We start from the raw sequence: 57,671 nt of genomic DNA, 5'->3' as shown, positions 1-57,671 counted from the left end.
AATCCCATACAAAAAGAGATAAGACCAATAAGATTTGATGAGGTTTTTATGATTTTAAATTGGTTGTAATTATCCACAAAATTTTGAGTTGATTTTGCTTCTATGTTTGAACTTAGACTTTGTATTTTTGATATAAGGTTTTTGATATTTGTATCAATTTTACTATTGACCATTATCATTGAAGCACTTTTGTTAAATATGGAACTAGCATCAGAGATATTTAAAACCACACCTCCATTTTCAAAGCCTATTTCACTTTCATATACTCCTGATACTCTGAATCTTTTATGGGCTATTTGAATAGTTTTTTTGTTTGATAGTGAATTGTAAATAGATTTTCCAACAAGTACTTCGTTTAGTTTTGCATAAGAACCTTGTGTTAATTTATAATTATCAAATCGATTTTTTGTAACTCCATAAACAGCAACGATTGGCAAGTTTTCAACTGGACTAGCCCCTACGATTATCGCTGAAGTTTTTTGTACTTCTTTTAGTTGGTTAATTTTATTTATTAGATTTATATCTACACTTGAAAAAAATGTATCAGAGATTTTTGCTTGAGTTATGATGATATCCCCATCACTCTTTAGCATATTTGAGTACATAGAAATAACTCCGTTTGAAATAGAGCTAATAAGAAAAATAGATGTTATTGAAAATATTAGACTTATATATATTAAAGTTGTTTTTAGAGGATTGGCTTTTAAAGCTTTTAGCGACATACTTAACACATATTTCCTTTTTTATTTTAGGGAATAATATAGTTTTTAGATGACGCCTTTATGAATAGAATATGAAAAAAAATTCATATTCCGTTTAAGTAGAAGATTTATTAAAAAACCCACCCACCTTGAAAAAGAACTCTACTGTTTCTATCAGGTTCACTAGTAACTTGTGCACTATCCGCATTCCAAGCTATTTGAACTTGACCAAAGAAGTCTTTATATGTCGCATAATAACCAATACCAACATCTTGTAAAGATTTAGCTTCATAGCCTACATTGTTATTAGCCATAAATGCTCTTCCTCTATCATAAAAGATTCCAACAGTGTTTGTTAAAGAGTTTATATTATGTAATCTATATTTTGTTTCTATATTAAATACATAACCATTCTCAGCACTTACTTCACTATCTGGATATAATTTAACTCCATAAGCTCCACCAATAGATAAATCTTCACTTCCATCTAGGTTTTTATTTGCTAAGGCATATTGTAAGTTTAATGAGGTACTTAATGAAAGTTTTTCAGTAAAATCAATACTATGTGATAAATCTAAATTAATTTTAGAATAATTGCCATTTGTATTAGCTCCTGCTTCATCATCAGCTTCTTTACTAGAATCATCAAAGCTTAACTTCCCATAGGTATAATTAAAACTAACTTGTGAAGATGAAGGAAGATTAAATGCTAAATAACTCTTATCATAGTCTAATCCTAAACTTAAAGATTTAACATCTTTTTTTGTTGTGTCATCTTGAGCATTTATTTCATCTTTTAAATCTTTCTTAGCAAGATTTAATGAACTATTTAAATTCTCCATTCTTGTTAGTATAATAGGATAAGTAAAAGTAGCTTCTAATGATGTAGAATTACCCTTTGCATCAAGATTTGAATATTTGTCCCCTAAAGCATAAGTAGTCTTAGAATAAGAGAGTTCTCCTCTTAAACCATTTGACATCAAAGGAGCACTATATGCTAACCTACCATTTTTTAAATCAGTATTATCACTTAAAAGACCACTTAATGATACCTTATCTCCTATTTTAAAAGGAGAGTTTACATTAACTCCAGCCATAACTCTATTTTTACCTGTATATCTACTTCCATAATTATCAGCTAAAATATATCCATCAACTCTTTTTGATGCTTCTGTTGTGATAGTAAAATCAGAAGTTCCAACCTCACTTCCTGGCATAACATCAGCACTTGTAACAATTACACCAGGTGTATCATTAATAATTAACATACTTCTTTCTAAAGTATTTGTTGAAACGATATTATCACTTTTTGCTGTATCAAGCATTCCTTTAACAATACTATCTTTAACAAATGAGCTATTTTTTAAATTAAACTTTCCATAATTACCCTCAATAATTGAAATTGTAATTACTCCATTGTTTTTATATATATTTTGTACAGGAAGATATGCTCTTGCTACAAAGTAACCTTTGGCTCTATAGTATTTTGTAATAATAGAAGTTACTTCTTGAATCTCTTTAAAGCTTAAATTTTTTTCCACATAAGAAGAGATTAAATCTTGTAATTTAGATTCTTCAACATGAATCGCATTCTCTATTTTAAAGCTTTTAACAAATAATGTTTTGCCACTTTTATCATCTTTCATGGTAGGAGCATATTTTTTTATTCCTGAAACTTCTACAAGAGGAGTATCTTTTTTTATAACATTTTGAGGAGTTTGCACCTGTTTTACAGCATCACCAATATTTGGTGTTGCTGCTAGTAGTGAACTTGAAACTATAAGTGATAGTGTTATTAATTTATTTATTTTATTCATTTTGTTTATTCCTATTTTTTATCTTAATTTGTTTTATTTTCAACTACATAGAACAATTGATCAACACCATCTGGAAGATTTACTCCACCGTTGATTAAGTCTATTACAGAATCTGACGATAAAGGTACTCTTACATCTTCTTGTTTATTTGATGGATTAGTATTTTTTGTACTATCCTCTTTCATTGCTGTTTTTATTTCACTTAGAGTTATTACTTTATTTGCATTTTCTCCATCATTAGTCTTTGAAACAATATTTATATTATTATTCTCAACTCCTACATTTTTTGCGATATTTGCATTTGTTTGAGGTGTTTGATTTTGTGATACTTTTACTTTTGGAGTATTAATTATTTTTGGTAATACAACATTTGTTGTTGTATTATTTGTAATTGTTGTAATTACTTTTTTAATTTCATCTGCTCTAGTATCAGTTTCTTTTACTGTCGTTTGGATTTTTGGTCCAACATATGAACTACCTTTAGAAACTGTTCCATTTGCATTTAATTTAATTGCATCTGTATTTTGATTATCTGTAATAATATCTTGTGAAACATTAATATTATTTGTTAAAGTTGTAACTTCAATAGTATCTTTAGCATTTAACCCTTTTGAATTATCAACTTTCCCAATTGTTACATCATCTGCATCTTTGTAAATAAGTTTGCCAATTGGTGAATCTTTTGTTCCTGCTGCTAATACATCTACATCATTATTATCATTATCTAATATAAAAGTTCCCGTTCCTTTAAGATTTAGGTTTTTTGCTATGATATGTCCTGTACCAGTATCTGTTACATCACTATTACTTTCAATTGTTAAAGTCTTTGTTCCAATATTTAGCTCATTTGCTATTTCAACACCAGCTGTTTTCCCAATTAAAGTTAAATCATAACCAGCTGTAATGTCACCTTTTGTAGTAATCTTTCCTGTTGTATCATCTCCGAAAACAACTTTTGAAAAATTACCAATTTTTGCCATATCATCAGTTGTTATATCTAGTACAGATGTATCAGAATTTGTAGCTCCACCAATTTCAATGCCATTTCCAGCAGTTCTTTGATTTATTTTTAAAATATTAGTTCCTGTTACATTAGCATTAAGACTAACTTTATCTGCTTTTATTTGTACTTCACTTTGATTTGCATTTAAAGGACTATTAAAAGTAACTGCAGAGCCAGAAAAAGTTTTATTACTATACGTTGCAATATTGTCAATATAAAGGTTTGCTCCTAATGCTCTACCTCCACTTGCATCCCAAGAACCAGCAATAAAAATAAATTTATAGTTCCCAGCTTTTGTAGCTGTAACAGAAGCACTATCCCAAGAGGTAGATGCACTTGCATTTGCACCTGTTTGATTTAATATTGCTTGTGTTTCCCCAGTATCTACATTTAAAATATATCCAAATACATCATATGCATCACTTCCTCCAGCAGCTTTCCATTTAAATGATACTCCATCTCCTTCTTGTAAAGATACTGTATTATCACTTACTACAGATGGGCCGTGAACAACACCATAACCTTCACTTACTTGTCCCCCAGAATATGTTAACTGTAAAGAAGAACTTCCTCCATCTGTATCCGTATCTGTAGAGATTTGTGAAGTATATGTTCCTGTTGATGTATAATCATCATATGCACCACTATTACTTGTCTTTGTTGCTACAGTTGTTGGTAAAGTATCATCGTTTGGTGTACCATATCCGGCTATTGTACTTCCACCATTTAAATATATTGTATTTGTTGTATCAACTGTCCAACCTGATGTATCACCATTTTCAAAACCTGCATTTGCAAATTGCGCTGTTGCAAGAGAGTTTACCACTGCATTATAAACTTGTTCATTTAGAGTATTAATATAATGTAGTTTTGTTCCTAAATCTAAAGATGCAGCAGAAACTGTTAATGATTTTAATTTTTTATTCTGTCCTAAATCATCATATAATGTTACTTTTCCTGTTCCTGCATTTATCGTAAATGGTGTCTCTCCCTCCACATTACTATCAACTTGATTGTTAATTGTCAAGTCTCCATTATTTGTAATAATAGTATTCCCCGTTGCCCCAGTTAATATAACTTGCCCTGTACCATTATTATCTTTATCTGCTGTTAAAATCACATTTAATTTATTTGCATTTGAATTTTGACTTGCATCTATAGAAACACCATCAGCAAAAACAATATTGTTATGTGCTAATAAGCTTAATGTTTTATCTGAAGCCAATGCATTTGTTGTAATATTAGCATTTACATTAATATTTCCATCGCCTACACTTTCACCAGAATTTGTATCAGGAGTATTACTTCCATCAGTAGTTATAGTTACATCTGCTGTATCTAAAGCATTTTGTATTGCTGTTGCAAGGGCAGCATCAATAGTTATATTAACAGGGTCAATAAGCCAATTACTTGTAATAATATTTGCACCATCAAAAGTAAAATCTTTCCCCGAAGTTTCCACAAACCCATCAGTAGCACTAATCGTACCACCAACTTGAGCTTCACCTCCATGAGCAAAAAGTTCAACCTTACCAGTTAATCCATCCATTGAGTTAGCTTCAATAACTCCTGTATTATTCACAACCCCTTTTAATAATTCATTAACAGCATTAGTTGTAAGATAAATCTCTCCACCATCTGCTTTTATTGAACCACTGTTTTTTACAATAGAATCTAAGATACCTTTTTTTACTGTTAGGTTTAATAAAGAATTACCATTTAGGTTTATAGAGTATTCATCTGCTCCAACTAAATGTATCTTTCCTTTTACAGCTTTTATACTTCCTTCATTTGTTACTTCTTTTCCAGCTAATATTGCATATGCTTCATTTGAGATATTTATTGTTCCTAAGTTTATAACTGAGTTTGAAGAAGAGTTTTTAAAGTTATAGTTTCCTATATTAAAATCATTGTCAGAAAGTTTAGCTGTAGTTGCTAATAGCCCAGCAGTATTAATACTAGCATTTTTACCAAATAAAACACCATTTGAGTTTAATATCCAAACTTGACCATTGGCATTAAGTGCTCCATTGATAACAGATCTTTCATTTCCTATTACTCTATTTAGTGTAATAGAACTTGCATTTGGTTGATTGAAGTTTACTGTTTCATTTGAAGCTATGTTAAATTTATTCCAATTAATAGTTGCTTTATGGGTAGATTGGTTTATGTTTGTGGTATTTCCATTTTGAGAGATATTTGCAGTTCCACTTGTAACTACTCCTCCGCTAGGTGCAGCATAAGAGATAGTAACTCCAGTTAAAAGAGCTGATACTACCATGCTTATCTTTCCACCTTTTAGGATTTTAAATCTTGAGCTAAAGTCTATTAATCTTTTCATATATTTTCCTTAATAAAATCTTTTTAACACTTTATCATGACAAAATCAACACAAAATCAATAAATAGAGTATTAAATTTTTTTGTTGAGTTAAAATTAGTTTCAAGATGGTAAAATTCTTAGATGAATAACTTAAGTATTTTAAAAGAACTAAATGTTTTATATGTTGATGATGATATAAAAGCTTGTGAAAGTCTAAAAAAAATATTGCAATACTATTTTAAAAATGTATTTATATCAAATAATGGAAAAGAAGCCTTAGAAACTTATTTTACAAATGAATGTCATTTATTAATAGTAGATTATGATATGCCAATTATGAATGGATATGAATTTTTATCGAAAATAAGAGAGAATGATGATGAAATATCTGCATTTATAATGAGTTCATATGATGATAAAGTTAAACTGAAAAGTGCTATTTCTTTAAATTTATTAGATTATATTGTAAAACCTTATGAGTTAGATACTTTAAAAAATGTTTTAAATAGATTTGTAAATAACATTGAAAAAAAAAGTTTATTAAAATATCAGATCTCGCAAACTTGTTATTATGATAGAAGAAAAAGAATAATTTTTGATGAAGGAAGAGAATACAAACTTACTTCTTATGAAATAAAAATAATAGAGTATCTTTTTAAAAGAGTAAATCAAGTTGTTACCTATGATGAATTATTGGATATTTTAGATTCTCAAAATCAAAAATCATTAATATCTTTAATCTACAAGATAAATAAAAAATTACCAATAAAGATTATAAAAAATATAAAAGATATTGGTTATATGGTAAAAAAATAAGGTGAAATTTTTTATAGTAATTCTTATATTTATCTCTTCACTTTCTGCTAAGGGAATACTTATTGATGAAAAATATTTCATCGATAAAAATAATTCTTTAGATATAAAAGAGGTTTTGAAAAATAAAGAGTCTTTTTATCCCCTATCTAAAGATAATTTGGGTGTTACTAAAAATGTAGTATGGGTAAAACTAACTTTTTTTAATAATTCAGAAAAAATGATAAAAAGAAGAATATATAATAAAAGATCAGGAATCGATTTAATAGATGTATATATTTTTAAAAACAATAAAATAGTAAAAACTTATAAACTAGGAGATTTTAGAGAGTATGACATAAGAGATAATAACTTTAGAGTTTCTTATTTTGACTTATCTCTTCATGCAAATGAAAAAGTGCAAGTATTTATAAAACAAAAAACTTATAGTCCTATGGATATTAAATGGAATGCAAAAAACATTAAAGAATTTAATTCTTATTATTATGAACAATCAATGGTATATTTTTATTGTTTTGGGTTTTTTAGTGTCACAGCTATTATTTCATTATTTCTTTTTTTTCTTCTAAAAAACAAATGTTATTTAATTTATTCTTTTTTTACAATATGTAGTATTATCTATCAATTTACCATATCAGGCTTTTTTTATCAGTTTGGTATCCCCGTTTATTTAAATACTATATTTGGGTTTTCTATTTCAGAAGTATCAATGGCTTTATTGGGTTTATTCCCTTTGTATTTTTTTAAGATTAAAAAAGATGAATATAAAGTTACAAAATTTATTATAAAGGTATTAGTCTTTTTACTCTTATTTATAGGATTTTTACAACTTTTTTATCCATTATATAATGATATTTTATTACTAAGTAGATTTAATGGTCTATTTAGTTTTTTATTAATGTTAATTCTTTTAATATTTTCTATTAGGCTATTACTAATTAAAAAAGAAGGTTCTTTATTTTATTTTTTCTCAAATGGGATTTTTTTTATTTTTGTTGTTATATATATTTTAGTATTTTTTGGAGTATTAAGATTGGAAAACTTTTTTTATTACTTCTTTGCAATTGGAACTATCGGGCAAGATTTATTTTTAGGATTTGCTTTGATACATTCAGCATATAGATTAAGTAAAGAGCATGAAAAAAATGTAGAACTTTTAAACGACTATTCGAAACTTTCTTTAATAGGTCAAACAATGGTAAATATTTCACATCAATGGAAAAGCCCTGTTAATAGTATATACAATAGTATTAATCACATAGAAACAGCATATGAATTCAATGACTCTAATTTAAATATGATTATCATGGATAATCTTAAAAATATAAAACAAACTACAAGTTATCTTAAAGAGACAGCTCTTGGGCAGTTACATTTCTATAAAGAAGAAAAGAATATTGAAGAAGTTGAGTTTTGTGAAGAGATAAAATATGTTATAAAACTTATTGAAAATGAGTTTATAAAAAAAGATATTAAGATAAATTATGATTGTAATGATAAGATAAAAATAAAAATAGAAAAAAACTATTTTTTAAATGTTTTGATGATTTTATTTGAAAACTCACTGAAAGCCTTTGAAGTTCAAAAGATAAAAAATCCTAAAATAGAAATTTCTCAAAGAAAAATAGAAAAAGAACTTGAAGTTGCTTTTGAAGATAATGCAGGTGGAGTAAGTGAAGACTTCTTAGAAAAGATATTTGAAAAAGACTTCTCTGAGAGTTCTTCTACGGGAATTGGTCTCTATTTAGCTAAAGAGATAGTTTCTAAAAAACTAAATGGAGAGATAACAGCTCAAAATAAAAATGATGGCTTGTGTTTTAAAATAGTTATATTCTTAAAAAATTGAAAGACCTGTTTTTGTAGTGAAAAGTTCTAAGGCTTTTGTTCCAATTAAAGAGTTTCCATGAAAATTTAGTTTTGGTGAGTAAACACATATGGCCATTTTCTTTGGAACAACAGCTACAATTCCGCCACCTACACCACTTTTACCTGGAAGTCCAACCTTATATGCAAAATCACCACTTGCATCATAGTGTCCACAAGTTAGCATTAGTGAGTTTATTCTTTTTGCTTTTGACTCACTTATGATTGGCTCTTTTGAAAAAGGGTCTTTCCCGTGATTTGCTAAAAATAACATCGCGTGGGCAAGTTGCTTTGTGTTCATCATGATAGAGCACTGTTTAAAATATGTTTGGATTACATCGTCTATAGGATTTTTTATATTATGATAACTTTTCATCATATTGATAAGTGCAAAGTTTTTAAAACCATGCCCTAGTTCAGATATAAAAATATCTTCATCAAAAGTTATATCTTGGTCATTTGAGACTTTTTTAATAAAATCTAGAATTTTACTAAAAACATTATTCTCATAAATTGAGGATAAGCAATCTGTTGTGACTATTGCCCCTGCATTAATAAAAGGGTTTCTTGGAATTCCACTCTCATATTCTAGTTGTACAAGTGAGTTAAATGGATTTCCTGATGGTTCATGTCCTACTCTTTTATATAGCTCTTTGCTATAGTGCTCTAAAGCTAAAGTAAAAGTAAATACCTTAGAGATACTTTGAATAGAAAATTTCTTATTACTACATCCTGTATGGTACTCTTCTCCATCAAGTGTTACTAAACTCATGGCAAAATCATTTTCATCGGCTTGGGCTAGCATTGGTATATAATTAGGAAGTTTTCCTTTTGTAAAATATTTTTGAATCTCATCTTGAATCTCTTTTAAAATAGTATTAAAATCCATTATCTCCCTTTTGTTTTTTTATAAGTATATCTAAGAATAGAGTATAAAAAGTAGTTGTTTTAAATAAAAAAGGATTTTTTATTTTTTACTAAAACAAAAATTAATTTTAGATTACATTAAGTTTTAAGAGAATATTGGGTATAATCCGCAAAATTAATAAAATAGCTTTTAATAAAATGAAAGTTAAACAAAAATTATCATAAAGAGAAAACATGAGAGACATCAGAAATATTGCCGTTATCGCACACGTTGACCACGGTAAAACAACATTAGTTGATGAGCTATTAAAGCAATCAGGAACTTTCGCAGCGCATACGCAAGTTGATGAAAGAGTTATGGATAGTAATGCCATTGAAAAAGAAAGAGGGATTACTATTCTTTCTAAAAATACAGCAATAGATTATGAAGATGTAAGAATCAACATTATTGACACTCCGGGCCATGCTGACTTTGGTGGAGAAGTTGAGAGGGTTTTAAAAATGGTTGATTCTGTTTTATTACTTGTTGATGCACAAGAGGGTGTTATGCCACAAACTAAGTTTGTTGTGAAAAAAGCTTTACAACTAGGACATAGACCAATTGTTGTTATCAATAAAATTGATAAACCAGGTGGAGATCCAGATAGAGTTGTTGATGAAGTATTTGACCTGTTTGATCAAATGGGTGCAACTGAAGAACAATTAGAGTTCCCAGTAGTTTATGCAGCAGCAAGAGATGGTTATGCAAAACTTGCTTTAGAAGATGCAAATGAAAACTTAACTCCACTATTTCAAACAATATTAAAAGAAGTTCCAAAACCAAAAGGTGATGATGCAAATGGTTTACAACTTCAAGTATTTACTCTTGATTATGATAATTTTATTGGGAAAATCGGTATTGCTAGAATCTTTAATGGAACAATCTCTATGGGTGAGACTGTACTTTTAGTTAAAGCTGATGGTGAAAAGATTAAAGGAAGAGTTACAAAACTTATTGGATTTAAGGGTGTTGATAGATTTGATATCAAAACAGCTGGAACTGGTGACATCGTTGCTGTTGCAGGTTTTGAAACTATTGATGTGGGTGATTCACTTTGTGACCCTGCAAATCCAATGCCTCTTGATCCTATGCATATTGAAGAGCCAACACTGTCTGTAACATTTGCAGTAAATGATTCTCCATTAGCAGGAACTGAAGGTAAGTATGTAACTTCAAATAAAATTGATGAGAGATTAAATGCAGAGATGAATACTAATATTGCTATGAATTATGAGCAAATTGGTGAGGGTAAATTTAAAGTTAACGGAAGAGGTGAACTTCAAATTTGTATCTTAGCAGAGAACATGAGAAGAGAAGGTTTTGAGTTCTGTATTGGAAGACCTGAAGTTATTACTAAAATTGAAGATGGCGTTAAAATGGAGCCATTTGAGCATTTAGTTATTGATACTCCAGATGAATTTTCAGGTGCAATTATTGAAAAACTTGGAAAAAGAAAAGCAAATATGACAAATATGGTACCAATGGGTTCTGGTTCTACAAGATTAGAGTTTGAAATTCCAGCAAGAGGTTTGATTGGTATTAGAACTGAATTTTTAACTGAAACAAAAGGTGAGGGTGTTATGAATCACTCATTTTTAGATTTTAGAGCATATTCAGGAGTTGTTGAGTCTAGAAAATATGGTGCTTTAACTTCTATGGAAAATGGAGAAGCTTTAGGTTACTCGATTTTCAACCTACAAGATAGAGGGGTTATGTTTATTAAGCCTCAAGATAAAGTATACAACGGTATGGTTATTGGTGAGCATGCTAAAGGAAATGATTTAGATGTTAACCCTACAAAAGGGAAACAACAATCAAATGTTAGATCTTCAGGTGCTGATGAAGCTATTAAGCTAATCCCACCAAGACAAATGTCTTTAGAAAATGCACTAGAGTGGATTGAAGAAGATGAGTTAGTTGAAGTTACTCCTAAGTCTGTAAGAGTTAGAAAAAGAGAACTTGATCCAACAGTAAGAAAAAGAACAGCTAAAAAGACGAAATTCGAATAAAATTTAAAATAATAAATTTTACGAAGGGAAGGGCTTTTAGCTCTTCCCTTTTTTTATGTCTAAAAAAAGCAAACAAAAAAAGGAAAAATTTGAAGTCCCATATGAGATTCAAAAAAACAAATAAATTTATAAAAGAGTAGGAGATTTTTTCTCCTACTAAAAGGAGAAAAAATGAATAATATTAATACAAAAGAGAAAGATTATATTATCTTAATCACAATATATACTATTACAATATTTGCAAGTTATATAGTAATTACTTAGAAGAAGCATCTTTAGCACTTTATTTATATAACTGCTAAAAATATTAGCACTAGATATTGACAAGTGCTAAATATTATGTTATTATTCCATTAACTTGATACAAAAGTTATCAAGAAATATTATTTTTAAGGAGTTTGATATGTTAGTTACAAGATTTGACCCTTTTAAACAATTTAGAAACTTGGAAAAAAGTTTATATGAGTACCCTTCAAATGAAGGAGTAAGTGGGTTTGTTCCTGTAGTTAATACAAGGGAAGGAGAGTTTGCTTATCACATAGATGTAGATTTGCCAGGTGTAGATAAAAAAGATATAAAAGTTGATATACACAAAGATATTCTTACAATCTCAGGGGAAAGAAAAACAAAAGAAGAGATTAAGGAAGATGATTATTATAAAATAGAAACATCATTTGGTAAATTCTCTAGAAGTTTTAATCTTCCTGAAAATGCAGATGTGGAGAATATTGAAGCAAGTGGAGATAATGGAGTTTTAGAAGTAGTTGTTCCAAAACTTAGTGAAGAAAAACATAAAAAGATAGTAGAGATTAAATAAGAAGGATTTATTCCTTCTTTATTAAAGGGAATAAATGGAAAGAATAAAAGTAGCAGTAAAAAAGAATAGAAAAGATTATTTGATAACATTGACAATCTACATGATTGCAATGGCAACAACATTTTTATATATTGCTCAGTAAAGATTTGATAAGAAATATAAAAAGATATGATTAAATTTTGGAGGTGCACTGGTTTTTTAGTATAAAGTATATTTAAAATTAAAGCACAATTTTTTGAGTAAAAAGGGGAAGAAATAACTTTCTTCCCCTTTTTTTATGCATTTTATAATAATATTACTCTAATAGTATATTTTTTATACAATTAATTAATAAAAATATAAAATAATTTATAACCTTTTTATATTAATAGTATTAAAATTTAATATAGACCTAGGAGGTGTAATTTGCTAGATAGTAAAAATAGTGCAACAGAAATATTTTGGGAGATATTTTCAAACCAAGATAGGCAAAAAATTGATGAATTCAAAAAATATATGGACAAATTTGCAGTAAATTTTAACCTATACAAAGATGGAAATTTTATTGAGAGATCACTTCCTTTTGATGTAATCCCTAGAATTATCGACACAAAAGAGTTTGATAAGATGGATAGAGGTTTGAGCCAAAGAATAAAAGCATTAAATCTCTTTTTAGAAGACTTATACACTGACAAAAAAATTCTAAAAGATAAAGTAATCCCCGAAGAGTTTATTTACCAAGCAAAGGGGTATTTAAAAGAGCTAGAAGGGGTTTCTCCTTCAAAACAAATTAGAACACATATCAATGGTATAGATTTAGTAAAAGATACCGTAAGTAATGAATGGGTTATATTAGAAGATAATCTAAGAGTTCCAAGTGGAGCTAGTTATCCTTTATCTATTAGAGATACCTATAGAAAATTATATCCAGAATTTTTTGAGAAACTTAAAATTAAACCAATAAAAGGTTATCCATCTATTTTGGCTAAATCAATGGATTATGTAAATTGTGGAGGAATAAATGTAGTTTTAACTCCTGGTAGATTTAACTCCGCTTATTATGAACATGCCTATTTAGCTAAAAAAATGGGTGCTCACCTTGTACGAAATAGTGAACTTGTTGTTCAAAATAAAGTTCTATACTTTAAGAACTATGATGGACAAAAAATAAGAGTAGGGGCTGTTTATAGACGACTTGATGATGAGTTTTTAGATCCAAAATTTTTCAATAAAGATAGTTTGATTGGAGTTCCAGGAATCATGGAAGCTTATTTAGCTGGAAATGTAGCAATTATGAATGCCCCTGGAAATGGAGTTGCCGATGATAAAGGTATATATTATTTTGTTCCTAAGATGATTAAATACTATTTAGGTGAAGAACCAATATTAAGTAATGCACCTACGTATTTACCATATTTTGAAAAAGACAAAAAATATATTTTTGAAAACATTGAAAAACTTGTTATTAAAGATGTAGCAGAAGCTGGTGGTTATGGTGTAATGTTTGGACACTCTATGTCTAAAATCCAACTTGATGATTTAAAAACAATTATAACTGCAAATCCAAGAAGATTTATTGCTCAAGAGTTAATAGAGTTCTATGATGAAGAGTGTTATTTAAACAATGAGATAGTTCCAAGAAAGGCTGACTTTAGAGCTTATGTTGTAATGGATGAAGAACCAACTGTTTGGCAGTGTGGATTGACAAGATATGCAATGGAAGCTGGTAATTATTTAGTTAATTCATCTCAAGGTGGTGGATTTAAAGATACTTGGGTTATGGAGGCATAATATGGAACAATTATTAACAGCAAATGTAGCATCAAATTTATATTGGTTTGGTAGATACTTAGAAAGAATAGAAGCAACCTTAATTGAAGTGGTTAATGCCTTTGATAAAATCATAGATATAGATAAAGATGCAGGAAAAATACTCTATCAAAAGTTTGAAATAGATATTGAATATAAAAATGCAAAAGAGTTTTTAGATACATCAGTTTTTGGAGAACATGATGCAAATATAAATGTTCTTATGGGATATGCAAGAGAAAATGCAATTATTTCTAGAACTTATCTAGATACAGAAGCTTTTGGTTCAGTAATTGAGTTGTCTGATTTATTAAAGCATGCAGATAATAGTAGCTTTTGGATTGATTGTAATTTTATAGACCAAGCTCTATCTTTAATCAGTGAGATTTGGGGCGAGCTAACAAGAAATCAAGAGAGAAATACAAGTGATTATTTTATAAGACTTGGAAAACTTGTAGAGAAGACAGACTTTCACTTAAGACTTGAGAGGGACAAAGGTTTCTCACTAGTAGTTATGGATGAGATTGATACTATTGTATCTATTTTAGCACCAGATGCACAGTTCAATACCCATGATGAAAGAGAGACTTATGAGGCTATATTAAACTCAATTAATGGTAAGATTGACAAAATTGTAGTTGAACAATAAGCAGATGTAAAGATTGGATTTATTTATCCAATCTTTGAACATTTACCCTAACTTTCAATTCACTATCTCCACTACTTTGAACAACACCTTTAAGCGGAGAAATATCCAAATAATCTCTTCCATAGCCTAAAATTATATACTCTTCATTTGGTATTTTATTATTTGTTGGGTCAAAATCAGCCCAGCCAAAACCTGGAATATAGATAGAAAACCATGCATGAGAAGCATCCGCTCCAAAAAGTTTTTCTTGTCCCTCTTTTGGATAAGTTTGAATATATCCACTTACATATTTTGTAGGAATTCCAATACCTCTTAGAGCTGAAATTGCAAACTGGGCAAAGTCTTGACAAACACCTTTTTTCTCTTTAAAAATCTCTTCGATTGGTGTTGTTATATCACTAAATTCTGCTACAAATTTAAACTCTTTGAAAATTCTAGCCATAAACTCATTGGTTGCTTCAAAAAGGGATCTATTTTCATCAAAAGATTCTAAAACATAATCCATAATCTCTTTTGATGGAGCGGGAATAGACTCTGTTTCAAAAAGAAATTGTTTTGCAAAAACATGATCTTTATTGTATGAAGATAGTAATTCTCTAGTCTCTTTAACTGTTATTGTAGAGGCTTTTAAAGTAGCCATATATTTTTTTATCTCTTCTTCAACCCTTTCGACTTTTGAAGTTGCAGTTACGGTTAAAGAGTTATGGGATTCTCTAATAAGCATGAAAGTATTAGCATTTTCAAAATAATCAACAAAATCACTTACTTCGTATGGTTTTGGGTCTATTTTAATTTTATGACTAAGTAGTTTTTGTCTTATATAGTTTTTTGGTTTTAACTTAGCAATATTATGGCTAAAGGTAACTATAGATTCATAATCAAATTTGGTTTCGTGAAAAATTTCGTATATCATGTTTACTCGTTATAGTGTGAAAAATATGTTTTTGTTAACTCTTCAGAAGTATTACCTAAATGATGAGAAACTTTAGATAGAAAACTATCTAACTTTGGATAAATAAAATCACTCTCTTTAGATTTTAATAGACCCTGTGCATTTGAAAGTTTTAACATGGAATAAATCTTAAAAATAGGTGCCTCAAAATCACTTAAATGAGTATCTTTGTTTATATATGGAAGCTCTTTTAAATCTTCTAATAAATCATTAATAATATAAATTAATGATTTAGGATATTTAGAATTGAAAAGTAAAAATTCCACAATATTTTCTAGGTCTAATGATGACTTATAGTGTGCTCTATATGAGTTATAACTCTCATAAGAGTTTAACATAGAGTCCAAAATATCATACTCCAAAATTTTATCTAATTTTGTTGTAAGAAGAGAACGCATTTTTGAAATAAGAAGTTGAGAAGCCTCTATTTTACATCCAATATCATATAAAATAAGACCTTGTTCTTTGAAAATACTCTCATCTATTAGCTCTTTATAGGCCATAAGATATATTAAAAGATTATCTAGTTCATTTATATGTTCTCTGTTTGAAAGGACATCTCTTTTACTGTAAAAAAACCAATCTTTTTGCATACGTTCATAGATTCTCCAAGCTTCCATTGTAAGAAGATTTTTAACGTTTGCATTTATGTTTGAAAGCATTGACAAAGTAAAAGATAGACTTCCTGCTTTGTTTGCATCTTTTATCACAGAAATTACTTCTTTGAGGGGTTTAACCTCTTCTTCACTTAAAAACCCAGGATAAGTCATAGTAAGATGAGTAAGACTTACATTTAATATATTTGTAGTCTTTTTAGATATATTTTGATCATCATATCTGTTTAGGTTTAATAAACTTTTTAAATTAAATCTAATCATTCTAGTAGTACTAATAGCACGTGTAAGATATCTTCCAAGCCAAAAAAGATTTTCAGCTCTTTTAGTAGAGATATTTTCTAGCCTTGAATCAATAAAGTCTTTATTTTTAAATATATTTACAGCAGCACTTGCATCATTTTCACCTAAAATCCATAAATCTTTACTTGTTCCGCCTTTTTGGTTTGAAACAACTAAAGAGTTTTTTGAACTAGATACTCTAACAAGACCACTTGGCATTACAGCATATTCATCTTCATTTAAATATGAAAAGGCTCTAATAACTGCATTTCTTGGCTCAATCTTATCTTCATAAAATGAAGGAACAGTAGAGAAGTCAATAATCTCTTGACCAACATAATAGTGAGGATTTTGTTGGATTTTTTCTTTTAAATCAAGAATTTGTGCTTCATCTAATTGATTACCAAAATATACTTCCAATTTACTAGATTTATCTATTTTTTTTACAATCAAATTTGTCAAGTTTTCTAAAACAAAATCTAACTCTTTTTTCTGTCCACACCACCAAGTTGCTATTTGAGGTAGAATTAGTTCTTCATCTAGGAAAAACTTTGCAATATTTTCCATAAAAGGAATCAGACCAACATTTTCTAAAATACCTACACCAATAGGATTTATCATAGATAGGTTGTCATTTCTTAAAACATTAACAAGTCCTGCCACTCCAAGTTGTGAGTCACTTCTTAGTTCTAGTGGGTCACAGAACTTTGAGTCAACTCTTCTTATCATTGCATCAACTTTTTTCAATCCACTTAAAGTTTTAAGCCATAGTTGATTATTTTTTGTAAGTAAATCTTCCCCTTGTACTAAAGTGATATTTAAAAACGAGCTAAGATAAGAGTGCTCAAAATATGTTTCATTGTGAGGGCCTGGAGTAAGCAGGGTTATCAAAGGATTTGAGTTGTTTTTAGATGCTACGGAAGTAAGCATATTTTTAAAACCTTCAACAAACTTCGATATTCTATGCATCTTTACATTTGGATATAATTCAGAAGATACAGAGTTCATAGTAAGACGATTTTCTATTGCATAACCAAGTCCTGAAGGAGATTGAGTTCTATCATTTAGAACCCAAAACTTACCATCTGGACCCCTACTTATATCTGTTGCATAAAATTTCATAGAGTAGTACTCTATATTTTCAAAATTAAACATTGTTGGTAAAAAACTCTTATGCCCAAAAATAATCTCAGCAGGAACAATCCCTTCTTTTATAAGTCTTTGTTCTGTGTAGATATCTTTAAAAATAAGATTTAAAAGTTTTGCTCTTTGTGCTAGACCTTTTGATACTTCATCCCACTCCTCTTTTGTAATCACAAAAGGAATTGGATCTAGATTCCATCTTCTATTTGTACCATCTGGATCATTATAGATATTATAAGTAACTCCATTATCTTCTAAACGCCAATCAATTTCTGTTTGTTTTTGTTCTAGCTTTTCTACACCTGAAGTTTCAAGATTTTTTAATATCTCTTTCCAGTGTTCTTTTACATTATTATCTTTATCAATCATTTCATCAAATGATGATTCTAATTTATATGCATCAAATATTGACATCTATTATTTCGTCCATCTTTGTCTTAAGTCTAAAGTATGAGGGTACTCTTTATTTTTTGGCATCTCTTTGAAGTAAAGTTTCTTACTTCCTTTGGTTGCACTTAATGTTCTATTTGCTTCTACTGCAAAAATAGAGTTACTCTCTCCTCCGATTTCTGGTTGATGAGATTCAACTTCACCTTGAGAGTGATTGAAATCCCAATATCTATTTATTCTTCTAGATTCTGCCTCATAAGAGTTTACAGGGAATGTATCATAACTTCTTCCACCTGGATGTGTAACAAAGTAATTAAACCCTCCAATAGATCTAGTATTCCATTTATCTATAATATCAAAAGTTAAAGGTGTATCCACTTTAATTGTTGGATGCAGTGCTGACCAAGGTTGCCAAGCTTTATATCTAACACCACTTACATACACCCCTTCAACATCTGTCGCACTAAGTGGAACTTGTACTCCATTACAAGATACAATATATCGCTCTAAATTAAAGTTTTCAATCTTTATTTGCAGTCTCTCAACTGATGAGTCAACATATCTTGCAGTTCCCTGAGAACTTGACTCTTCTCCAAGTACATGCCAAGGCTCAATTGCAGAACGAATCTCAACTGGCATTCCTTCAACCATTGTCATACCATGTAATGGAAATCTAAATTCAAAGAATGGGTCAAACCAATCAAGTTTGAACTCATATCCTTCATCATTTAGGTATTGAACTACACTTTTAATATCCTCTTTTACATAATGCTCAAGTAAGAACTTATCATGTAGTCTTGTCCCCCATCTAACTAAATCATGTTTATATGGTCTTTTCCAAAAACATGAAACCAAAGCTCGCACTAACAGCATTTGTAAAAGTGCCATTTGAGAGTGAGGTGGCATATCAAAAGCTCTAAGCTCTAAAATACCAAGTCTTCCTGTACTACTATCTGGAGAGTATAGTTTATCTATACAAAATTCACTTCTGTGAGTATTTCCCGTAATATCAGTTAATAAGTGTCTAAATAATCTATCTGTCAACCAAAAAGGAACATCTCCTTTTTCAGGGATTTGAGAAAAAGCAATCTCTAATTCATAAAGATTTTCCATTCTTCCTTCATCTACTCTTGGTGCTTGGCTAGTTGGGCCTATAAATGCTCCACTAAATAGATATGAAAGACCTGGATGGTGTTGCCAAAAAGTGATTAGACTTCTAAGTAATTGAGGGTTTCTTAATAGTGGTGAATCACTAGGCTCAAGGGCTCCAATAGTAACGTGATTACCTCCACCAGTACCTGTGTGTCGTCCATCTATTAAGAACTTTTCAGTTCCAAGTCTACACTGTCTTGCATCTTCATAAAGACCTAGTAAATTATCACTTAACATTTTCCAAGAAGTTGCTGGTTGGATATTAACTTCAATAACACCTGGGTCTGGAGTTACTTTTATTCTATCAGTTCTTAAGTCATGAGGTGGTTCATAACCTTCAATAATAACTGCCATATCTAATCTTTTTGCACTCTCTTCAATAGAAGCAATTAAGTCTAAGAATGGCTCTGTTTTTTCTATTGGTGGAAGGAAAATACAAAGTTTTTCATCTCTTACTTCAACAGAAAGTGCAGTTCTTACAAACTCTTTGTTTTTATTTTTTATTGTAGTTTTTTTGCTCAACTTTTTAGCTCTTTTTTGAACTAAAGGTATATACTCACCTAAAGCAGGATAAGAAGCAAATAAGTCATTTTCAAACTCTTGTTCTAATTCAACTTGTGGATTCGCAATTAGAGACTCAAGAGGAAGTCTAAATCCTAGTGGCGAGTTCCCAGCACCTAAGAACATATGACCTCTTCTAAATTCCCATTTTGAACTAATCCATTTTGTTTCTCCATAGTTTACAGGTAGTACATATCCTACCTCTTTATTTAAACCATTTGACAGTTTTTGGGCAATAGTGCGTCTTTCTAATGGGTCATCTAAATTAAACTCTAAAGGATCAATATCAAGTGGAAGTTCTGCTTCTTTCATAATATAATAAACTGGGTCCTCAAAAGCTGGTACGATATTTTCATCACTTATTCCTAAAACTAGTGATAAAGTTGAAATAAACTTTTTGGCATCATCATTTGTATATGAATATGATTTATTCATATCAGCTAAAAGTTCAGGATTTTGCCAAACTGGTTTTCCATCTTTTCTCCAAAAAACAGTTGTCTGCCATCTTGGAAGTGGCTCACCTGGATACCATTTACCTTGGGCATGATGAAGTAATCCACCAGTTGTAGAAGAATCAAGTAGTTTTCTTGAGAGTTTATTAGCTAATTCTCTTTTATGCTCTCCATCTGCATCTGTATTCCATTGTGCAGATTCCATATCATCTATGGATACAAAAGTTGGCTCTCCACCCATAGTAAGTCTTACATCATTTTTTTCTAAATCTTCATCAACTTTAAATCCAAGTTCATAAATCTCATCCCACTGCTCTTGTCTATATGGTTTTGTAACCCTTGGTGATTCAAAAATTCTTGTTACACTATTATCAAAGAAAAATTCTGTTTCACACTTATCACTAAATCCTTCTATGGCATGGGCACTATTATAGTGAGGAGTACAAGCAAGTGGAATATGACCTTCTCCTGCAAACAGTCCACTTGTACTATCTAGACCTACCCATCCAGCACCTGGAATATAAACTTCTGTCCATGCGTGTAAGTCTGTAAAGTCTTTTTCTGGACCACTTGGACCATCCAATGATTTAACATCAGCTGTTAATTGAACTAAATATCCTGATACAAAACGAGAAGCAAGACCTAGATGTCTTAATACTTGTACAAAAAGCCAAGCAGAATCTCTACACGAACCAAGTTTATTTTCTAGTGTTGTTTTACAAGATTGAACACCTGGTTCTAATCTTACAGTGTAGTTTACATAGTCACAGATTTTTTGATTTACTTCAACTAAAAAATCAATAATAGGTTTTTCACTTTTATCTATGCTTTTTACAAACTCTTTTAAAAGTTTGCCTTTTTCATTAATTTTCAAATATGGTTTTAGCTCTTTTTTTAAATCTTTTTTATATTCAAAAGGAAAGTTTGTTGCACTCTCTTCAACAAAGAAATCAAAAGGATTTAAGGTAATTAAGTCTGCAATAATTTCCACATCAATTGAAAATTCATCAGTTTTTTCTGGAAAAATTATTCTTGCAAGGTAGTTCCCAAAAGGGTCTTGTTGCCAATTTATAAAGTGATTTTTTGGTGTTATATTTAATGAATAAGCCTCAATAGGAGTTCTACTATGAGCTGCTGGTCTTAGTCTTATTATATGTGGAGATAATGAAATTTTTCTATCATATTTATATTTAGTTTTGTGAGAAAGTACAACTTTTAAAGACATATTAAATCCTTTTATTTTAAAGTAATATTATACAGTAATATAAGACGTAAAATCTTTAAATAATTTTATTTGTTTAGCTAATTGAAATATTGCTAATTTCTGCACTTGCGCCTAGTCTCATAGGTGGTCCCCAAAAACCTGTCCCTTTGTTTACATATATTTGAGTTTTTTTATTGTGTTGATGTAATCCTTTTATATATGGTTGAGCAAGTCTTACTAGCAAATTAAAAGGAACAATTTGGCCTCCATGGGTGTGTCCACTCAAAACTAGGTCGATATTTTGAGTATCTATTTCTTTTATATATTTTGGTTGATGGGCTAAAAGAATCGTTGGTGAATCTTCTATATTTTCTAAAGCTTTATTTATATTTGGCTCAAATTTTTTAGCTTTATATCCAAAAATATCATAAACTCCTGCTAGATTGAAGCCACTATTTTTTTCTCCAATATAGACATTTTCATTTTCTAAAACTTTGATATTTATTGATTTTATATACTCAAGGATTCTCTCTATTTCATGAAAATATTCATGATTTCCAACTATGAAATATGTGCCATATTTTGATTTTAAATTTTTAAGTTCATCAACTGCATCTTTTATATAATTTATATCTGTATCTATTAAATCGCCTGTTATTACAACAATATCTGCATTTAATTTATTTACTTTATAAACAATATTTTTTATAAAATCATGGTCAATTAGTCCACCAATATGTACATCACTTAGTTGAACAATATTGTATGGCTTTTTTAAATTAGGAATTTTTACTTCTATATTTTCTACATAAGATTCTTTTGCATTATAGATGGCTTTTGTGGTAATAGAAGTTGCAAAAGCTAAAGAGCCTAAATCAATAGACTTTTTTATAAAGGCTCTTCTTTTTTCATCTTTTCGTATCTTTGGAAGATGTGAGATTATTTCATAAATTACTGTTGTAGAAAATAGTAGAAATATAACTCCTATTGGAAGTGAGAGTAAAAAGTATATTTCATTTGGTACAGAAATTAAATACCTTGATGTCATATATAAAATTACACCAAATAGGTTAATTAGTAAAAACAGATTTAAAAACTTTTTTGATTTTTGGCAAATAGCTAACTTATTGATAAACCTTTTTGAAATAAAAAGGCTAAGTAATCCCATCACGACTATAAAAATTGTGGCAAATATTATAAATCTCATGATAGGATTATATAGAAAGTTTTTTAATTAAGTGTTAATTCTTTATTATAGTTTTTATTGAACTATTGATAGCTTCAATTAGATTATCAATCTCTTCTTTTGTTTGAGTGTAGTGAATAGATACTCTTATCCAACCTGGTTTTTTATCAAGCTCATCTTTATCATCAAAATCCAATAAATCATGCCCATAAGGTCCTGCACATGAGCATCCTGCTCTTGTTTGTATCCCATTGTCTGTTGAGATTTTTTCACAAATCATATAAGGGTCTAAATCTTTTATATTAAATGAAACAATCCCTATATTGTATGACTTTTTATTCCCATAAATGATGATATTTGGTACTTTTTCTAATTGCATTAAAAAATAGGATAACAACTCATCTTTTCTTTTTAAAATAAAATCAAAACCTATCTCATTTCTTAGCTGATAAGCTAAACTTGCTTTTATAACTTGGATTATTCCAGGAGTTCCAGCTGTTTCCCTTGCTCTTAAATTATTTTCATACTCTACAGTTGTTCTACTAACATAACTAACTGTTCCTCCACCTGCAAAAGTTGGGGATAGGGTTGGGTCGATTAAATCTTTTTTTATGACAAGTAAACCGCAACTTCCTGGGCCACCTAAAAGTTTGTGAGGAGATAGATACATAACATCAAAGTAGTTACAATCAATATTCATATATGATGAAGAAGCTGCCGCATCAAGGCAAACTATAGCATTATAACGTCTTAATATATTAGAAATCTCTTTATAACAAGTTACTATTCCTGTAACATTTGAAGCTATACAAAAAGAACCAATAAGTTCTCTGTCTTGATTCTTCTTTAATACCTCTTCAAGCTCTTCTACGTCTACTAAGCCTTCACTTGTAAGGCCGATTCTTGCAGTCTCACACATAGCTTCTCTATAGCTTATCTCATTTGAGTGGTGTTCATAAGGTCCAACAATTACAAGGGGAAGTTTTGATTTATCGATGTTTATATTCAACCTTCTTTTAGTAGCAGGGGGAATATAAAGTCCCAATAACTCTTGAAATCTTTTTATAGCAGCAGTTGAACCACAGCCACTAGGGATAACTTCAAAATCATCATTTAATTCTAAAGATTTTTTTAGATTTTCTAAGGCTTCTTCATAGTAATTATGGGTTTGATTTGCCATACCGGATTCTTTTGAGTGGGTATTAGCATAGGTTGTTAACATATCATAAATACGATTTTCAATAGCCCTAAATGCCAATCCTGAAGCAGTATAATCAAAGTAAGCACTTTTGTGCTTACCTATTGTTCCATACTTTAAGTATGAAAGTTTTTCTGTGTGTTGATTAGTGAAGGGACGAAATAAATTCTTCGTCATTTATTCTCTCTTTTAAATAGTTATTTAAGTTTTTTTCTCCACTATTTATATAGCTTTGAATAATTTTTTCTACAACACCTTCAGCCTCTTCTGGTAAAAACTTGATTTTAGTTTTTTCTCCAAAAGATGATTTAGCCCCTTCTAAATTTCCACCAATAATTAGCTCAAATCCAGGAACTGTAACACCCTCTGCATTTTTTACTTTCAGTCCAAGTAATCCAATATCAACCACATGTGGATGGGCACAAGAGTTTGGACAACCATTTACAGAAATAGATACTGTTTCATTAAAATCAGGAAACTTTTTTTCTAGATGTTCTGCCAGCGAAATTGCTTTGTCTTTTGTTTCTGAAATGGCAAATTTACAAAAGTTTAATCCTGTACATGAAAGAGTTCTTGCTTTGAATGGACTTGGCTTATAATCAACTCCAATAGTGATTAATTCATCTGCTAAAGTTTGAGCATTTTTGCTTGGTACATCTTTTACTACAAAGTTTTGAGTTGGTGTTGTTTTTATAGTTGTTGCACCATGTTTTTCTAAAATATTTGCTAAATCTTCTAATCCTTTAGCCCCAATATGTCCACCATTTATAGCACATCCAATATATGATTTCTCTTTCTCTTTTGAGTCTTGGATTCCAAAGTGTTGTCTTTTTGCATAAGGAGTATAAGGAACTTCTTTCTCTTCTTTAAATGCAACTTTTGATCTTGAAACTACTTCTTCTTTGAACTTTTCAATTCCCCATTCATCAATTAGATGTCCAAGTCTTGCTTTTCTTCTATTTTCTCTAAGTCCATGGTCTCTATAGATTGTACTAACAGCTTTAGTTATTGGTAAGATTTGAGAAGGAGTTACAAATCCAATATGTTTTGCAATTTGTTTATTTGAAGCTAATCCTCCCCCAACACTTACATCAAAAAGTACTTTATCTGTACAGTCGCAAACCACAGCAGTAAAAGATAAATCTTGTATCTCATGTCCCATACAGTGTTTATGACAGCCACTAATACCTATTTTATATTTTCTAGGTAAATTTGATAGGTTTTTGTTTCCTCTTAAGTAGTTGTTTACTTTGTCAACAATTGGTCTAACATCATAAATTTCATCATGTTCTATTCCTGAAACAGGACAAGTTGCAACATTTCTTGGTACATCACCTGCTGCAAAAACTGTCGATAAATTAACTTCATTTAATCTTCTAAAAATCTCAGGTAAATCTATAACTCTAATATAATGAAACTGAATATCTTGTCTTGTTGTAAAATCAGCAGTTCCCCTTGCATATTCATGGGAGATTTTTGAAACTTCTCTCATCTGTTCTAGGTTCATAGAACCATGCTCAAGTTTTACTCTCAACATAAAATACAAGGTATTATCATCCTCATCTTGAAGATTTCTATTTTGAGTATATAAACCATACCATTTAAATCTAATTATATCTTCAGGACTTATCTCTTCCCCTAGAACAGCATATAAGTATATGTCTTTTAGAACATCAAGTCCATTTTTTTCTTTTTTTAATCTCTCATTTTGTTGAGCTGCTGTTTCTCTTGCCATTTTTTATCCTATTATCTCTTTACATTCCCATTCTGGAAAGTTACTTCTAATATACGCATTAAGCTCAATTTCTGCTTTTGTATAATCTCTTATCTTCTCATCCTTATCTTCAGATTCATTCATAACTGAAGATACAATCATTCCTGCACCTACTGTAGTATTTGTATATCTATCAATGATAATAAAACTTCCAGTATGTCTGTTTTTATTGTATGCATCAACTGCAATTTGTCTATCTATTGATAGAGTACATTTTGCAATATCATTTAGCTCTAAAGTATCTGCTGACATCTCTTTGAAGCTATTGATATCTTTTTTATACTCTATTGATTTGAATGTTCCATTAATAACAGAAGTTGCTCTTTTAATAATATAATTACTATTAAGCTCAAGCTTTTTCTCATCCATCCAAACAACCATAACCTCAAGCTTATTTGATACTTGAGGAATAGAGTTAGATTTTACAATCATATCTCCTCTAGAAATATCAATCTCATCTTTTAGTGTAATAGTTGTAGCCATTGGAGCAAATGCAGTCTCCATAGTCTCAACAGTTTCATCTTTTCCTATTGGTCTTAAATCTTTAATCTCATTTGATACTATTGATTTTACAACTGATGTTTTTCTTGAAGGTAATACTGTAATCTCATCACCTACGCTGATTTTTCCACTTGCAATTGTTCCAGAGAATCCTCTAAAGTTAAGGTGAGGTCTTGACACATACTGAACTGGCAATCTAAAGTCATCATTCTCATCTTTATGAATTGATATTGTATCAAGTAATTGCATAAGAGGAAGACCCGTGTACCAAGAACATTTTGGTGAAACTGTAAGAATATTATCTCCATCTAAAGCAGAGATTGGGATATACTCAAAATTGATATCTTCATTATGTGGAAGATTAGGGATAATTTGTGCATAATCTTTTTTAATATTTTCAAATACTTCTTGTGAAAAGTCAACTAAATCCATTTTATTGATAGCAACTACTAGGTTCTTAATACCAAGTAATGAAGCTATATAAGAGTGTCTTTTTGTTTGAGTTAAAATCCCTTGTCTTGCATCAATTAAGATAATAGCTACATCAGCAGTACTAGCACCTGTTGCCATATTTCTTGTGTATTGTTCATGTCCTGGAGTATCTGCTATGATAAACTTTCTTTTTTCAGTTGAGAAAAATCTATAAGCAACATCAATAGTAATACCTTGTTCTCTCTCAGATGCCAGTCCATCAACCAAAAGTGCTAAGTCAATCTTATCACCAGTTGTTCCGCTTTTTTTACTATCTTTTTCAATAGCAGCTAATTGGTCTTCAAAAATCATTTTTGAATCGTAAAGTAATCTTCCAATTAGAGTACTTTTACCATCATCCACACTACCACATGTGATAAATCTTAATATCTCTTTATTCTCATGCTCTTTTAAATATTGTTCAATATTTTCTGCAATTAAATCTGATTGGTGTGCCATCTTAAAAATACCCCTCTTGTTTTTTCTTCTCCATTGATGCTTCACCATCACTATCTATCAATCTTCCCTGTCTCTCACTAGTTGTACAAATCAACATCTCTTGAATAATCTCAGGCAGTGTTGTAGCTTCACTATTTACAGCACCTGTTAATGGATAACAACCAAGTGTTCTAAATCTAACCATCTCTTTTTTAGCAGTCTTTCGTAATTCCTCAGGCATTCTTTCATCATCAACCATGATTTTTGTACCCATGTATTCTACTACTTCCCTCTCTTTAGAGAAGTATAAATCAGGAATAGGAATACCTTCCAAATAGATATATTGCCAAATATCAAGCTCTGTCCAGTTAGATATAGGAAAAACTCTAATAGACTCACCTTTAGTGTGTCTTCCATTGTAGATGTTCCATAATTCTGGTCTTTGATTTTTTGGATCCCATCTATGGTTTTCATCTCTAAAAGAGTAGATTCTCTCTTTTGCACGAGACTTCTCTTCATCTCTTCTAGCACCTCCAAAAACTGCATCGAATTTTTGGATGTTAAGCATGTTTTTTAGACCTTCAGTTTTCATAATATCAGTATGAACTGCTGAACCGTGTGTAAATGGAGAGATATCCATCTCTTCACCTTTTGGGTTAGAGTAAACTATTAGTTCCATTCCAACCTCTTTTGCACGTCTATCTCTAAACTCTATCATCTCTTTAAACTTCCATGTTGTATCAACATGTACCAGTGGAAGTGGTGGAGGCGCTGGATAAAAGGCCTTTTGTAAAATGTGTAACATTACAGAAGAATCTTTTCCTACAGAGTAAAGCATTGCTGGGTTTTGAAACTCTGCAATAACTTCTCTCATAATATGAATAGATTCAGCCTCAAGCTGTTTTAAATGTGTAAGTCTTTCTTTACTAATCATCACTTTCTCTTTTTCTATTTTGCGTGTAATCCACACTCTTTATGTTCTGGGTTTTCCCACCACCATCTTCCACTTCTAATATCTTCACCCTCTTTTACTGCCCTTGTACATGGGGCACATCCAATACTTGGATATCCTTTGTCATGAAGTTTATTATATGGAACTTTATTCTCTTTTATAAAGTCCCAAACATCATCTTCACTCCAAGAAATAAGAGGGTTTACTTTTATTACTTGAAAATTATCATCCCATTCAACTAAGGGCATCTCTACTCTTGTAACACTTTGTGCAGCTCTTAGACCTGTAATCCAGATTTTTAGTGGTTTTAATGCTCTTTTTAATGGTTCTATTTTTCTTACATTACAGCAAGATTTTCTATTATCAATAGATTCATAAAATCCATTGATTCCTTGTTTTTTATAAAGTTCTTCTACATCTTCACTTTTTGGAAAAAATACATTCACTTTTATATTATATTTTAAATTCGTATTATCCATTACGCTATATGTTTCATATGGAAGTCTTCCTGTATCTAGCGTAAAAATATTTGCATCTTTGTCAAGGTTTAACATCATATGAGTTAAAACTTGGTCTTCTGCTCCAAAACTAGATGACAGTGCTGCCTCATTTTTGTATTCATTTAAAAAGTATTTTAAAATCTCAACAGCACTATAATCTTTTAATTTTTTGTTTAATTCTTCTATTTTTTTTACCACTATAATCTTCCTAAATCTGATAATCAGGTTCTTTTATTTTCCCAAAAGAGATCTTATTCCAAGCTCTTTCGTGAAAATAGTATAAAATCATTTTCGTAACAACTTCAATAGAACCAATAGAGGCAGCCATGATTAGGTTGCCTGTAATAAAGTATGAAATAATAATTGTGTCTAAAGTTCCTACTGTTCGCCACGAAACGGTTTTAGCTACAGATCTATAAGCTTTCTCTGCCATCTTTGTTACTTAGTCCTATTCGTCATCTAATTGGTATAAAGGAGTACTTAAATATCTCTCTCCTGTATCACATAGAATAGTAACAATTGTTTTACCTTTGTTCTCTTCTCTTTGCGCAACAACAGTTGAAGCATATACATTTGCTCCAGCAGAAATACCTACTAATAATCCCTCATCTTTTGCAAGGTTTCTAGCTGTTTCCATTGCATCATCATTTGATACAGTTAAAACTTCATCATAAATATCTGTATTTAAAATAGCAGGAACAAATCCAGCTCCAATACCTTGGATTTTATGAGGTCCAGGATTACCACCTGAAAGTATAGGAGAGTCAGTTGGCTCAACTGCAACTATTTTAACATTTGGGTTTTTAGCTTTTACAACTTCAGAAATACCTGTGATACTTCCTCCTGTTCCAATAGCAATAACTAAAATATCAACTTTATCTTCTGTATCTCTTAAAATCTCAATTGCTGTAGTTTTTCTATGAATATCAGGATTCGCTTCATTTGCAAATTGTTGTAATACAATTGAGTTATCCATTGCTTCACTTAATTCAGCTGCTTTTTCAACTGCACCTTTCATACCTTTTTCAGGCTCAGTTAATACAATCTCTGCACCAAGAGCTTTTAAAAGTTTTCTTCTTTCAATACTCATACTTGAAGGCATTGTAAGGATTAGTTTGATTCCTTTTGCTGCACAAACAGATGCTAAAGCAATACCAGTATTTCCACTTGTAGGTTCAATTACAGTAGTACCTTCACCAATCTTACCAGCTTTGATAGCCTCTTCAACCATGTTAAATCCGATTCTATCTTTTACTGAATGAGTAGGATTCATAAATTCACATTTACCTAAAACTGTTGTACCATTTACACTTGCTTTGTTTAACTTTACTAGCGGTGTATTTCCAATTAATTCTGTTACGTTATTTGCATATTTCATCGTTTTCTCCTTAAATACTATAATGTAGATATTGATTATATTTATCTTGATACTGAGTTAAATCTTTCAGTGACAAGTTAAACAACTTTTTCGTTTTCTCTTTTGTTTCATCAAAAAATATATTTAAAATAGGACTATTACTCTTTGTATCGATAATTTTTATATCATCTTCTAAAGCAATAATAATATCTTTTATAAGTATATCTTTTGCATCTCTAGCTAACATGTAGCCACCCTTAGAACCTCTAGTACTAGTAACTAATCCTGCATGTCTTAGTTTTCCTAGAAGCTGCTCTAAATAATTTTGAGGAATATCAGCGCGAGCAGATATCTCTCTAATTTGCATTGGTTTGTTTTCTTCATTTTGAAGTAACTCATGCATGGCAGCAAGTCCATACACACCTTTTGAAGAGATTAAAGGCATAATCTCATTCCTAGTTTAACGCTTGTGTTAAATCTTCAATTAAATCAATAGGATCTTCTAATCCAATAGAAAGCCTAACAGTTGTTGGGTTAACACCTGCTTTTAGTAGTTCACTTTCGTTCATTTGAGAGTGAGTTGTTGAAGCTGGGTGTACAATTAATGATTTAGAATCACCGATATTTACTACAACTGAAAATAATTTTGTACTATCAATTATCCTTTTTGCCTCTTCATAAGTCTCTACTTCAAAAGATAATAGTCCTGATGCTTTACCATCTTTGAAATATTTTTGTGCTTTTGCATAATCACCATTTGACTCTAGTCCTGGGTAATTTACTGATTTTACTTTTGGATGAGACTCTAAGAACTTAGCAACTTCTAAAGTACTACTTGAGTGTTTATCCATTCTTAAAGATAATGTCTCTAATGTTTGAATTAATATCCAAGAGTTATGTGGAGATTGCGCAGCCCCTATATCTCTAAGTAGTGATAATCTAATTCTTAAACAAAAGTTTGGAAGAGGAACATCCACATAAACTAAACCATGGTATGATTCATCAGGTTGTGTAAATTCTGGATATTTAGAAGAGTTTTCTTTGAAAAATTCTGCTAATCCATCTCTTTCAACAATAATACCACCAATAGCACTACCTTGTCCATTTGTATATTTTGAAGTAGAGTGAACTACAACATCAACTCCCCATTTGATTGGGTTAAATAAAGCTGCACTTGCAACTGTATTATCACATACAGTTAAAACACCTTTTTTCTTTGCAACTTCAACTATTGCTTCCACATCTGCAACTGCAATTTGAGGATTTGATAGTGATTCAAAGAAAATAGCTTTTGTTTTATCATCAATTTGTTCTTCTAAATTTGAAGCATCTGATACTTTAAATACTCTAGCTTCAATACCAAATCTTTTAATTGTATGAGTTAAAAGTGTAACAGCTCCACCATATAATTTGTCAGAGATTAAGATATTATCTCCTGCACTTGCAACATTTGCAATAGCATAAAAAATAGCACTTTGCCCAGATGCTACACAAATAGCAGCAGCTCCACCTTCAAGTTGTGCAAATCTTTGCTCTAGTACATCAGTAGTTGGGTTTGTAAGTCTTGAGTAGATTGACCCTAACTCTTTAAGTGCAAATAAATTAGCTGCATGTTCTGCATCTCTAAATGCAAAAGCAGTAGTTTGAGCAATAGGTACATTCATTGTTCCCCATCCCTCTTTTTTATTATATCCAGCGTGTAATGCGATTGTATCTTGTTGCATATTTATTCCTTTTTGTATATTATATTAAATCTATAGTGAAATTGTAATATATTTTTCATTTAATGTCAAGTGATTTAATAGTGATTAATGTACTTTAGTATCTTTATATCTTATAAAGTACCTTTTTATAGTACTTTTTAAAGATTATAAAATCATAAATAGTAGATAAAATAAATCTTGACTAATATACTATGAACTATAAAAGAGGAAAAATGGATAAGAAAAATATATTTGATAATATCAATGTTGATAAAATTAATGAAGAATTTATAGAGATATTAAGAGACAAAGATGTACGAATTGAAAGAATTGTTTCAAATGGGCAAGTTAGTGATGAAGATTTTTGGTATGAACAAAATGAGAATGAGTTTGTATTACTTTTAGAGGGTGAAGCAATTTTACAGTTTGAAAACAAAGATGTAAAACTAAAAAAAGGTGATTTTATTGATATAAAATCAAGACAAAGACATAGGATAAAATATACCTCTTTAGATCAGCCAACTATTTGGTTGGCTATATTTTATTAGGTACTTATATTTTAATTCTTTTCTAAAGAATTACTAAAGCTCTTCCAAAAGGTATTTTATTTTTATTTTGAGACAGTGCCCAAATTACTTCATATGGTGGTGGAATTCTTGGAAATATTCCTTCCCCATCTGTAAAATACAAAAGCATAGAACTCATAGGTAAATTTGCTTCAATAAACTCAAAAGTAGGTCGATAATCAGTTCCCCCACCACCTTTTAGGGCAAAGTCAATCTCATTTGCTCCTTGAAAACTATAGTGTGCATGCACTTTTGCATCTGCAATAATAAGCTCAATAGCAATAGAGGGAAAACTTTGCATGATAGATTTAAACTCATCTAAAAAAGCACCTAAAAGTTCATCTTGAATAGACCCAGATGTATCAATAGCAACTACAAGACTTAATGTATCACTAGAAAGTGAGGGAAGGGCAACGCCTCTGTAAATATGCTTTTTATTTGGTGGCATAAAGGCGTAGTTATTTCTCATATGTCTATTTATGGCATTGTAAAGTTCAAACTTCCAATCCACATTTTTGAGTTGCATCTTTTTTGCTAGTCTTTCAAGTCCTAAGGGAGTTTTACTTTTTCTCAAAGCTACCTCTTTTGCTAAAGAGTCTGCATATTCCCAAGCTGCTTCATCTTTCTCATCTAAGTCTTCCTCTACATTATTTATATCTGCAAACTTCTTTTCCTCTTCTTGTTCATCGCTAAAGCTACTGCTTATCTCTTCAAGGTTATTTTGCTCTTTTAGGACTTCATATATCTCTTCTGCGTACATATTTTTAAAGTCACTATTAAAGTTTGCACCTTTTGGGATTTTGAGACCATTTTTTTTAAGTAGATTATTTATAGCATAATCAGTTGCTAACTGCCACAAAAAACCTTTTCTTTTGAGTTTTCGCTGACTGTGGGATAGAATATGGTGCATAACACAGTTTGTGAGTATGAAGATAAGTTCATCTATAGAGCACTTTTCTATAAACTCTGGGTTATATTTAAACACTACACCATTACTTGCATAAAATCGTACTTCATCATTGCTTTCATGTTTAAGTCTTGAAGCCAACATCCCAAAGTAGGGATATTTTGAAGTTAGTTGACTTTTTGCTTTGGTTAATAGAGTATCAGAAGTCATGATTAGTGTAATAGATTATTGAATTTTTTCATCCAAAGAGGCCAATTACTTAGATAATCTAACTCAATCTTTCTCTGTCTTAAATCTTGTATTACCATAACAGCAAACTCTCCTGGAAGATTTAGAGTGTATAAAATAAGATTATTTATCTCTTTTGCTCTTGTTTCATCATCTATTCTAATAGTAAGTGCCGTACACAAAATATGTAAAGCTGATGTGTCTTTTGGAGCTTCAGTAGTTTTACCTTCTAAAATATCATCAATAGATGGTAAATCTTTTTCAACACTTTTAAATCCTAAAAAAGAAGAGGCTAACTCTTCCCCAATAGAACCTTTTACCATAGTCAAAAGTAAATCATCATCAGGTTCGGACATTAGTATCTCATTTACATACTCCCAAGTTCTTGGCGTGGCAAAAGCTTTTTCATCATTTTGAGTATTAAAAGCAAAAAGGGCATCAGGTCTATATGAGATAAAAGCGATAATAGTAGGATGAATATTTGCTTTTATAGCCCATGCTTTCCAATCATCACTATTTGCTTCCATCTCTAAGTGAACAAATCTATTTGCAAGTGGACTAGCCATACGAAATACTACACCTCTATCACTTTCCCTATTACCAGCAGCAACTATACTCCACCCATCTGGAAGAGTATATTCACCAATCTTTCTATCTAATATTAACTGATAAGCAGAAGCTTGCACCATGGGAGCCGCAGTATTTAGCTCATCTAAAAATAGTATTCCCTCTTTTTGGCTTCCATCTGGTAAAAATGAAGCTGGTGCCCAAACTGCTGAGTTATCATTGGCATTAAAAAAGGGTATTCCTCTTAAATCTGTTGGGTCAAGAAGTGAAAGACGTAAATCTATACAGGCTATATTTGCTTCCTTTGCTATTTGAGCAATAATAGAAGACTTACCAATACCAGGAGGTCCCCACAAAAATATTGGAACTTTTCTTTTACTTAAATGTGCAATTGCTCTTTTAGCGCTTTGGGGATTCATGAGCTTCCTTATATTATTTATAAAAGAGTCATTGCAAGAACTATGCCCTTTACTTGAATAAACTCAAAACATAAAAAGTGTATAATCCAAGCATAAAGATAAAGGCAAACTTTGAAAATAGCAATAATAGGAGCAGGGGCAGCAGGAATAATATCTGCAATCACTGCTAAAAGATTAAATAAAAATATAAAAATAGACCTCTTTGATAATAACAATGCCATAGGTAAAAAAATACTTGCAAGCGGAAATGGAAGATGTAATATCTCAAATACCCAAGCAAGAGTAGAGAACTTCATAGGTGAAAAACCAGAGTTTACAAGTTATGCCCTAAAAGAGTTTGATTATAAAGCTTTTGAAAAGTTTTGTAAAAGCATTGGACTCTTACTTGATATAAAAGAGACAAACAAAGTATACCCCCTATCAAATGAAGCAAAATCAGTAGTAAATCTACTAGAAAATGAACTAGAAAATCTAGGAGTAAATCTAATCCTAGAGACAAAAGTAATAGATATACAAAAACAAGCAAATAAATTCATAATAAAAAGTACACACAATGAGTTCAAAGATTATGACAAAGTAGTAATTAGCTCAGGACTAGGTGCCGCCCCACAATTAAATGCCACAGAGGTGGGCATGAATATTGCCGAAAAATTTGGACACACCTACAACCTAACTTATCCCTCTCTTGTAGGACTTCATACAGATTTTGAACAAGCGTCAAGAATACAAGGGGTAAAAAAAGAGGCAAATGTATCTTTATATCTTGATGGAAAAAAAGAGTGTGAAATATATGGTGATGTACTTTTCACAAAATACGGTTTATCAGGGTTTGCTATACTAGACATTTCCCAATATGCAGTATATCCCCTAAGCCTTTACCAAGATGTTCAACTATCAATAAATCTTTTCCCAAATATAAGCCGAAATGAACTTCTAGGACAAATAGAAAATCTATTTAAAATCCTACCAAACTCAAATGCAGCCTTACTACTAACAGGAATAGTATCAAACAAACTAGCCCCCGTAATATGTCAAATAAATAACATAGACAAAGAGGCAAATGCAAAAGATATAAATGCCAAACAAATAAGAAGCCTAATAAACACCCTAACAAACTGGAGATTTAAAATCACAGACACCCAAGGCTTCAAACACGCAGAAGCAAGTGGTGGTGGAGTGAGAACCGATGAGGTGGATAATAAAACTTATGAGAGTAAGAAGGTAGAAGGATTGTATTTGGCAGGAGAGGTTTTAGATATAGTGGGAAACAGAGGTGGATACAATCTACAATTCGCGTGGGCTAGTGGCTATCTAGCAGGCGTCAGCCTAGCAAAAAAATAACGGCTATAAATCAGCCACTTTTGCCCGATTTCTGCGTTGTCGCAAAAATTAACTTACTCACTTACTTCTAGTAAGCTCCTAAGCTAATTTTCACTCCGCCTTGAACTAGAACAAAATTGACCAATTTCTAGCCGTTATTTTTAAGTTTAGTTAATATAAAATTTAATACCAATAAGGGAGATATAATTGAATATTCCAGAAAAGATTTATAAATATCAACCAGCAACTGTTCAATCATTAATTAATTTAAAATCTCAATGTATTTATTTTAATTCTTCTATTAAATTTAATGACCCATTTGATTGTAATATTAAATTAAAGTTTAAAAATTTAAATACAAAAGAAATAAAAGAGTTAAAAGAATATTTTTCTAAATATATTAAGAATGAAACATGGGAAAAAGAATTAGAAAATTTTTCATCTTCAGAATTTTTAGAAATAGCTAATGATGTAATGAATGAAAGAATAGATAATGTTTATAAAAATAAAGGTGTTAGTTGTTTTAGCGAAAAAAATGATAATCAGCTTATGTGGTCACATTATGCATCTTCTGGAAAAGGATTTTGTCTTGAGTTTGATACAAAAAAAGAACCCTTTCAAAAACTTTTTCCTGTAGAATATAAAGATAAACCTCCTTATTTAGATTTAGTTGAAATGGTTTCTTCAGAAAAAATTTATCTTCTCAAAAAATTACTTTGTGTAAAGTCTTTAGATTGGACTTATGAAAAAGAATGGCGATGTTTTCATAATGAAATTAATAAGGCTTATGGATATGACTCCAATGCACTAACGGGTGTATATTTTGGTTCAGAAATTGAAAGAGAGTTTTTAGAAATAATTTGTTTGATTCTTCAAGGACAAAATCCAAATGTTAAATTTTACGAAGGTTTAAAATCTGAGGATTCCTTTAATGTAGGTTTTAAAGATTTCAATTATATTCCATATATTTTGACAAAATAATTATTAGATAAAGTTTCAACTATAGAAATCCAGCCTTTGTTAAAGCCGAGTGCTTTGCTTTTTTAAGTGGAAAAAGCCGAAACTGTTTGAGGAGAGAAAAGTGCTAAATGCACTTTTTCGACGAGTTTTGCAGGCTAGCTTTAAAAAGTGAAGTGGAAGGGGAGCTTTGCCTTTGACAACTCGGCTGGTGGCTTTTTGTTTTACTTTTTGCCACCAAAAAGTGAAGAAGCGAAGACCTTTAGGTCTTCAAGAGAATATTAAAATTAAAACTAATGATTTTCATAAATTAACTAGCTATAGAGTAACATATTAGGATTATATAAATGTAATTTAAATACAATACATTTATAATTTACCTATAAGATAAGGATTTTTTATGAAAAAAATATTAGGTTTCTCTTTTTTACTTATAGTTTTGTTTTCAGGATGTGCAGTTCAACAACCTGATATTCCAAAGTATACAATTAACAAAAATGACAAAATTGGTTATATTATTAATATTCCTAAAAAAGTTGAACATAGTCATGTTGGAACAACAGCATTTAATAACTTTGAAAAAAGCTATTTATATGCATGGGAAAAAGAAGGTATCATTGAAAAGCAGTTACATGATAATTTAGGACAAGAGTTAATTAATTTATCTTTATTAGGATTTAAAAATAGTGATTTTAAAGATTTAATTGTAGGAAAAGATAATAAGTGGGTTATTAATAATAAAACTTTATATCAAAAATTAGTTAATGATCTAAAATTAAAAGCATTAATTGTAATTACAGATGGTCCAGGGTCATTTTTTCTTAATCCATATGTTTTTGATGTAAAAGGAACAGGGGTAGTGTCCTCAAATTTTCTAGGTGTGAAAAGGTTTTTTGCTGTTTTATCAGTAGAATCACAGATTTATTTATTTAATCCTCTTGCTAAAATAAATGTAAATAGAGATCCTTTAGTTACAATTATTTATGATCCTATGTTAAATTCATTTGAGGAAAAAAGTGGATTTAAGATTCCAAATAATATTGAAAATATAACACAATCAGAAATGGAACCAGTAAATAAAATGAATAATATACATCTAAATGGATTGATTAATAAAACAATTGAATACCTTAATAAATAAGTATGAAATTATCAATCGTAAGCTTTTATTAAAATTTATACTTTTATTTGGTAACTCGGCTGGTAACTTTTTGTTTTACTTTTTGCCATCATGCAGAAACGTAGTGACTAAACCCGAAGGGTAAAAAGTGAAGAAGCGAAGACCTTTAGGTCTTCAAGAAAACTATTAAAATCTATCTTTCAAAACAATAATTTTTTTCATCTTTTCAATCTCAAAGTTACCACTATCCGTATACAATAAACCATTCTCAAACTTTAAAATCTTGACACTTTTAAAACTTTTGTCTTCATAATTAAAGCAGACAAAATTCCTATCTTCCATAGCTTTTAGTAAAAACCTTTGTTCTATATTCATAACAACTCCTAAAACTATTTTATAGCATACTTTTAATTCAATAGTCAATGTAAATTTAAAATCAATCCTCCACCTAAGTTCATCTGGATATACTACGAAAAAATACTAGGATATTATTGAATTTTAAACAAATAAGTATGGCAATATATGCCACGTATCTTACAAATAAATATGGATTTAAACTCAAAAAAGTAAAAAACTCTCAAGAAATATTTGATTTACGATTAAAATATGCACAAGAACTATTAGGAAAACTCAACATAAGTGTTGATGTGATAAACAAAGAAAAACTACCATTTGATGGACAGTATTTAGTCGTCTCAAATCACAGAAGTATTATCGACCCTTTGATTATTGAACTTGCTTTAAAAAGTAGTAAGATTAATGGCTTTTGGGTAGCTAAAAAAGAGTTGTATAACTCCTTTTTCTTTGGAACATTTACCAAAAATGCTGGAACAGTTTTACTCGATAGAGATGCTTCAAATATGGCACCATTTTTTAAAGATAGTAAAAAAGTAGTAAAAGAGGGACACTCTTTATATATCTTTCCTGAAGGAACGAGAAATAAAGAGAATACTCCTTTGTCCTCTTTTAAAGAAGGCTCTAGAATTATTGCTTTGAAAAATAGATTGCCAATTTTGCCTGTATATATAAAATCAAATGCAAATGAAGTTTTGGAAGATGCTATTAAAAATAGAACAAAAGGCTTAAAAGTTCAAATAGAAATTGGTGATATAATTGATTATAAAGATAAAACAGCTTTAGAAGAGAACTATAGAAAGCAGTTTATAAAAGTATCCTAGGAACTTATTTAAACTACTTACTACTTACTACGACTCTATTTCTACCTAATTTTTTAGCCTCATAAAGTGCTTCATCTGCTTTTTTTAGAAGAGATTCAATTGTATCATTCTCTTTTAATATGGCAATTCCAAAACTAGTGGTTATCTTTTCTATTTTTTTAAAGTCATGCTTTTCTATATCTTTACGGATATTTTCCATAAGATTATATACACCATTTTCTTGGGATTCTGGACAAATAATCACGAACTCTTCTCCCCCAAATCTACCTACGAAGTCTGTTTTTCTTATATGTGTTCTTAAGATATTTGAAATCTCTACTAATACTTTATCTCCCTCTTGATGCCCAAATGAATCATTTACTTTTTTAAAGTGGTCTATATCTAAAATTGCTATACCAAATGTATGACCAAATCGTTCGTATCTATTTAACTCATTATGTAAGAGTTCATCTAGTTTTCTTCTATTATATAAATTGGTTAACTTATCTGTAATTGCGAGTCTCTCTAGCTCTTTATTCTTTTCTTGGATATCTTTTTGGGCTTGTTTTAGTAAGTTGTTTGCTTGTATGATTTTTCTATTCCAATATATAACAAGTATGATTAAAAGTATCGCAGCAATAGATATCTTCCAAACAAGAGTATAATCTATTCCTTTTTGATATTTTATAGGAATCCATTTTGTAAATATCTCTCTATGCATTTCATTTGTTATATTATTGACTGTTTTTTGTAAGATATCTAATAATAAATGATTCTCTTTTACAATAGCGATTGATAATTTTAAGTTTTCAGATATCTTTCCTGCTATTTTTAGTTCTCCAAAATATTTTTGCTGAAACTCATACCCTATGCTAGCAAGGGTATCAATATATCCAAAGAGTTCTCCATCTTTTACCTTATCTAGTCCTTCTTTTATATTAGTTACTTCTATTAGATTTAAAGAGGGATATTTCTGTCGAAGTATTTTTACAAAAGCATCTCCTTTTACAATACCTATATTCTCACCTTCTAAATCCAATATATTATTTATAAAAGGCACATCAACTCTTGTGGCTACTACTAATGGAACTTCTAAATAGTTACTTGTAAAATTTAGGTATTTTCTTCTTTCAGGGGTTTCCATTCCAAGAGCTAGCATATCGCACTTGTGCTCTTTTATATAAGTTATGGATTCATTCCAGTTTTTTGTTTTTACAAGTTCAAATTTTGCAGAAAGTATCTGTTCAAATAGATCATAATAATCAGAACTCATGCCCGAATGATTACCTTCTTCATTGAGACCTTCAAAGGGTAATCCATCTGGATTTATGCAATATTTGATAATAGTAGTATTTAGGTATGCTTTTTCTTCTTTATTAAGTTCAATATGTCCACCCTTATACTCTTTTATTGAGCCAATCCATTTATTGACTAAACTCTCTTTTTCTTTACTTGTTATGGAAGTAAGAGCTTTTTGTATGATAGAACTTAAAAGTGGTTTTTCAGGTTGAACTCCAAATCTCAAATCCTCTTTTTTTGTATTTGGAAGAGTTAATTCACTAGCAAGTTTCAAGTTTGAATAGAGGTTCTTTTTAATAAGATAATTTATATTTGTAAGATTTTGAATTAGAGCATCAATTTTACCAAAAACCAAATCTTTCGTTAACTCTGCATAGTTATCATAATATACTAAGTTCATTGTTTCTAGTTTTTCTAACTCTTTTACATAAAATACATCTTTTAAGACTCCAACTTTTTTGCCTTTTAGGCTCTTTATTCCATTATATTCTCCAAAAGAATCCCTTACAAATATCATAATAGGAATATCATAATAAGAGCTTGTAAAAGTAGTAAAAGGTTCTCTATACTTTTTATATGAAATACTACTAATCATATCCACCTCTTTATTTTTAAAAGAGGTATAAATATTTGTCCATTTATCAATTTTTTTCTCAAACACTAATCCGGTTTTTTGAGAAATGATTTTCAATAAATCATGCTCAAATCCAACAGGTGTAGTGTTTATATAGTATGTAAAGGGTGTGAAGTCTGGCATCATCGCAACTTTGATGACAGGATTTGAATCAATAAAATCTTTTTCTTTTTTTGAAAATTTAATTGAATCTGCAAATGAATTAATTGAAAAAGAAAAAATAATCAGTATTTGTATAAAAAGTATTTTCATTTTTATCCTTAATAGAAAAAATATTATATCAATTAAAACTTTTAAGAAGGTTTCTTTAAACAAACTAATTAGTATCTTTTGAGTCTTGAGGAATCTCATCTCTATTATTCATACTATAATCCCTAACAACTTTAGAAACTCTAATTCGATAGTCATCAAAAAGTTCTTTTCTACCTTTTTGTTGGGCAATTCTATGTTCAAAAAGGTTTCTCCACAAGCCTATAGCCTCTTCATCTTCCCAAAAAGAAAGGCTCAAAAGCTTATCTTCATTGCTTAGACTTTGAAATCTCTCTATACAGATAAATCCCTTTTGCTCTTCTAAAAAGAGTTTTAACTGTGAGGCTATATTTAGATACTCCTCTTTGCCATTAATAGTAGGCCAAACTTCAAATATAACTGCATACATATCTAATCCTTTTTAGGTGAAAAAGTGTCATAAACCCATGGTACAACAATTTGAGCCTCTTGTTTTGAAATAAAACCTTTAAGGGATGGCATATAATCAAAGTGCTTAAAAATAACCTCTTCACAATAACTTTTTTGTGCAGTTGGTTCAAAAATATAGTCATTCATAAACTCTATGACAAGTTTTCTTAACTCTTCTTTGTTTTTTGGCTCTTCAACTGCTTCAATTCCAATACTAATATTACGCATAACCATTAGTATATTAGGCGCAACTTGAGCTCTTTTTTCTTCAAGAGTTTCTGGATAATCCATAGCATGGCACATTTGACACTTTTTTTGATAGATGGTTTGTGGGTTTGTTAAATTGTTTGCAAAAACAAAACTAACTAAAAATAAAAAAACAAATAAGTTTCTAATCATAATTTACTCCTTTTATATTTAAAAAAAGTATAACATATTATAATAACAGATATATTTTACAGAGGATTTATTTAATGGATAATACGAAAATCGTACAAGAACCACAGAACTCATATGAAGAGAAATTATCACAAGAAAACTATAATATAAATGTTGCTTTTTATATACACTTAAAAGAGTATAACAATTCTGTGAGAGATGAATTGGAAAAAAGATTAAGTGAAGTATTTTTGTTTGCTAAAGGTGTTGAGTGGAAATTTGATAGTTTTGGTATAGAAAAAGCAGGTTCAAGAGGAAAAGATATTTTGGGTTATTTTATTTTTAGAACAGCAAATCTAAGTGACCTTCAAAAACTATTTGCAAAAGAGTTTGGAGATTATAAAAATGCTTCTAAAATAACTTGTTCCGTTGCAGAGTATAAAAAAATCGATGAGAAGTTTTTTGAAGTGGAGTTGTAAAATAGAAAATCTATTTTACAACGATGATACATAATCAACTATATCCATAGGCTTATGGGCAATAAAATCAGCCCCTGCTTCTTTTAACTCTTCGATTGGTCTAAAGCCCCATGCTACGCCTATACTTTTCATATTTGCGTTTTTTGCTGTTTTTATATCTGTGGAAGTATCCCCTATGAAAATCATATCTTCAATATTTGTGTTTAGTTTTGTAGCAATTTGCACTGCCATAGTTGGGTCAGGTTTTTTAGGAACATCAATTTTTTGTCCATGAATCTCTTGAAAATAAAAATTATTAAAGATTTTTTCCATATATTTTATTGTAAATTTGTGAGGCTTATTTGATAAAACTGCTTTTTTTATGTTTAAAAGTTCTATTTTTTCTAACATCTCATAAATACCTTCATAGGCAAAGGTGTTATTATGTGTGTTTTGTTCATATATCTCTATAAAACTTTTTAGTACTTTTTTTATCTCTTCTTCTTTTGAGTTTTCAGGCATAGCATTTTTTACTAAAACCAAGGCCCCATCGCCTACGAAGTAATTATATTTTTCAATTTCATGACTTGGATAATCGTGCTTTTTTAGAACACTATTCATACTAAGTGCTATATCTAAAAGTGAATTTATTAGTGTTCCATCAAGGTCAAATATCAGGGATTTCATTTATGTTTTTCCTAAACTTTTTTAATGATTTTACATTAAAAAACTAAATAAAAAATAAGGATAATTTATTAAAATGGGCATGGACATAAAACTTAATTTATATAGAAAAAAAAATCTAGTTATTTAATTTAATGTAACTATAATCTTGAGTTTTAAAAAAAGTGTGTAATAATAGAACTAAAATAAATTTTTTTATATTCAGTATAAGGAAAATTTAATTTTAAGACTTTTTAAACATTATTTGTGAGAAACTTATCAAAATAAAAATTTTAAACAACAAACAAAGGGAATAAAATGAAGGCATCTGATTTATTTGTTAAAGCCTTAGAAAACGAAGGCGTTGAGTATATATTTGGTATACCAGGGGAAGAGAACTTAGATTTTTTAGAATCTTTAAGAACATCAAACATTAAACTAGTTTTAACTAGACATGAACAAGGTGCAGGATTTATGGCTGCAACTTATGGAAGACTTACAGGAAAAGTTGGAGTTTGTATCTCTACTCTTGGCCCTGGAGCTACTAACTTCGCTACAAGTGCTGCATATGCACAACTTGGTGGTATGCCATCATTGATGATTACGGGTCAAAAACCAATTAAAAAATCAAAACAGGGAAGATTCCAAATTATTGATATCGTTGGTATGATGAAACCAATGACTAAATATGCTAAACAAGTTGTAAATGCTAATAACATTCCATCAATGGTTAGAGAAGCATTTAAAATAGCAACTGCTGAAAGACCAGGTGCTGTTCATATTGAGTTACCAGAAGATATTGCTGAAGAAGAATCATCTACTGATTATTTATATCCAGTACAACATGTAAGATATCCATATGCTGATAAAGCAACTATCTTACAAGCTGTTAGAATGATTGAAACTGCAAAAAAACCACTTATCTTAATTGGTGCAGGAGCAAACAGAAATAGAATTGGTGATGCATTAACTGATTTTGTTAATGATTCAGGAATTCCATTCTTTACTACTCAAATGGGTAAAGGTGTTGTTGATGATAATCACAAATTATGTTTAGGAACTGCTGCTCTATCTTCAGCGGATTTTATTCATGCTGCAATTGAAACTTCTGACTTAATTATTAATGTTGGTCATGATGTTATTGAAAAACCACCATTTTTCATGGAAGAGGGACCTGATGCTACTAAAGTTATCCATGTTAACTTTTTCCCATCAGAAGTTGACCCAACATATTTCCCACACTTAGATGTTGTAGGTGATATTGCTGGAAGTATTACAGATTTAAATAGAGCATTATCTCCACAAGAGCATTGGGATTTTGATTTCTATAAAACAGTTATTAGAACTATCAATGTAAGATTAACAAAATATTTTGGTGATATGAGATTCCCAATTTTACCTCAAAGAGCAGTAAAAACTATTAGAGATATTTTAGGGCCAGATGATATTTTAACTTTAGATAATGGTGTTTATAAAATTTGGTTTGCTAGAAACTATAAAGCTGCTAGACCAAACACACTATTATTAGACAATGCCCTTGCAACAATGGGAGCAGGACTTCCTTCTGCAATGGCTGCAAAAATGGTACATCCAGAGAAAAAAGTTGTTACTGTTTGTGGTGATGGTGGATTTATGATGAATTCACAAGAGCTTGAAACAGCTGTTAGACTTGGACTTGATCTTACTGTTGTAATCTTAAATGATAATGCATTTGGTATGATTAAATGGAAACAAACAGGTATGGGATTTGATACATTTGGACTTGACTATGGTAACCCTGATTTTGTAAAATATGCAGAATCTTATGGTGCAAGTGGACATAGACCTACATCTTGTGAAGAGTTTACTGAAACTTTAGATAAATGTGTAAATGGGAAAGGTGTACATTTAATTGATTTAGCTGTAGATTATTCTTTAAATCATGCTATCTTAAATGACCTTGTGAAAAATGCTGAAACATTATTAGAAGGAGAAGAGAATGAGTAAAACAATAGAAGTTACATCACCGTTTGATGGTAAAGTAGTTGGAACTGTTCCATTTAGTTCAGTTGAAGAAGTAGAAGCTGCGATTGAATTAGCAAGTGATACATTTCTTGACCACAAAAATGCATTACCTGCATATAAAAGAGTAGAGATTTTAGAAAAAGTTGCAGAGATTATGTCTTCACAAGTTGAAGAATTAACAATTCTTTGTGCAAGTGAAGGTGGAAAGCCTTATGTTGATTCTAAAGTTGAGATTCAAAGAGCAATCAACGGTATTAAACTTGCTATTGAAGCCCTAGGTGTAAGAGAAGGTAAACAAGTGGCTATGGGTCACACTGCTTCTAGTGCAAATAGAATGGCTTACACATTCAAAGAACCAATTGGTGTGGTTGCTGCAATTTCTGCATTTAATCACCCATTTAACTTGGCAGTTCACCAAGTAATCCCTGCGATTGCTGTTGGTTGTCCAGTAATTATTAAACCTGCAACTCAAACACCAATGAGTGCTATTAAATTAGTTGAGATTTTAGAAGAAGCTGGTTTACCAAAAGGTTGGGCACAAGCAGTAGTTTGTGATAGACATGGTGGTGAATTATTAGCAACATCTCCAAAAGTTGATTTCTTAACTTTCATTGGTTCTGGTGCTGTTGGTTGGTACTTAAACTCTAAAGTTGCAAATGGAACAAGAGTTGCTTTAGAGCACGGTGGAGTTGCACCTGTTATTGTTGAAGCTGATGCTGATATTGATGACTTAATTCCATCAATTGGAAAAGGTGGTTTCTACCACGCTGGTCAAGTTTGTGTTTCTGTTCAAAGAGTATTTGTACATGATTCAATTGTTGACGAAGTAGCTAAGAGATTATCTGATTATGCTTCTAAATTAGTTGTTGGAGATCAATTAGACCCAAAAACTGAAGTTGGACCACTTATTAACCATAATGAAGTTAATAGAGTAGAAGAGTGGGTTAATGAAGCAGTTACAAAAGGTGGAAAAATTTTAACTGGTGGGAAAAGAATCTCTGATTCGTGTTTCCAACCAACTGTTATTTTAAATCCTGCTGATGATGCTTTAGTATCTACAAAAGAGGTATTTGGACCAGTTGTAATTATCTATTCTTACTCTGATATTGAAGAAGCGTTTGATAGAGCAAATGCATTAGAAGTATCTTTCCAAGCAGCAGTATTTACAAAAAATCTTGACACTGCTTTAAAAGCAGTAAAAAGATTAAATGGAACAGCTGTAATGGTAAATGATCATACTGCATTTAGAGTTGATTGGATGCCATTTGGAGGAGCTAAAGCTTCTGGATTAGGATTAGGTGGTATTCACCATTCTATGGAAGAGATGACTAACGAAAAAATGATGGTTATCAAATCTCCTGTATTATAAGAAACTTATAATTCAAATAAAAAGGGGAGGCTTATTGCTTCCCCTTTTTTTATGTCTTTATTTAAATTAAATAGATATTTTTTTGTATGAAAAAATCACTGATAATAAAAAGCCTAAAAAACTTAATAAAAATGTCATAAGAAAAACAAAATCATAAGAGTTGAGAGTATCATAAATATATCCAGCTCCAATAGGTCCAATAATTTGTCCTATGGCAAAAATAAGAGTAACTAAGGAAAATACTTGGGCAGTTTTATTTAGCCCAAAAAACTCCGTGCAAAGCATTGCAATGATTGTTGGTACACTCCAAACAGATATAGCAAAGAAGAATACAGAGACAAATAGTACAAAACTAGGTGTATCAAATATAAGTATAAAAATAGAAAAAGCTTGAAATCCAAAAACTAAGATTAAAGTCTTAAATGTCCCATATTTATCTGCAATTGCACCAAATATAAATGCACCAAATATACATATAAAACCAAATGTTGACCAAAACATACCAGAAACTTGTGAACTTAAGTTCCACTTCTCCATTGATGCACTAACAAAAAAAGTAACATAAACAACATAAGTTATACCAAATAAAAAGTATAAAGAGGCGATTTTCCAAAAGTTCTTATTCTTTCTATATTCATAAAATTTAGTATCTGATTTTACGCTATTATCCACATCATATGTAAGTAAATATTTGATAGAAAAAGATATTATAAATATGATAAATGAAAAAACTAGCCAAGAGACTCTCCACGTGTTTGCTTCATAGAATTGTTCTAAAAAAGGAACTAAAAACCCAGAAGTAATAATTGCAACTCCAAAACCACTTATAGCAATACCTAAGGCTTTTCCTCTTATGTTTTGTGGTACTACATGAGAAATATAGACCATAATAGAAATATTTATAATAGCTGCAAAAAAACCAGAAGTAAAATATAAAATAGATATTAATATATAGTTATTAAAAAATGTCATAACTATCATACTAAGAGCTTGAAGAAGAAGTAATCTTGAGATTAAAGAGGAGGTTTTAAATATTGAGTAGATTCTACTTGTAAAAATAACACCTAAAAAATATCCAGCAAAATTTGCACTACCTATAAAGCCAATAAGTGTTGTTGAGATATTTAAATCTATTTGCATATTTGGTAAAATCATACCAAAGGCAAATCTTCCAAACCCTAGACATGAAAGTAAAATTAAAAATGATGCCAAAAAGAGTTTGGAGAAAGATTTCATTAAATGTTGATTTTCCTAAGAAGGTTAATGAAGTTTTTATAGTGAATTGTTTTTATAAATAGATAAATATAAGTAACAACTAGAATATTAATATGAATCATAGCTTCAGCAAAATCAAAAAATATAAAAAATACACCAGCAATTAAGATAAATGCAGGATACATCAATTTATTAAAACCTTGTTGTTTTGCTTGTAGTATTTCATACTCTTTTATACTTGAAGAGACAAATTCTTTATCTTCAGGGGTTAGTTTCTTATCCTCTTCTAATTGACATAAGCCTTCAATAACTGCAATCTTTTTTTTATAACTAACAAATTTTGCAATTATTAAACCAATTACAATAAGTGATATTAGGTTAGAAACAAGTTCTAATGGTAAGTTCTCAAACATCTCTCTCCTTCTTTTTTATAATAATACATTAAACATTATAAAGATATCTAAAAATATAGTGCTGTATTAAATATATTTTTTTGTATAATAGTTTTTTTAAAGGATTTATTTGAATACTACATATATAACACTTGGCGTTGGACTACTTTTGATTTGCATAGTTTTGTATTATGTTTTTTTTATGGCTAAAGAGGATTTTTATAAATACACTCAAGATAATCTGTATAGTGTTCCTTGGAGATGGGAATGGAAGAAAAAAGATATTATAAATTTAGAGTGCCATTGTCCTAGCTGTGATGAAGTTTTAGTTTATGAAAATGATTACTTACTACATAAAACATATTTTTTATGCCCATCTTGTGACTCTCAAAAAGCAGTAATTGGTGGTGGGGATAGTAAATATGCTTTTGGTATTGTAAAAAGAGAGATTAATCGTAAAATTAGAACAAAAGAGTACAAAGAATTAATACTTAAAGTATAAATATCAATATATTAAATTTAAAATTTAGGAGCTAAATATGGCTTATAATGAACATACATCTTGTCCATGCGGAAGTAAAAAGAGTTATATAAATTGTTGTAAAGTTTTCCACAGTGGAAAAAATCCAGAAACTGCCTTAGAGTTAATGAAGTCAAGATTTACAGCTTTTGTAGTAGGCAATATTGATTATATAATTAACACTACTCATGAAGATAATATAGAGTATTCAAGGGATAAGAGTAAATGGAGAGAGGATATTGAAGATGTAGTAAATTCTACAGATTTTAATACCTTAGAAATTATAGAATTCGTAGATGGTGTAGATGAAGCTTATGTAACGTTTAGATTAGGACTTAAACAAAAAGGTTTAGATGTCTCTTTTACAGAAAGAAGTAAATTCTTAAAAATAGATGGAAAATGGCTATATAGAAGTGGCGAATTTTTAGACGATTAGGCCAATTTTGAAGATATTATTAGCTCCAGCAGAGACAAAAAATGAAGGTGGAAATGAAAAACCATTTTCAAAAGAGAACTTCTTTTTAGAGAAAAACTTTCCCTTTAGAAAAGAAGTTTTTGATTCTTATGAAAAATATGTGCAATCCTTATCTTTAGAAGAGTTATCTTCTTGGTTTGGAATAAAAAAGATGGATGATGTAAAGAAGTATCAAGAGAGTCTAAAAAACAAAGCTTCTATGAAAGCAATACAAAGATATAACGGTGTTGCTTTTGATGCGCTAGATTACAATAGTTTAAGCTCAAATGAACAAAACTACATAGATGATAATGTAATTTTGTTTTCTAACCTTTTTGGTCCAATTAAGGCTAGTGATAAAATTCCTGATTACAAATATAAACAAGGTGCAAAACTTCCTAATATAAGTGTAGAGAAGTTTTATAAAGATAACTTTACTAATGATTTAGATGAATATATTGGTGATGAGATTATTGATTTAAGAGCTGGATTTTATGAAAAATTCTATACCCCTAAAAATGCAACAGTAATCATGTTGAAATTTTTAAAAGATGGTAAGGTTGTATCCCATTGGGCAAAACACTATAGAGGTATGGTTTTAAAAACTTTAGCTAAAAAAAATGTCCAATCAATCGCTGAGTTTATGAATACTCAAATTCCTGGACTAAAGCTAGTTGAAATACAAGAGAAAAAAGAGATTAGACTCTTGATTATGGATATAGTGTAGAATAACTATTTAGTTAATTCTGCACTAGGTTTTCCAAGATGATATCCTTGAACATAATCAATATCAATCTCTCTTAAAAATTCTAAAATCTCTTCACTCTCTACAAATTCTGCTATGGTTTTAACGTTTAGTTCTTTTGCTAAGGCTACAATTGATTTTACAAAGGCTAAGTCTTTTTTATCTTTGTGAATATTTACAATAAAATCACCATCAATTTTTATATAATCAATAGGGAACTTTTTAATATAATGAAAGCTTGAAAAACCAGAACCAAAATCATCTATTGCAAAACTAAAACCTTCTAATTTTAGATTTTGTACAAATTTTTCCAGCAAAGCAAAACTTTTTACAGTCTCTCTTTCTGTTATTTCAAATACAATCATTTTTCTATCTATATTGTATGTATAAGCTAGTTTTACTATTTTATTTATAAATTCACTTATTATTAAAGCTTTTGGCGAAAGATTTATAAAAAGAAGCCCTGAATAGTCTGTTTCTTTGATTTTAGCAAAAGCTTTTTCTATAACCATATAATCCATTTTGTGAACAATCCCAAGTGTTTCGGCTGTTTCTATGAATTTTGCAGCTGGCAAGTATGCATTACCTACCTCTATTCGCATAAGAAGTTCATTTATTTCACACTTGTTAGTTTTAACATTTACAATTGGTTGGAAGTGAGGGTGTATATTTTCATCTTTAATTGCATTTAAAACTAGCATAGATTTATCTTCTACATCTTTATGAATCTCTTCTAGTTCATCTTCACTAGGGAATTTAATTGAGTTTTTACCCATTGTTTTTGCTTCATACATCATAGCATCGGCTATGTTAAATAGTTCTACAGAGTCTTCTGAGTGCTCTGGAAATATTGCCATACCTATTGAGATAGTCATACTACATTTTGTCCCATCAGGAGCGATTAGTTCTAGTGCAGCAACGGCATCTAATATTCTTTTAGCAACAGTATATGTCTCTTTTTCATCACTCTCTGGAAGAACTATAGTAAACTCATCTCCTCCATATCTTGAAAGAATATCTTCATCTCTTTTTGAATCAGAAAGTACGTTGGCAAGTGATATTAAGAACTCATCTCCAAAACTATGTCCATGAGTATCATTAATTGGTTTAAAGTTATCACAATCAATAACTAATAATCCAAAATGGTAATCATGTCTTTTGGCTCTTTTAATTTCATAGTTTAATAAATCTCTAAATACTCTTTGTGTAAACAGGGAAGTTAAAGGATCTCTAGTCGCATAAAACTCTAAGTTTTCAGTATATTTATTTATGGCTTTTATTGAACCAACAAGATTTAATAGAGTTGTTAAAATTGAATCAATAACGATTGAGTGAATAGAGTCTTTTTCCAGCTCTGATTGGATTCCTAATCCTACAATTCCACCAATTTTTGGAGTATCTAAAAGAATTGATTTTGCTTCGTGAGTAATATCATCTATGGCTAAGTTTGTTAGACAGAAGTTTTCATTTGTATAGTTATGGCTTATAGTATAATCTAAAATATCTAAATTATGGTGAGACTTAATCATATTTAAGGCTACATTATCAATATGTTTTACAACATCTTCATTTGGTTTTCCTAGCCAGAAAATCTCTATTTCATAAAACTCATCATTTGTTTTAAATATTGTGATTAAACAGTGTACTGGAAGTACAACATTTATTTCATGTAATAAATCTTTTATATACTCTTTCCAGTCTCTAATTACATCAGAAGTAATAATCATCTTGTCTAGTAGTTTAACTTCAAACTCTAATATATCTTTGTCAACAGCAATATTTTTTAGCTTGTTACTTAAATCATTTAAGCCTAACATTATATGGTCAAACTCTTTAAAACTATTTTTACTACTTGAGATATCTAGTCTTTTAAAATCTTTTACAGTATTGATATTTTCAATTTTATCTTTAAAATTTAATATGGATAGATTAATCTTTTTTAATAAGTTACCAGAGATAAGAAAAGCACAAAGAATCATAAATGGCAATATTATTAAAGAGAATAAAAAGTATTTAGAATGTGTCTCTTCTATCAAATAACTAAAGTCATACTCTACTTTTACAGCACCTAACACATCTTCAACTTGCGAATTAGTATGACAAGTAAGACACTCTTGTTTTGCAAGGATAGGTGTTATTATTTTGATTTTATTATCTTTAGAGAATGAAGATTTTTCTTTACTATCAAAGACATACTGTACATCTTTTGTGATCTCTGATTGATTTATTTTTCCAAAAATTTCTTCTATTTTTGAAGAACGATATATATCAACTTTATATGAAGACTCTTCAAAAGAATTTTTAATATTTTCCATAAATTCATTTAACTCTTCTCTTGTCCAACCTTTTCTCATAACTTGGTACATTGAATTAAATATTTGATTAGATAAAGATTGAGATATTTTTTCATTTTCTTTGATGGCTAAATTAGTATGAATAGTAGATGAAAAGAAATAAAATATAAGAAAAAGAAGTACACTAATTGCTAGGATGGATACCCTAAAATAATTTTTGAGAGTTTTGAACATAGGGGTTAACCTTTCATAATAATATTTTACAAGGAGTAAATAGTATCATAATTATAATAAAACAACTATTTACTTACATCTTCTTTCATTATACTAACAAATAGTAAAGAAGCTAGAGCAAAGAGAGCTGAATATAAAAATAGATTTTCTCCATAAAGCCAACCTGCAACTAATGCTCCTACAAAACCACCAAGACCATAGGCAACTCCATACATAAATTGCTGAGCTAATTTCTTATTTTCATAAATTTTATATAGATATATTATGACTGCACTATGATATAACCCAAATGAGAAAGCATGAATTGATTGGGCAAAGAAAGTTATATATAAATTATCAGGAAAAAGGTAAAGTAAAAACCATCTAATTGCAGTAACAAAAATAGAGATTTTGATTATGGATAATAGGTTGTTTTTAAAAAATGGTGCTTGAAAATAAAACATCACAATTTCACATATGACACCAAATGACCATAGATAAGAAGTCATTTCAAGTGAAATACCATTTTCTGTTTCATAGATAGTAAAGAAGTTATAAAAGCCTCCAAAACTCATTTGCATGAAAAATAGACTTAGCCAAAATGGCCAATACTCTAATACGGAAAATGGTTTTGAGCTAATAGTATCTTCATGTGGTACATCGTGTTTTAAAAGTAGTAATGAAAAAATAACTATCAAAATCGTTACACACAAATAATAGTGCAATGCAATTTGTGGTTCTGATAGAAATTTTGCTAATACTAAAGCAATAAACATAAATCCAATTGAACCATAAAGTCTAGATTTCCCATATCTATCTTTTCCTAACTCTTTTAAGGCTATTACTTCTATGTAAGGTAATATAAGGCTTAAACAGATTCCCAAAAGCGCATTATTTAAAGTGAAGGCATAAAAGTTATTTAGTGTAAAGTAAAAGCCAATTGCGGAAAGTATAGATAAAAGTAGTGAGGACTTAAAAATAGTTGCATTAAGTTTGATATGCTTTAAAAATAAAAAAGGTGTAGCAAATCTCATTAGGGGAGCTAAGGCAAAAACCACACCTATTTGAGAAGGTGTATATCCGATATCATGTAATACTTTTGGCATGAAAATAATGTACACTGCAACTGCTGCAAAATAAAAAAAATAAAATGCAGATAGATTAAAAAAAAGCATCTATTTGGTTGATGTTTTGATTACAAGGGTATTGGATACTAGGTCTTGAAAAGTCTTTTTATCTTTTCTAAAAAATGGCAAAAATGCAAGTGCGATAGTCATAGCACTAAATAAAAAAGAAAGGTATCTCAAAATAGCTTTTGCAAATGATATTTTCTCTTTTGTTTTTGCATCTATAAGTTTTAAATTATAAGCTTTTAATCCTGGAGTTTGACCTTTTAGAACCCAAAAAGTAATAATTATCAAACCATAAATAATAGATAAACTCCATCTAGCTTCTTCGTTTCCTTGGAAGTCATCTTTTCCATTCATAAAAATATAAGTTGTTGCATAAGCTAAAGGCATCATTATCATAAACATATCAACAATAAATGCCTTAATTCTTGCAGCAATAGAGGTACAGATATCTAGATTTAAATTATCTTCTTTTAAATCTTCAGCTGGTATTTCTTTTTTACCACCTTTAATATCTCTCCATCTGCTCATTTGCTTTAGTTCCCTCTACTACCAGGTTTGTAAGCAACTGAACCTTCTTTACATAATGGACAATCATCAGGAGAGTACATTTCAAATGTAAAATCATCCAATGCAAAAAGTGGTTTATCAAGTGGTAGTTTACAATTATCTTTTGGCTCTAATTCACTTCCAATTCTTGAACAAAATCCTCTGTTAGCTAAAGCTGCATATGCAACTATTTCTCCACCATCTTTTTCGATTTGTTTTGCAGCTTCTAAGGCACTTCCACCAGTTGTTATAATATCTTCACAGATAATATATTTTTCACCACGAGTTACTTCAAAACCTCTTCTAATACTCATCTCACCTTCAACTCGCTCAGCAAAGATAAATCTTACATCAAGAGCAGTTGCAAGTGCAAACCCAGCAATTAGACCACCAAGTGCAGGTGAACAAACAGCATCAATTTTTAGTCCAGATTCTTTTATCTGTTTAGCCAACTCTTCTGCCAATAATTTAGCAGTTTTAGGATCTTCTAAAACCTTTGCAGATTGCAAATAGTATTTAGAGTGATTTCCCGAGCTTAATTTAAAGTGACCTTCTAATAGTGCATTTGCATCTTTATATATTTGTTCTACAACCATAATTACACTTTTAAGATTTCAGTTTCTTTTGCTTTGAAAGTATCATCAGCTTTTGTTACATAAGAATCTGTAATTTTTTGGATTTCATCTTGAGCTTTTTTATTTTCATCATCAGTTATTTCTTTATCTTTATGAAGAACTTTAACTCTGTCATTTGCATGTTTTCTGATATTTCTAATTGCAACTTTTGCATTATCAGTCATACCTTTTGCTTGTTTCGCAGCTTCGCCTCTTTGCTCAACAGTCATTGGAGGGAAGAAAAGTTTAACTACTTCTCCATCATTGTTTGGATTTACTCCAATATTTGCATTTTGAATTGCTTTTTCAATATCACCTACAAGGTGTTTTTCCCATGGGTTAATTACAATTGTTGTTGCGTCAGGTGCAAGAACTGAACCTACTTGTGTTAACTCTGTTGGTGTTCCATAGTAATCGATTTTAATACCATCTAAAATTGCAGTGCTAACTTTACCAGTTCTAAGTGTTTTGTAGTCTCTTTTTAATGCATCTATTGCATTATCCATTTTCTCTTTTGTTTCTGAATAAATCTCATTTAACATTCTCTCTCCTTTGATGTATTATAAAAATTTGGCTAATTATACCATTTATTGTTTATTATTTTAAATTTAACTGAATCTGTGGCGATAACCGTTCTTCTTTTATAGTTAGAAGAACAGTTAATACCTTGTTTATTAAAAGAAGAAATAGCTAGTTGAAAATTTTTTTTCACTTTTGCTACTTCAAGTCAACTACTTAGTAGTTGGTACAGCAGGCGCAGCTGGAAGAGCTGGAGTAGGAGCTACTGGCGCTTGGTTTGCTTCAGGAGTTGCTGGAATTAAACTCTCTGTTTTTACACTGTCAACTGCACTTTTTTGTCTATTTTCATTGTAAAGATATCCTAAAAATAGAGTATTTAAAACAAAAACTAATCCTAAAAGCATTGTTGCTTTTGATAAAAAGTTACCAGGACCTTTTGCTCCAAATAAAGAGTCATTGCTTCCGCTGTAAGCACCTAGTCCCATGCTTGAACTTTTTTGAAGTAAGATAGAAATTGTTAATAGTACTGCTAAAATAAATTGAACTACTAAAAGTGTTGATGTCATAATTTTATTCCTTTGAAAAAATGGTAGGTATTTTATCCAAAATTTATTAAAAAAAAGTTAAGATTCGCTTATGTCCGTAAAAAACGAATTTTCAAAATATGCAAATCAATACAATTCTTACAATATAATACAACAAATTGTAGCAAAATCTATCATTAGAGATATTAAAGATGAACCAAAACGGATTTTAGAATTAGGTTGTGGTTCTGGACAGATTATAAAACATATTTCTTGGGAATATGATTATTATAAAGCTATTGACTTCTCACAAAGTATGTGTGACCTTCATCCAAAAGCTAAAAACATAGAAGTAAAGTGTTTTGATTTTGATACTAAAGCTTTTATAGAAAATATAAAAAATGATAATTATGATGTGGTAATATCATCTTCAGCACTACAATGGTCTAAAGATTTAAGTAAAATTGTAAAAGCAATAAGTTCAATTTCTCCTACAATTTTTACAGGGTTATTTACTTCTAATACTTTTAAGACAATCCAAACTATTACAAATAGTAAATCTCCAATATTAGATGAAGAGTCAATAAAAGAGGCATTTTCAAAATATTGTGATTGTGAATTTGAGACTATAAAGTATAATTTAGAGTTTGATAGCAAGAAAAAACTTTTTGATTATATAAAAAAATCTGGCGTTAGTGGTGGGAAAGCACTCTCTTTTAAAGATGCTAAAAAACTATATAAAGAGTATGATTTAAACTATTTAGAGTTTGAAGTGATTTTTATCAAAGCTTTTTCTAAATCATAAAGTTCATATCTAATATATTTAAAAACTTCACTATTATTGCTTGCTTCTAATTTACAAACTTCTTCAAGTACCCTTGAACTCTCTTGAGCTCTTTTAAAGTTAGCTATTAAAATAGAGTGTAAGTCATCTCTACTTTGTTCTGATGGGGTTGATTTTTTCAATACATCATTTTTAATATCCCGTGAGTCTAAAAGTTTGTCATAGATATCTATTCTTGATTTGTGTCTTAACTCTTTTAGTTTTGAAGCTATTTCTTTATCATTGTAAACATATCTAAAGATATCTTCCACAACTCTAATACCTTCTCTTAGGCGATTTAAATTTGCATCGATTAGTCGTAGTTCTGTAGTATTCATATATTACGTATATCATAACTCCCAAAGGAGTTATGAATTAATCTTCTCTATTAAAAATACCAAGTATTTGTAATAATGAGATAAATAGATTAAAGAAATCTAAGTATAAAGCAATCGCTGCTTCAATTGGAGTTGAAAAACCACCTTTAATGATTTGCTGTGTATCATAAAGAATGAACGCAGAAAATAAAACGGCACCAACCATTGCAATTCCAAGTTGCAATAATGGAGCTTGAATAAAGATATTAGAAATAGATCCTACTACTAATATAATAAGAGCAATAAACAACATCTTACCCATACCAGAGAAATCTCTTTTAGTAGTAAGTGCAAACATTGATATTCCACCAAATGCAACTGAAGTCATTAAAAATGCTTGTGCAACTATTGATGCTCCTGCTGGCATTGCAAATACTGATGCAAGTAAAGGTGTAATTGTTAACCCACTTACAAATGTAAATCCGAAAAGTACTGCAAGGTTAATTCCTGGTTTGCTTTTAACAGCAAATAAACCAAAAAGCAGTGCAAATTCTAATATTACTAATCCCCAGTACCAACTAGCAATTGTAGAAACCATATCTAAACCGATATATGCCCCCGCAGTTGCTGCAAGTAATGAACCTGCAAATAATTGGTATGTTGCTCTTAAAAAGCTCATTAATTCAACTTTTGATGACTCGTTTGTATATTGTTGCGTTGTATCTTTGTGAGATAAATAATCTCTTTTGTACATTATATATTCCTTTGTATGTATTTATATATAGTGTGTAATTCTAATATGTAAAGCTTAATAATATCTTTAAATCTAAGAATTAACTCTATTATATAAACAAATACTATTAATATATAGAAAATATATAGAGATTACATATATTATGTAACAAAAACAGCAAATCGTAGAACTTTGAAAATTTAAGCCAAGATTAAAGAAAAGCACTTGACAAAGATAAAAAAACCTATTATAATTCCCGTCCAATTTGAGTGACAAACGTCACGAAGAGTTGAAGTTCTTTAACAAACTACGGTTTTAAGAAGTAAGTAACTTTTATAAACCGAATATGATATAAAACAAGAGAATTTATACAATTCTCGTCTATT

The 57,671-nt window shown here is 30.0% G+C and carries 52 protein-coding genes (1 of these 52 running past the window's edge); 18 read left to right on the top strand and 34 right to left on the bottom strand.

Annotated elements, in window-relative coordinates:
* The 3 genes from Q0617_RS02305 to Q0617_RS02295 all read right to left on the bottom strand — a co-directional run.
* Nucleotides 1–722: the 5' portion of an FtsX-like permease family protein gene (locus Q0617_RS02305; protein ID WP_298750056.1), read on the bottom strand. Its footprint begins 352 nt before the window's first position; only the first 722 of its 1,074 coding nucleotides appear in the window; its start codon is at nucleotides 720–722; its stop codon lies beyond the left edge, outside the window.
* 110 nt (nucleotides 723–832) lie between these two features.
* On the bottom strand, nucleotides 833–2,518 hold the full coding sequence (locus tag Q0617_RS02300) for a ShlB/FhaC/HecB family hemolysin secretion/activation protein (protein WP_298750054.1): 1,686 nt from the start codon (nucleotides 2,516–2,518) through the stop codon (nucleotides 833–835).
* A 23-nt stretch (nucleotides 2,519–2,541) separates the two neighbouring features.
* Nucleotides 2,542–5,862 carry a filamentous hemagglutinin N-terminal domain-containing protein gene (locus Q0617_RS02295; protein WP_298750052.1) on the bottom strand — a complete coding sequence of 1,107 codons (3,321 nt, stop codon included), beginning with the start codon at nucleotides 5,860–5,862 and terminating at the stop codon, nucleotides 2,542–2,544.
* A gap of 122 nt (nucleotides 5,863–5,984) precedes the next feature.
* On the opposite strand from Q0617_RS02295, the gene Q0617_RS02290 reads away from it, so the two are divergent.
* Entirely contained in the window at nucleotides 5,985–6,659 is a 675-nt protein-coding gene (locus Q0617_RS02290) for a response regulator transcription factor (RefSeq protein ID WP_298750048.1), read from the top strand.
* A 1-nt stretch (nucleotide 6,660) separates the two neighbouring features.
* The gene (locus tag Q0617_RS02285; protein ID WP_298750046.1) at nucleotides 6,661–8,502 is read left to right on the top strand and encodes a sensor histidine kinase; all 1,842 of its coding nucleotides are present in this window, start codon (nucleotides 6,661–6,663) and stop codon (nucleotides 8,500–8,502) included.
* On the opposite strand, the gene Q0617_RS02280 is transcribed toward Q0617_RS02285, so the two are convergent.
* Entirely contained in the window at nucleotides 8,491–9,408 is a 918-nt protein-coding gene (locus tag Q0617_RS02280; protein ID WP_298750044.1) for a glutaminase, read from the bottom strand. The two genes, Q0617_RS02285 and Q0617_RS02280, sit on opposite strands and share 12 nt — an antisense overlap.
* Before the next feature lie 212 nt (nucleotides 9,409–9,620).
* Between Q0617_RS02280 and typA the strand changes: the two genes are divergently transcribed.
* From typA to Q0617_RS02260, 4 genes are all read left to right on the top strand, one after another.
* Entirely contained in the window at nucleotides 9,621–11,435 is a 1,815-nt protein-coding gene (gene typA / locus Q0617_RS02275; protein ID WP_298750042.1) for a translational GTPase TypA, read from the top strand.
* A 403-nt stretch (nucleotides 11,436–11,838) separates the two neighbouring features.
* The gene (locus tag Q0617_RS02270; protein WP_298750040.1) at nucleotides 11,839–12,252 is read left to right on the top strand and encodes an Hsp20/alpha crystallin family protein; all 414 of its coding nucleotides are present in this window, start codon (nucleotides 11,839–11,841) and stop codon (nucleotides 12,250–12,252) included.
* A 405-nt stretch (nucleotides 12,253–12,657) separates the two neighbouring features.
* A complete protein-coding gene (locus Q0617_RS02265; protein ID WP_298750038.1) occupies nucleotides 12,658–14,022 on the top strand; it encodes a circularly permuted type 2 ATP-grasp protein in 1,365 nt (454 codons plus the stop codon).
* 1 nt (nucleotide 14,023) lies between these two features.
* The gene (locus Q0617_RS02260) at nucleotides 14,024–14,689 is read left to right on the top strand and encodes an alpha-E domain-containing protein (protein WP_298750036.1); all 666 of its coding nucleotides are present in this window, start codon (nucleotides 14,024–14,026) and stop codon (nucleotides 14,687–14,689) included.
* Between the two features lie 19 nt (nucleotides 14,690–14,708).
* Here Q0617_RS02260 and Q0617_RS02255 read toward each other — a convergent pair whose 3' ends face one another.
* From Q0617_RS02255 to Q0617_RS02195, 13 genes are all read right to left on the bottom strand, one after another.
* Nucleotides 14,709–15,602: a transglutaminase family protein gene (locus Q0617_RS02255; RefSeq protein ID WP_298750034.1), complete on the bottom strand. Its 894-nt coding sequence runs from the start codon at nucleotides 15,600–15,602 to the stop codon at nucleotides 14,709–14,711.
* 2 nt (nucleotides 15,603–15,604) lie between these two features.
* Nucleotides 15,605–18,094, bottom strand: a complete 2,490-nt coding sequence (locus Q0617_RS02250; RefSeq protein WP_298750032.1) for a circularly permuted type 2 ATP-grasp protein — start codon at nucleotides 18,092–18,094, stop codon at nucleotides 15,605–15,607.
* 3 nt (nucleotides 18,095–18,097) lie between these two features.
* Entirely contained in the window at nucleotides 18,098–21,460 is a 3,363-nt protein-coding gene (locus Q0617_RS02245) for a transglutaminase family protein (RefSeq protein WP_298750030.1), read from the bottom strand.
* A 73-nt stretch (nucleotides 21,461–21,533) separates the two neighbouring features.
* The gene (locus Q0617_RS02240; RefSeq protein WP_366517897.1) at nucleotides 21,534–22,607 is read right to left on the bottom strand and encodes a metallophosphoesterase; all 1,074 of its coding nucleotides are present in this window, start codon (nucleotides 22,605–22,607) and stop codon (nucleotides 21,534–21,536) included.
* A 73-nt stretch (nucleotides 22,608–22,680) separates the two neighbouring features.
* Nucleotides 22,681–24,000: an aminotransferase class V-fold PLP-dependent enzyme gene (locus Q0617_RS02235; protein WP_298750026.1), complete on the bottom strand. Its 1,320-nt coding sequence runs from the start codon at nucleotides 23,998–24,000 to the stop codon at nucleotides 22,681–22,683.
* Nucleotides 23,969–25,558, bottom strand: coding sequence for a nitrite/sulfite reductase (locus Q0617_RS02230; RefSeq protein ID WP_298750024.1), 1,590 nt, complete (start codon nucleotides 25,556–25,558; stop codon nucleotides 23,969–23,971). The genes Q0617_RS02235 and Q0617_RS02230 overlap by 32 nt, the downstream gene beginning before the upstream one ends.
* A gap of 3 nt (nucleotides 25,559–25,561) precedes the next feature.
* A complete protein-coding gene (cysN, locus tag Q0617_RS02225) occupies nucleotides 25,562–27,028 on the bottom strand; it encodes a sulfate adenylyltransferase subunit CysN (protein ID WP_298750022.1) in 1,467 nt (488 codons plus the stop codon).
* Nucleotide 27,029: 1 nt separating this feature from the next.
* Complete coding sequence (gene cysD / locus Q0617_RS02220) at nucleotides 27,030–27,941, bottom strand: sulfate adenylyltransferase subunit CysD (RefSeq protein ID WP_298750019.1); 912 nt, start codon at nucleotides 27,939–27,941, stop codon at nucleotides 27,030–27,032.
* Nucleotides 27,942–27,955: 14 nt separating this feature from the next.
* Complete coding sequence (locus Q0617_RS02215; RefSeq protein ID WP_298750017.1) at nucleotides 27,956–28,657, bottom strand: phosphoadenylyl-sulfate reductase; 702 nt, start codon at nucleotides 28,655–28,657, stop codon at nucleotides 27,956–27,958.
* Nucleotides 28,658–28,667: 10 nt separating this feature from the next.
* Nucleotides 28,668–28,892 (bottom strand): DUF2061 domain-containing protein, encoded by a 225-nt coding sequence (locus Q0617_RS02210; RefSeq protein WP_298750014.1) that lies wholly within the window; start codon nucleotides 28,890–28,892, stop codon nucleotides 28,668–28,670.
* Nucleotides 28,893–28,907: 15 nt separating this feature from the next.
* Nucleotides 28,908–29,837 (bottom strand): cysteine synthase A, encoded by a 930-nt coding sequence (cysK, locus tag Q0617_RS02205; RefSeq protein WP_298750012.1) that lies wholly within the window; start codon nucleotides 29,835–29,837, stop codon nucleotides 28,908–28,910.
* Nucleotides 29,838–29,847: 10 nt separating this feature from the next.
* A complete protein-coding gene (locus Q0617_RS02200; RefSeq protein ID WP_298750010.1) occupies nucleotides 29,848–30,261 on the bottom strand; it encodes an Rrf2 family transcriptional regulator in 414 nt (137 codons plus the stop codon).
* 10 nt (nucleotides 30,262–30,271) lie between these two features.
* Nucleotides 30,272–31,540, bottom strand: a complete 1,269-nt coding sequence (locus Q0617_RS02195; protein WP_298750008.1) for an O-acetylhomoserine aminocarboxypropyltransferase/cysteine synthase family protein — start codon at nucleotides 31,538–31,540, stop codon at nucleotides 30,272–30,274.
* Between the two features lie 212 nt (nucleotides 31,541–31,752).
* Between Q0617_RS02195 and Q0617_RS02190 the strand changes: the two genes are divergently transcribed.
* On the top strand, nucleotides 31,753–32,067 hold the full coding sequence (locus Q0617_RS02190; protein WP_298750006.1) for a cupin domain-containing protein: 315 nt from the start codon (nucleotides 31,753–31,755) through the stop codon (nucleotides 32,065–32,067).
* A gap of 22 nt (nucleotides 32,068–32,089) precedes the next feature.
* Here Q0617_RS02190 and Q0617_RS02185 read toward each other — a convergent pair whose 3' ends face one another.
* Together Q0617_RS02185 and Q0617_RS02180 are read right to left on the bottom strand one after the other, a co-directional pair.
* Nucleotides 32,090–33,202 (bottom strand): VWA-like domain-containing protein, encoded by a 1,113-nt coding sequence (locus tag Q0617_RS02185; RefSeq protein WP_298750003.1) that lies wholly within the window; start codon nucleotides 33,200–33,202, stop codon nucleotides 32,090–32,092.
* Nucleotides 33,203–33,204: 2 nt separating this feature from the next.
* On the bottom strand, nucleotides 33,205–34,206 hold the full coding sequence (locus Q0617_RS02180) for a MoxR family ATPase (protein WP_298750001.1): 1,002 nt from the start codon (nucleotides 34,204–34,206) through the stop codon (nucleotides 33,205–33,207).
* A gap of 111 nt (nucleotides 34,207–34,317) precedes the next feature.
* On the opposite strand from Q0617_RS02180, the gene Q0617_RS02175 reads away from it, so the two are divergent.
* The 3 genes from Q0617_RS02175 (at nucleotide 34,318) to Q0617_RS02165 (ending at nucleotide 37,624) form a co-directional block, all read left to right on the top strand.
* Nucleotides 34,318–35,547, top strand: a complete 1,230-nt coding sequence (locus tag Q0617_RS02175) for an NAD(P)/FAD-dependent oxidoreductase (RefSeq protein WP_298749998.1) — start codon at nucleotides 34,318–34,320, stop codon at nucleotides 35,545–35,547.
* A gap of 186 nt (nucleotides 35,548–35,733) precedes the next feature.
* The gene (locus Q0617_RS02170) at nucleotides 35,734–36,507 is read left to right on the top strand and encodes a DUF2971 domain-containing protein (protein ID WP_298749996.1); all 774 of its coding nucleotides are present in this window, start codon (nucleotides 35,734–35,736) and stop codon (nucleotides 36,505–36,507) included.
* Between the two features lie 376 nt (nucleotides 36,508–36,883).
* Nucleotides 36,884–37,624: a hypothetical protein gene (locus Q0617_RS02165; protein ID WP_298749994.1), complete on the top strand. Its 741-nt coding sequence runs from the start codon at nucleotides 36,884–36,886 to the stop codon at nucleotides 37,622–37,624.
* A gap of 165 nt (nucleotides 37,625–37,789) precedes the next feature.
* Here the strand turns inward: Q0617_RS02165 and Q0617_RS02160 are convergent, their stop codons facing one another.
* A complete protein-coding gene (locus Q0617_RS02160) occupies nucleotides 37,790–37,978 on the bottom strand; it encodes a hypothetical protein (RefSeq protein WP_298749992.1) in 189 nt (62 codons plus the stop codon).
* Nucleotides 37,979–38,094: 116 nt separating this feature from the next.
* Between Q0617_RS02160 and Q0617_RS02155 the strand changes: the two genes are divergently transcribed.
* The gene (locus Q0617_RS02155; protein WP_298749990.1) at nucleotides 38,095–38,781 is read left to right on the top strand and encodes a lysophospholipid acyltransferase family protein; all 687 of its coding nucleotides are present in this window, start codon (nucleotides 38,095–38,097) and stop codon (nucleotides 38,779–38,781) included.
* Between the two features lie 13 nt (nucleotides 38,782–38,794).
* Here the strand turns inward: Q0617_RS02155 and Q0617_RS02150 are convergent, their stop codons facing one another.
* From Q0617_RS02150 to Q0617_RS02140, 3 genes are all read right to left on the bottom strand, one after another.
* A complete protein-coding gene (locus Q0617_RS02150) occupies nucleotides 38,795–40,945 on the bottom strand; it encodes a transporter substrate-binding domain-containing protein (RefSeq protein ID WP_298749989.1) in 2,151 nt (716 codons plus the stop codon).
* Nucleotides 40,946–41,009: 64 nt separating this feature from the next.
* The gene (locus tag Q0617_RS02145) at nucleotides 41,010–41,351 is read right to left on the bottom strand and encodes an antibiotic biosynthesis monooxygenase (protein ID WP_298749988.1); all 342 of its coding nucleotides are present in this window, start codon (nucleotides 41,349–41,351) and stop codon (nucleotides 41,010–41,012) included.
* A 2-nt stretch (nucleotides 41,352–41,353) separates the two neighbouring features.
* Nucleotides 41,354–41,770, bottom strand: a complete 417-nt coding sequence (locus tag Q0617_RS02140; protein ID WP_298749983.1) for a hypothetical protein — start codon at nucleotides 41,768–41,770, stop codon at nucleotides 41,354–41,356.
* Between the two features lie 74 nt (nucleotides 41,771–41,844).
* Here Q0617_RS02140 and Q0617_RS02135 point away from each other — a divergent pair, with 74 nt between their 5' ends.
* Nucleotides 41,845–42,228: a hypothetical protein gene (locus tag Q0617_RS02135; protein ID WP_298749981.1), complete on the top strand. Its 384-nt coding sequence runs from the start codon at nucleotides 41,845–41,847 to the stop codon at nucleotides 42,226–42,228.
* A gap of 15 nt (nucleotides 42,229–42,243) precedes the next feature.
* Here the strand turns inward: Q0617_RS02135 and Q0617_RS02130 are convergent, their stop codons facing one another.
* Nucleotides 42,244–42,894, bottom strand: a complete 651-nt coding sequence (locus tag Q0617_RS02130) for an HAD family hydrolase (RefSeq protein ID WP_298749979.1) — start codon at nucleotides 42,892–42,894, stop codon at nucleotides 42,244–42,246.
* Between the two features lie 294 nt (nucleotides 42,895–43,188).
* Here Q0617_RS02130 and Q0617_RS02125 point away from each other — a divergent pair, with 294 nt between their 5' ends.
* Complete coding sequence (locus tag Q0617_RS02125) at nucleotides 43,189–44,856, top strand: acetolactate synthase large subunit (protein WP_298749977.1); 1,668 nt, start codon at nucleotides 43,189–43,191, stop codon at nucleotides 44,854–44,856.
* Complete coding sequence (locus Q0617_RS02120) at nucleotides 44,849–46,243, top strand: aldehyde dehydrogenase family protein (RefSeq protein WP_298749975.1); 1,395 nt, start codon at nucleotides 44,849–44,851, stop codon at nucleotides 46,241–46,243. The genes Q0617_RS02125 and Q0617_RS02120 overlap by 8 nt, the downstream gene beginning before the upstream one ends.
* Before the next feature lie 66 nt (nucleotides 46,244–46,309).
* Here the strand turns inward: Q0617_RS02120 and Q0617_RS02115 are convergent, their stop codons facing one another.
* A complete protein-coding gene (locus Q0617_RS02115; protein WP_298749973.1) occupies nucleotides 46,310–47,479 on the bottom strand; it encodes a YbfB/YjiJ family MFS transporter in 1,170 nt (389 codons plus the stop codon).
* Nucleotides 47,479–47,871, bottom strand: a complete 393-nt coding sequence (locus Q0617_RS02110; RefSeq protein ID WP_298749971.1) for a hypothetical protein — start codon at nucleotides 47,869–47,871, stop codon at nucleotides 47,479–47,481. Before Q0617_RS02110 ends, Q0617_RS02115 begins: the two co-directional genes overlap by 1 nt.
* A 109-nt stretch (nucleotides 47,872–47,980) precedes the next feature.
* Between Q0617_RS02110 and Q0617_RS02105 the strand changes: the two genes are divergently transcribed.
* Genes Q0617_RS02105 through Q0617_RS02095 form a run of 3 tightly spaced genes read left to right on the top strand, consistent with a single transcriptional unit; the run spans nucleotide 47,981 to nucleotide 49,551 of the window.
* Nucleotides 47,981–48,352, top strand: coding sequence for a hypothetical protein (locus Q0617_RS02105; RefSeq protein WP_298749969.1), 372 nt, complete (start codon nucleotides 47,981–47,983; stop codon nucleotides 48,350–48,352).
* 37 nt (nucleotides 48,353–48,389) lie between these two features.
* The gene (locus tag Q0617_RS02100; RefSeq protein ID WP_298749966.1) at nucleotides 48,390–48,806 is read left to right on the top strand and encodes a YchJ family metal-binding protein; all 417 of its coding nucleotides are present in this window, start codon (nucleotides 48,390–48,392) and stop codon (nucleotides 48,804–48,806) included.
* A gap of 7 nt (nucleotides 48,807–48,813) precedes the next feature.
* The gene (locus tag Q0617_RS02095) at nucleotides 48,814–49,551 is read left to right on the top strand and encodes a YaaA family protein (protein WP_298749964.1); all 738 of its coding nucleotides are present in this window, start codon (nucleotides 48,814–48,816) and stop codon (nucleotides 49,549–49,551) included.
* A gap of 5 nt (nucleotides 49,552–49,556) precedes the next feature.
* On the opposite strand, the gene Q0617_RS02090 is transcribed toward Q0617_RS02095, so the two are convergent.
* From Q0617_RS02090 to secG, 6 genes are all read right to left on the bottom strand, one after another.
* The gene (locus Q0617_RS02090) at nucleotides 49,557–52,097 is read right to left on the bottom strand and encodes a bifunctional diguanylate cyclase/phosphodiesterase (protein WP_298749961.1); all 2,541 of its coding nucleotides are present in this window, start codon (nucleotides 52,095–52,097) and stop codon (nucleotides 49,557–49,559) included.
* A 65-nt stretch (nucleotides 52,098–52,162) separates the two neighbouring features.
* Nucleotides 52,163–53,251: an MFS transporter gene (locus Q0617_RS02085; RefSeq protein ID WP_298749959.1), complete on the bottom strand. Its 1,089-nt coding sequence runs from the start codon at nucleotides 53,249–53,251 to the stop codon at nucleotides 52,163–52,165.
* Nucleotides 53,252–53,737: an RDD family protein gene (locus tag Q0617_RS02080; RefSeq protein WP_298749958.1), complete on the bottom strand. Its 486-nt coding sequence runs from the start codon at nucleotides 53,735–53,737 to the stop codon at nucleotides 53,252–53,254.
* Nucleotides 53,738–53,742: 5 nt separating this feature from the next.
* The gene (gene pyrE / locus Q0617_RS02075) at nucleotides 53,743–54,351 is read right to left on the bottom strand and encodes an orotate phosphoribosyltransferase (protein WP_298749956.1); all 609 of its coding nucleotides are present in this window, start codon (nucleotides 54,349–54,351) and stop codon (nucleotides 53,743–53,745) included.
* A 2-nt stretch (nucleotides 54,352–54,353) separates the two neighbouring features.
* Nucleotides 54,354–54,911, bottom strand: a complete 558-nt coding sequence (gene frr, locus Q0617_RS02070) for a ribosome recycling factor (RefSeq protein WP_298749953.1) — start codon at nucleotides 54,909–54,911, stop codon at nucleotides 54,354–54,356.
* 189 nt (nucleotides 54,912–55,100) lie between these two features.
* Nucleotides 55,101–55,454 carry a preprotein translocase subunit SecG gene (gene secG / locus Q0617_RS02065; protein WP_298749951.1) on the bottom strand — a complete coding sequence of 118 codons (354 nt, stop codon included), beginning with the start codon at nucleotides 55,452–55,454 and terminating at the stop codon, nucleotides 55,101–55,103.
* A gap of 70 nt (nucleotides 55,455–55,524) precedes the next feature.
* Between secG and Q0617_RS02060 the strand changes: the two genes are divergently transcribed.
* Nucleotides 55,525–56,217 carry a methyltransferase gene (locus Q0617_RS02060; protein ID WP_298749949.1) on the top strand — a complete coding sequence of 231 codons (693 nt, stop codon included), beginning with the start codon at nucleotides 55,525–55,527 and terminating at the stop codon, nucleotides 56,215–56,217.
* On the opposite strand, the gene Q0617_RS02055 is transcribed toward Q0617_RS02060, so the two are convergent.
* Nucleotides 56,169–56,573 (bottom strand): thiamine-phosphate pyrophosphorylase, encoded by a 405-nt coding sequence (locus tag Q0617_RS02055; protein ID WP_298749947.1) that lies wholly within the window; start codon nucleotides 56,571–56,573, stop codon nucleotides 56,169–56,171. The two genes, Q0617_RS02060 and Q0617_RS02055, sit on opposite strands and share 49 nt — an antisense overlap.
* Nucleotides 56,574–56,610: 37 nt before the next feature.
* Nucleotides 56,611–57,306 carry a Bax inhibitor-1/YccA family protein gene (locus tag Q0617_RS02050; RefSeq protein WP_298749946.1) on the bottom strand — a complete coding sequence of 232 codons (696 nt, stop codon included), beginning with the start codon at nucleotides 57,304–57,306 and terminating at the stop codon, nucleotides 56,611–56,613.
* Between the last annotated feature and the right edge of the window lie 365 nt (nucleotides 57,307–57,671).

Origin of the sequence: uncultured Arcobacter sp. (genome assembly GCF_937982575.1) — a bacterium.
Classification (GTDB): Bacteria; Campylobacterota; Campylobacteria; order Campylobacterales; family Arcobacteraceae; genus Arcobacter.
The sequence above is the reverse complement of the archived record's forward strand: the minus strand, read 5'-3'. Positions and strand labels throughout refer to the sequence as shown.

Coding starts and splice junctions, on each gene's coding strand:
- Q0617_RS02300 (WP_298750054.1), bottom strand. CDS start 2,518: ATGAATAAAATAAATAAATTAATAACACTATCACTTATAGTTTCAAGT.
- Q0617_RS02295 (WP_298750052.1), bottom strand. CDS start 5,862: ATGAAAAGATTAATAGACTTTAGCTCAAGATTTAAAATCCTAAAAGGT.
- Q0617_RS02290 (WP_298750048.1), top strand. CDS start 5,985: ATGAATAACTTAAGTATTTTAAAAGAACTAAATGTTTTATATGTTGAT.
- Q0617_RS02280 (WP_298750044.1), bottom strand. CDS start 9,408: ATGGATTTTAATACTATTTTAAAAGAGATTCAAGATGAGATTCAAAAA.
- typA (WP_298750042.1), top strand. CDS start 9,621: ATGAGAGACATCAGAAATATTGCCGTTATCGCACACGTTGACCACGGT.
- Q0617_RS02270 (WP_298750040.1), top strand. CDS start 11,839: ATGTTAGTTACAAGATTTGACCCTTTTAAACAATTTAGAAACTTGGAA.
- Q0617_RS02260 (WP_298750036.1), top strand. CDS start 14,024: ATGGAACAATTATTAACAGCAAATGTAGCATCAAATTTATATTGGTTT.
- Q0617_RS02255 (WP_298750034.1), bottom strand. CDS start 15,602: ATGATATACGAAATTTTTCACGAAACCAAATTTGATTATGAATCTATA.
- Q0617_RS02250 (WP_298750032.1), bottom strand. CDS start 18,094: ATGTCAATATTTGATGCATATAAATTAGAATCATCATTTGATGAAATG.
- Q0617_RS02245 (WP_298750030.1), bottom strand. CDS start 21,460: ATGTCTTTAAAAGTTGTACTTTCTCACAAAACTAAATATAAATATGAT.
- Q0617_RS02240 (WP_366517897.1), bottom strand. CDS start 22,607: ATGGGATTACTTAGCCTTTTTATTTCAAAAAGGTTTATCAATAAGTTA.
- Q0617_RS02235 (WP_298750026.1), bottom strand. CDS start 24,000: ATGACGAAGAATTTATTTCGTCCCTTCACTAATCAACACACAGAAAAA.
- Q0617_RS02230 (WP_298750024.1), bottom strand. CDS start 25,558: ATGGCAAGAGAAACAGCAGCTCAACAAAATGAGAGATTAAAAAAAGAA.
- cysN (WP_298750022.1), bottom strand. CDS start 27,028: ATGGCACACCAATCAGATTTAATTGCAGAAAATATTGAACAATATTTA.
- cysD (WP_298750019.1), bottom strand. CDS start 27,941: ATGATTAGTAAAGAAAGACTTACACATTTAAAACAGCTTGAGGCTGAA.
- Q0617_RS02210 (WP_298750014.1), bottom strand. CDS start 28,892: ATGGCAGAGAAAGCTTATAGATCTGTAGCTAAAACCGTTTCGTGGCGA.
- cysK (WP_298750012.1), bottom strand. CDS start 29,837: ATGAAATATGCAAATAACGTAACAGAATTAATTGGAAATACACCGCTA.
- Q0617_RS02200 (WP_298750010.1), bottom strand. CDS start 30,261: ATGCCTTTAATCTCTTCAAAAGGTGTGTATGGACTTGCTGCCATGCAT.
- Q0617_RS02195 (WP_298750008.1), bottom strand. CDS start 31,540: ATGCAACAAGATACAATCGCATTACACGCTGGATATAATAAAAAAGAG.
- Q0617_RS02190 (WP_298750006.1), top strand. CDS start 31,753: ATGGATAAGAAAAATATATTTGATAATATCAATGTTGATAAAATTAAT.
- Q0617_RS02185 (WP_298750003.1), bottom strand. CDS start 33,202: ATGACTTCTGATACTCTATTAACCAAAGCAAAAAGTCAACTAACTTCA.
- Q0617_RS02180 (WP_298750001.1), bottom strand. CDS start 34,206: ATGAATCCCCAAAGCGCTAAAAGAGCAATTGCACATTTAAGTAAAAGA.
- Q0617_RS02165 (WP_298749994.1), top strand. CDS start 36,884: ATGAAAAAAATATTAGGTTTCTCTTTTTTACTTATAGTTTTGTTTTCA.
- Q0617_RS02160 (WP_298749992.1), bottom strand. CDS start 37,978: ATGAATATAGAACAAAGGTTTTTACTAAAAGCTATGGAAGATAGGAAT.
- Q0617_RS02150 (WP_298749989.1), bottom strand. CDS start 40,945: ATGAAAATACTTTTTATACAAATACTGATTATTTTTTCTTTTTCAATT.
- Q0617_RS02145 (WP_298749988.1), bottom strand. CDS start 41,351: ATGTATGCAGTTATATTTGAAGTTTGGCCTACTATTAATGGCAAAGAG.
- Q0617_RS02140 (WP_298749983.1), bottom strand. CDS start 41,770: ATGATTAGAAACTTATTTGTTTTTTTATTTTTAGTTAGTTTTGTTTTT.
- Q0617_RS02135 (WP_298749981.1), top strand. CDS start 41,845: ATGGATAATACGAAAATCGTACAAGAACCACAGAACTCATATGAAGAG.
- Q0617_RS02130 (WP_298749979.1), bottom strand. CDS start 42,894: ATGAAATCCCTGATATTTGACCTTGATGGAACACTAATAAATTCACTT.
- Q0617_RS02125 (WP_298749977.1), top strand. CDS start 43,189: ATGAAGGCATCTGATTTATTTGTTAAAGCCTTAGAAAACGAAGGCGTT.
- Q0617_RS02120 (WP_298749975.1), top strand. CDS start 44,849: ATGAGTAAAACAATAGAAGTTACATCACCGTTTGATGGTAAAGTAGTT.
- Q0617_RS02115 (WP_298749973.1), bottom strand. CDS start 47,479: ATGAAATCTTTCTCCAAACTCTTTTTGGCATCATTTTTAATTTTACTT.
- Q0617_RS02110 (WP_298749971.1), bottom strand. CDS start 47,871: ATGTTTGAGAACTTACCATTAGAACTTGTTTCTAACCTAATATCACTT.
- Q0617_RS02100 (WP_298749966.1), top strand. CDS start 48,390: ATGGCTTATAATGAACATACATCTTGTCCATGCGGAAGTAAAAAGAGT.
- Q0617_RS02090 (WP_298749961.1), bottom strand. CDS start 52,097: ATGTTCAAAACTCTCAAAAATTATTTTAGGGTATCCATCCTAGCAATT.
- Q0617_RS02085 (WP_298749959.1), bottom strand. CDS start 53,251: ATGCTTTTTTTTAATCTATCTGCATTTTATTTTTTTTATTTTGCAGCA.
- Q0617_RS02080 (WP_298749958.1), bottom strand. CDS start 53,737: ATGAGCAGATGGAGAGATATTAAAGGTGGTAAAAAAGAAATACCAGCT.
- pyrE (WP_298749956.1), bottom strand. CDS start 54,351: ATGGTTGTAGAACAAATATATAAAGATGCAAATGCACTATTAGAAGGT.
- frr (WP_298749953.1), bottom strand. CDS start 54,911: ATGTTAAATGAGATTTATTCAGAAACAAAAGAGAAAATGGATAATGCA.
- secG (WP_298749951.1), bottom strand. CDS start 55,454: ATGACATCAACACTTTTAGTAGTTCAATTTATTTTAGCAGTACTATTA.
- Q0617_RS02060 (WP_298749949.1), top strand. CDS start 55,525: ATGTCCGTAAAAAACGAATTTTCAAAATATGCAAATCAATACAATTCT.
- Q0617_RS02055 (WP_298749947.1), bottom strand. CDS start 56,573: ATGAATACTACAGAACTACGACTAATCGATGCAAATTTAAATCGCCTA.
- Q0617_RS02050 (WP_298749946.1), bottom strand. CDS start 57,306: ATGTACAAAAGAGATTATTTATCTCACAAAGATACAACGCAACAATAT.